The following is a 55377-nucleotide window of genomic DNA, read 5'->3' as shown; positions in this document are numbered from 1 at the left end:
CCCCGTCCTCGGGCGTGCCTCCGGTGACGACCAGGGCCGCCACGACCGCGGCCACCGCGGCGGCCGCGAGGACCCCGCCGCCCCACATCAGCCGCTTCCTGCGGCGCCGGCCCGCGGCGTGCGCGTCGGCCAGTGCGTCCCAGTCCGGGCCGGCGGAGACCCGCCCCGGAACCTGCCCCTCCCCAATGCTCATGGCGCGCATCCTAGGGGGTGTCCCGGGGGCCTCCGGATAACGGGTTGGGCACCTGCCCCGGGGCCGGTCAGAATGCGGGCATGGGACATCTGGAAGCCGGGCACCTGGAGTACTACCTGCCGGACGGGCGGGTGCTGCTGTCGGACGCCTCGTTCCGTGTCGGTGAGGGCTCCGTGGTGGCCCTGGTCGGCGCGAACGGCGCGGGCAAGACGACACTGCTGAAGCTGATCTCCGGGGACCTGCAGCCGCACGGCGGTGCCGTGACGGTCAGCGGCGGGCTCGGCGTGATGTCGCAGTTCGTGGGGTCGGTACGGGACGAGACGACGGTGCGGGACCTGCTGGTGTCGGTCGCGCAGCCGCGGATCCGCACGGCCGCGAAGGCCGTGGACGAGGCCGAGCACCTGATCATGACGGTCGACGACGAGGCCGCGCAGATGAAGTACGCGCAGGCGCTCAGCGACTGGGCGGACGTCCAGGGCTACGAGGCGGAGACCCTCTGGGACGTGTGCACCATGGCCGCGCTCGGGGTGCCGTACGAGAAGGCGCAGTTCCGCGAGGTGCGGACCCTCTCGGGCGGTGAGCAGAAGCGGCTTGTGCTGGAGGCGCTGCTGCGCGGTCCCGACGAGGTGCTGCTGCTCGACGAGCCGGACAACTACCTCGACGTGCCGGGCAAGCGGTGGCTGGAGGACCAGCTCAAGGCGACCCGCAAGACGGTGCTGTTCGTCTCCCACGACCGGGAGCTGCTGTCCCGGGCCGCGGAGAAGATCATCAGCGTGGAGCCGGGCCTGGACGGCTCGGACGTGTGGGTGCACGGTGCCGGCTTCGACACCTTCCACGAAGCGCGCAAGGAGCGCTTCGCCCGCTTCGAGGAGCTGAAGCGGCGCTGGGAGGAGAAGCACGCGCAGCTGAAGAAGCTGGTCGTCACGCTGCGGCAGGCGGCCGCGGTCTCCCACGAGATGGCCTCGCGGTACGCGGCCGCCCAGACACGGCTGCGGAAGTTCGAGGAGGCTGGACCGCCGCCCGAGCCGCCGCGCGAGCAGGAGATCACCATGCGGCTCAAGGGCGGGCGTACCGGCGTACGGGCGCTGACCTGCGAGAAGCTTGAGCTGACCGGCCTGATGAAGCCCTTCGACCTGGAGGTCTTCTACGGCGAGCGGGTCGCGGTGCTGGGCTCGAACGGTTCGGGCAAGTCGCACTTCCTGCGCCTGCTGGCCGGGGACACCGAGCGGCCCGTGCCGCACGAGGGCGTCTGGAAGCTGGGCGCGCGGGTGGTGCCCGGGCACTTCGCGCAGACGCACGCGCACCCGGAGCTGTTCGGGCGCACGCTCGTCGACATCCTGTGGACGGAGCACGCCAAGGACCGGGGCGGCGCGATGTCGGTGCTGCGGCGGTACGAGCTGGAGCGCCAGGGCGACCAGGTCTTCGACCGGCTGTCGGGCGGCCAGCAGGCGCGCTTCCAGATCCTGCTGCTGGAGCTGTCGGGCACGACGGCGCTCCTGCTGGACGAGCCGACGGACAACCTGGACCTGGAGTCCGCCGAGGCGCTCCAGGACGGCCTGGAGGCGTACGAGGGCACGGTGCTGTGCGTGACGCACGACCGCTGGTTCGCGAAGTCCTTCGACCGCTACCTGGTCTTCGGTTCGGACGGGGTGGTCCGGGAGACCACCGAGCCCGTCTGGGACGAGCGCCGCGTCGAGCGCAAGAGGTGATCCCCGGGCGCCCTAGTCTCTGACCCATGCGCTGGGTCGGGAGAGGCGAGGGCGCCTTCGGGGCGTGGCTGCTCGGGCGCGCCCCGGGGATCCTGCAGATCGCGGCGGCGGGCGTGGTGCTGGCCGTGGCGGTGTCCGCCTCGGTGCGCGCCGCCGACGGGGGCATGGACAACGCCTTCGTGGTCCGGGCGGCCGACGCGCTGCTGGACGGCAGGTCCCCGTACGCCGACAAGCGCTTCCTGTACTTCCCGAGCGCGGTGCTGATGGCCGTGCCGGAGGCGCTGCTGCCGGTGGGCGTCCAGCGGGTCCTGGTCCCGCTGGGGACGTCGGCGCTGTTGGCCGTCGGCTGGTGGGCGGCGCTGCGGATCTTCTCGGTGCCGCTGCGCAGCCGGTTCGGGGTGCTGGGCCTCGCGGTGCCGGCGGCCGCCTACAAGCCGTACGCCAACCTGGTGCAGCTGGGGAACTGGACCTGCCTCTCCGCCGCGGCGCTGCCGCTGGCCCTGCTGGCCGCGCACCGGGGCCGCTGGGTGCGGGCCGGGCTGATCGTCGGCGTGGCGATCGCGGCGAAGCCGATGCTGGTGCCGGTGGGGCTGCTCTTCGTCTTCGCCCGGCGGTGGCGCGGGCTGGCCGCCGTGGTGCTGGTGCCGCTGGGGGCCTCGCTGCTGGGCGCGGTCCTGATGCCGCGGCCCTCGCTGTTCTTCACCAGGACGCTGCCCTTCCTGCTCCGGGGCCAGGACTCCTTCGCGCTGCCCTGGGACGCCTCGCCGGTCGCGGTCCTGCCGCGGCTGGGTGTGCCCCAGCCGGCGGCGGTGGCGGTCGCCGGGCTGATGGCGGCCGCGGGGCTCTGGTGCGCGTGGCGGCGCTGGCGGCGCGCGGACGAGGGGCCCGAGCGGCTGGTGGAGACGGCCTGCATGGTGATGCTCGCCGCATTCCTGGTCTCGCGGCCGTCCTTCGACCACTACCTCCTGGTGGTGCTCCCGCTGCTGCTGGCCTCGGGGGTCCGGGACGGCTCGATGCCGCGTTCCCCTTGGTTCTGGCTGGCCCTGGTGCCCCAGACGGCGGGCCTTCCGTGGCCCTCGGAGTTCGAGAACAAGAACCGGGCGTTCCGGGACATGGCGGCCCTCTGCTCGCTCGCCGGTCTGCTGGCCGGTCGTGCGCTGCGCCCGCGTCGGGTTACTCTGGAGCCCGTAACAACTGCGGGGTCCCCACCCAGGACCGAACCGGAGTGCGCCGCGACGCCAGTTCCACCGGCATCGCGGACCGCGTTTTGACCCGAATGGGTCCTCATGGGTATCCTGCTGGTTTGTTATGCGTATGGGCTGTCTCATTCTCACGTGATAGGTCCTTACGCCGGTCCACCGGACCGATGACCAGCAGTTCAAACCGTTCGTACGGGTTGCGTCCCCGATGCGAACGAGGGCTGTCGTGATCGTCCGTGGTGACCCTGTCAGGACCCGTCTCGCGGGGCTAGCGCCCCAGGGGACGACCCACCACTGAAGAAGCGAAGGCATACGCGTGCGTACGTTCAGCCCCAAGCCCGGCGACATCTCGCGCCAGTGGCTCGTCATCGACGCCCAGGACGTCGTCCTCGGCCGTCTGGCGACCCAGGCCGCTGCCCTCCTGCGCGGCAAGCACAAGCCGACCTATGCGCCTCACATGGACATGGGCGACTTCGTGATCATCGTCAACGCCGACAAGGTCCACCTGTCCGGCAACAAGGCCGCGCAGAAGATGGCCTACCGCCACTCCGGCTACCCGGGCGGTCTCCGCAGCGTCCGCTACGACGACCTGCTGGCGAACAACCCGGAGAAGGCCGTCGAGAAGGCCGTCAAGGGCATGCTCCCGAAGAACTCCCTGGGCCGTCAGATGCTCTCGAAGCTGAAGGTCTACTCGGGCGACCAGCACCCCCACGCTGCCCAGCAGCCGGTGCCGTTCGAGATCACCCAGGTCGCGCAGTAGTTCCGGCCACCCCCTAAGACGTAGAGAATTCTGAGGAGAATCGTGGCCGAGACCACCGTCGAGACCCCGCTTGAGGGCGACGAGACCTACGACGCTGTTACCACCTTCGAGTCCGAGGTTCCGGAGGGTGACTACACCTCCGAGTCCCTGGCCTCGCGCTTCGGCGACCCGCAGCCGGCTGCCGGCCTGGGCCGTCGCAAGAACGCCATCGCCCGCGTCCGGATCGTCCCGGGCACCGGCAAGTGGAAGATCAACGGTCGCACCCTTGAGGACTACTTCCCCAACAAGGTGCACCAGCAGGAAGTCAACGAGCCCTTCAAGGTGCTCGAGCTCGACGGCCGCTACGACGTCATCGCCCGCATCGCGGGTGGCGGCGTCTCCGGCCAGGCCGGCGCCCTGCGCCTCGGCGTTGCCCGTGCCCTGAACGAGGCCGACGTCGAGAACAACCGCGGCCCGCTGAAGAAGGCCGGCTTCCTCTCCCGCGACGACCGTGCGGTCGAGCGCAAGAAGGCCGGTCTCAAGAAGGCCCGTAAGGCCCCGCAGTACAGCAAGCGCTAATCTCCGCCTGCTGCTCTGCACGATTCCGCCCCGGCGGCACACAACCTGTGCTGCCGGGGCGGTTCGTTTACCGCCACAAGCGACGTATATCTGATAACAAACGGACCTTTCAGCGCGATCTCGGAGGACACAGTGGGACGACTCTTCGGTACGGACGGCGTACGTGGTGTCGCCAACGCGGATCTGACGGCTGAGCTCGCGCTCGGCCTCTCCGTGGCGGCCGCCCACGTGCTCGGCGAAGCGGGCACGTTCGAGGGCCACCGGCCGACGGCCGTGGTCGGCCGCGACCCGCGGGCGTCCGGAGAGTTCCTTGAGGCGGCCGTCGTGGCCGGTCTCGCGAGCGCAGGCGTGGACGTCCTGCGCGTCGGTGTGCTGCCCACCCCGGCCGTGGCGTATCTCACCGGTGCGCTGGGTGCCGACCTCGGCGTGATGCTCTCCGCCAGCCACAACGCCATGCCCGACAACGGGATCAAGTTCTTCGCCCGCGGCGGCCACAAGCTCGCCGACGAGCTGGAGGACCGGATCGAGTCCGTGTACGAGGAGCACCGCACCGGGGCCCCGTGGGAGCGCCCCACCGGTGCCGGCGTCGGCCGCGTCACCGACTACGACGAGGGCTTCGACAAGTACGTCGCCCACCTGATCGGCGTGCTCCCCAACCGCCTCGACGGCCTGAAGGTGGTCCTGGACGAGGCGCACGGTGCTGCCGCCCGCGTCTCGCCCGAGGCCTTCACCCGGGCCGGGGCCGAGATCGTCACGATCGGTGCGGAGCCGGACGGCCTGAACATCAACGACGGCTGCGGCTCCACCCACCTGGACCTGCTCAAGCGCGCCGTCGTCGAGCACGGCGCCGACCTCGGCATCGCGCACGACGGCGACGCAGACCGCTGCCTGGCCGTGGACGGCGAGGGCAACGAGGTCGACGGCGACCAGATCCTCGCCGTGCTGGCCCTCGCCATGCGCGAGGCCGGCGGGCTGCGCCAGAACACCGTGGTCGCCACCGTGATGTCCAACCTCGGCTTCAAGCTGGCGATGGAGCGCGAGGGCATCCGCTTCGTGGAGACCGGTGTCGGCGACCGCTACGTGCTGGAGTCGATGAAGGAGCACGGCTACGCGCTCGGCGGCGAGCAGTCCGGCCACGTGATCGTCCTCGACCACGCCACCACCGGCGACGGCACCCTGACGGGCCTCATGCTGGCCGCCCGGGTCGCCGCGACCGGCAAGTCCCTCGCCGAGCTGGCCGGGGTCATGAACCGGCTGCCGCAGGTGCTGATCAACGTCAAGGACGTCGACAAGTCCAAGGTGTCGACCTCCGCCGAGCTGGCCACCGCCGTGGGCGAGGCCGAGCGCGAGCTGGGTTCCACCGGCCGGGTGCTGCTGCGCCCCTCCGGCACCGAGCCGCTCGTACGGGTGATGGTCGAGGCCGCCGACCTGGAGCAGGCCCGCTCCGTGGCCGGCCGCCTCGCGGACGCCGTGAAGTCGGCGCTCGGCTAGGGGAATCCGGCTGGTCCGTGCCGGTCAACCGGCCCGGCTCACCTGCTCTGGCGCACCCAGCGGCCCCGCTGGGTGCGCCAGAGCAGTTTCTGGGCGTACAGGGTCAGCAGGCCGGCCAGCACGATCCCGCCCAGGTTCAGCGCCAGCTGCACGCCCGAGCCCCACATCTGGCCGAAGTCGCCGTAGCTGAGCGCGACGGCCGCGTTGGCGGCCGCCGGGACGGTGGTCACGGAGATGGCCACGCCGACCAGGGCCCCGGACTTGGCGGAGGTCAGGGAGAGCACTCCTGCGGTGCCGGCGAGCAGGGCCACCACGAACGAGAACGGGTCCGGCTGCCAGATGAAGCTGGTGTTCGGCCGCGGGTTCTCCAGCATGCCCTCGTCGAACAGGCCGAGCGCGTCCATGACCAGGCTGAAGACGGTGGTCGCGATGATCGCCGACGTGAAGCCGACCACCAGGGCCAACAGCGAGCGGCCGACCGCCCGGGGCACGCGCTGCACGATGCCGGTGCAGATGCCGGCCAGCGGGCCGAACTCCGGGCCGACCGCCATCGCGCCCACGATGAGGACGGCGTTGTCGAGCACCACACCACAGGCCGCGATCATGGTCGCGAGGATCATGAAGGCCGCGTAGGTGATGGTGAGGGTGGACTCCTCGTGGGTCGCCTCGGTCAGCTCCTCCCACAGCACCGCGTCCGCGGCCTCGCCCGGAGCCTCCTCCTCCGCGGCGTCGGCCCGGGTCGACAGCGAGATGTCGATGTTCTCCACCGCGATCGAGCCGTCCTCGTGGATGCCGAGTTCGCGCAGCCCGTGCAGCAGCTCGTCACCCGCCTCGCGGGCCACGTCGCAGAGCACCAGGTCGCCCTGCGGGTCGCGGGCGGCTCCGGGCAGGACCACCACGTGGGTGGTGCCGACGGTCCGCTCGACGACGGCGACCACGGCCTCGGTCCGGTCCGGCGGGGTGATCATCCTCAGGTGCAGCATGGCCGCACCCTATGGGCTGACTACAGCTTGCGCAGGCTCAGCCGCTGCACCTTGTGGTCCGGGCCCTTGCGGATGATCAGGTTGGCCCGGCCGCGGGTGGGGGCCACGTTCTCCAGCAGGTTGGGCCGGTTGATGGTGCGCCACATCGTGCGCGCGTAGTCCATCGCCTCTTCCTCCGAGACCTGCGTGTACTTCCGGAAGTAGGAGAAGGGGTTCTGGAAGGCGGTCTCGCGGAGCTTGCGGAAGCGGTTGAGGTACCAGCGCTCGATGTCCTCGGGGCGCGCGTCCACGTACACGCTGAAGTCGAAGAAGTCGGCGAGGCCCACCCGGGTCCGTCCGTCCTTGCCGGGCAGGGCCGGCTGGAGCACGTTGAGGCCCTCGACGATCAGGATGTCCGGGCGGCGGACCACCAGGCGCTCGCCCGGCACGATGTCGTAGATCAGGTGCGAGTAGACGGGCGCGGTGACCTCTTCCCTGCCCGCCTTGATGTCGGCGACGAAGCGCGTCAGGGCACGCCGGTCGTACGACTCCGGGAAGCCCTTGCGCGAGGTCAGGCCGCGCTCCTGGAGCTCCTTCATCGGGTACAGGAAGCCGTCGGTGGTGACCAGCTCGACGCGCGGGTGCTCCGGCCAGCGGGCGAGCAGGGCCTGGAGCAGACGGGCCACGGTGGACTTGCCGACCGCGACGGAACCGGCCACGCCTATGACGAACGGGGTGCCCTGCTGGGCGCCGTGGCCGTTGCCCGCGTCGCCCAGGAAGGTGTTCAGCGCGCCGCGCAGGTTGCTGGTCGCGCCCACGTACAGGTTGAGCAGGCGCGAGAGCGGCAGGTAGACGTCCCGTACCTCGTCGAGGTCGATGACGTCCCCGAGGCCCCGCAGCCGCTCGACCTCGTCCGCGGTCAGGGGAAGGGGGGTGCGCTCGCGCAGGGCGCTCCACTCGTCGCGGGTGAGGTCGACGTAGGGCGAGCCCTCGGCCCGGCGGGGCGTGCTTCGTGGCGGCGAAGTGATCACACCCTCATTGTCTGCGCTGCGGGGCCCTCGTGGGTGGTGGGCTCGGTCACTGGACCTGGAGGGTTGTACGACTGGATGTACCGATCCTGCGGACGTGCTGTGACGCGATGGTCACGATTGTGGGGAGCCGCCGTAATTCGGGAGCGGGGCGCGGGTGGATCGAAGATCATCGTTCGGTCCGCGTGGGACGCGATGAACGCCGCGCGGGGGGGATTTCCAGACTTCATGAGAGATGGGTTCATGCGCACCGTCATCCGCCGTACCGCCGTAGCCGTCACCGCCGCCTCCCTGGCCCTGCTCGTGACCGCCTGCGGTTCCGACAAGCCGGACGCGAAGAAGGAGGCGCCGGCGGGGGACAAGGGCGCCCAGAGCAGCGCCCCGGCCGCCAAGGCCCTGTCCACCGCCGAGCTGGAGAAGCTGCTCGTCGAGCAGGCCGACGTGCCGGACTACACGGTGAAGGCCGACGCCAAGGCCAAGCCGGTCGCCGCCGCCGGCTCCGCCAAGGCCGACAAGGCCGCCTGCCAGCCGTTCGCCGACGCGATCGGCGGCACCATCGCCACGCCCGCGGGCCAGGCCGTGCGGATGGCCGTGCTCACGCCGAAGGACTCGGGCAAGAAGCAGAGCCCGGAGGAGAAGGCGCTGGCCGGGCTGAACGCCCTGAAGTCGCCCGCCACCCGCGTGCTGCTCGGTTCGTACGAGGGTGACGGGGCGTCCGAGGCCCTGAACACCGTCAAGAACTCCGGGGCCGAGTGCATGAGCGGCTTCACCGTCACCCAGGACGGCGAGACCACGAAGATCACGGCTGCCACGCCGATGACGCTGGCCGCCGGCGAGGAGGCCACCTCCTGGTCCTTCACCATGGACATGGGCGGCGGCGATGAGGCCAAGTTCAACCTCGGCCTCATGCGCCAGGGCAACACGCTCGCCAGCTTCTACACCTTCAGCCTGGGCGGCTCCGTCGAGGAGCTCCCCATCAAGGTGATCGACGCCCAGGAGAAGAAGCTCGCCTGAGCCGGACTCCGCGCGACGCGGTGACGGCTCGCCGAGTGCGGTGCCGAGCGGCTTCCAGCCGCTTCCCGAGCCGCTTCCCGAGCGGCTTCCCGAGCCCCATCCCGAGCCCCATCCCGAGCCGCTTCCCGAGCCGCTCCGCGTCAACCCGCCCCGCCCGGGCCGTCGCCCGGGCGGGGTTTCGCTTCTTCGGCAGCCCGCCGCGAGCGCATAGGCTGCGGCGCATGTGCGGAATCGTCGGTTACGTAGGAGCGCAGTCCGCGCTCGAAGTCGTCATCGCAGGACTCAAGCGGCTCGAATACCGGGGTTACGACTCGGCCGGGGTCGCCGTGCTCGCCGACGGCGGCCTGGCCGCCGCCAAGAAGGCGGGCAAGCTCGTCAACCTGGAGAAGGAACTGGTCAGCAGGCCGCTGCCGACCGGGTCCACCGGCATCGGACACACCCGCTGGGCCACCCACGGCGGCCCCACGGACACCAACGCCCACCCCCACCTCGACAATTCGGGGCGCGTGGCCGTCGTACACAACGGCATCATCGAGAACTTCGCCGCGCTGCGCGACGAGCTGGCCGAACGCGGCCACAAGCTCACCTCCGAGACCGACACCGAGGTGGTCTCCCACCTGCTCGCCGAGCAGTTCTCCTCCACCGGGGACCTCGCCGAGGCCATGCGGCACGTCTGCCGGCGCCTGGAGGGAGCCTTCACCCTCGTCGCCGTGCACGCCGACGAGCCGGACGTCGTGGTCGGCGCGCGGCGCAACTCCCCGCTGGTGGTGGGCATCGGCGAGGGCGAGTCCTTCCTCGCCTCGGACGTCGCCGCCTTCATCGCCCACACCCGTTCGGCCATCGAACTCGGCCAGGACCAGGTCGTCGAGCTGCGCCGCGAGGGCGTAACGGTCACCGGCTTCGACGGCGCGCCCGCCGAGGTCCGCGCGTACCACGTGGACTGGGACGCCTCGGCCGCCGAGAAGGGCGGCTACGACTACTTCATGCTCAAGGAGATCGCCGAGCAGCCCAAGGCCGTCGCCGACACCCTGCTCGGGCGGATCGACGCCAGCGGCACCCTCTCCCTCGACGAGGTGCGGATCCCCGACTCCGAGCTGCGGGAGGTCGACAAGGTCGTCATCATCGCGTGCGGCACGGCCTACCACGCGGGCATGATCGCCAAGCTGGCCATCGAGCACTGGACGCGGATCCCCTGCGAGACGGAGCTGGCCAGCGAGTTCCGCTACCGCGACCCGATCCTCGACCAGCGCACGCTGGTCATCGCCATCTCGCAGTCCGGCGAGACCATGGACACCCTGATGGCCCTGCGCCACGCCCGCGAGCAGGGCGCCAAGGTGCTGGCCATCTGCAACACCAACGGCTCGACCATCCCGCGGGAGTCGGACGCCGTCCTCTACACCCACGCCGGACCCGAGGTGGCCGTCGCCTCGACCAAGGCCTTCCTGACCCAGGTGGTGGCCTGTTACCTGGTGGCGCTGTACCTGGGACAGGTGCGCGGCACCAAGTGGGGCGACGAGATCCAGGCAGTCATCCGCGAACTGTCCGCCATCTCCGGGGCCGTGGAGCAGGTGCTGGAGACCATGGAGCCGGTACGGGAGCTCGCGCGCTCCCTCGCCGACAAGAACACCGTCCTCTTCCTGGGCCGGCACGTCGGCTACCCGGTGGCCCTGGAGGGCGCGCTCAAGCTCAAGGAACTCGCGTACATGCACGCCGAGGGCTTCGCGGCGGGCGAGCTCAAGCACGGGCCCATCGCGCTGATCGAGGAGGACCTGCCGGTCGTCGTGGTGGTGCCCTCGCCGCGCGGCCGCTCGGTGCTGCACGACAAGATCGTCTCCAACATCCAGGAGATCCGGGCCCGCGGGGCGCGCACCATCGTGATCGCCGAAGTGGGCGACGAGGCGGTGGTCCCGTACGCCGACCACCTCGTGCGCATCCCGGCCACGCCCACGCTGCTCCAGCCGCTGGTGGCGACGGTCCCGCTGCAGGTCTTCGCCTGCGAGCTGGCCACGGCCCGCGGCAACGAGGTGGACCAGCCGCGGAACCTGGCCAAGTCGGTGACGGTGGAGTGAGGTCGGGGTCGTGATCATCGGGGTGGGGATCGACGTCGCCGAGATCTCCCGGTTCGAGGAGGCGCTGGCGCGTACGCCCGGCATGGCCAAGCGCCTCTTCATCGACCGGGAGCTGCTGCTGCCCAGCGGCGAGCGGCGCGGCATCGCCTCGCTCGCCGCCCGCTTCGCGGCGAAGGAGGCACTGGCCAAGGCCCTCGGCGCGCCGCCGGGACTGCTGTGGACGGATGCCGAGGTGTACGTCGAGGACACCGGCCAGCCGCGGCTGCGGGTGTCCGGCACCGTCGCGGCGCGGGCGGCCGCGCTCGGGGTGCGGTCCTGGCACATCTCGCTCAGCCACGACGCGGGCGTGGCCTCCGCGGTGGTGATCGCGGAGGGGTAGGGGTGGGGGCGTCCGTTCGCGGTGGGGTGGTCGTGCGGGTGGCCGTTCGCGCTGGTGACCGCTTGAGGTAGGCCGCGCGGGCGGCCCGGCGTGCCAAGCTGGCGGTCATGCGTACCGCTTACAGCGTGGAGACCGTACGGGCCGCCGAGCGCGAGCTGATGGACCGGCTGCCGGAGGGCGCCCTGATGCAGCGTGCGGCGGCCGGGCTGGCCGCGGCGTGTGCCGGGCTGCTGGGTCGGGTGTACGGGGCGCGGGTCGCCCTGCTGGTCGGGCCCGGCGACAACGGGGGCGACGCCCTCTACGCCGGTGCGCGGCTGGCCCACCGGGGGGCCGGGGTCGTGGCGGTGCCGATGGATCCCGAGCGCGTTCACGAGGGCGGGCTCGCGGCGCTGCGGGCCGCGGGCGGCCGGGTTGCCGGGCGCCTTGAGGGACGGGTCGACCTGGTCGTCGACGGGCTGCTCGGGATCGGCGGCCGGGGCGGTCTGCGGCCCGCCGCCGCGGAACTGGCCCGGCAGGCGGCCGCGGCGCGGGAGGCGGGGGCGCTGGTCGTCGCCGTGGACCTGCCGAGCGGCGTGGACGCGGACACCGGGGAGGTGGCCGGAGACGCGGTCACCGCGGATGCCACGGTCACCTTCGGGGCCTGGAAGCCCGGGCTGCTGGTGGACCCGGGGGCCGGCCGCGCGGGTGCGGTCCGGCTGGTCCCGATCGGGCTGGAGCTCGGGGAGCCGCCGGTGCTGGAGGCGCTGCAGTACGCGGACGTGGCCGGGCGGCTGCCCGTGCCGGGTGCCGCGAGCGACAAGTACCGGCGGGGCGTCGTGGGCGTCGTCGCCGGGTCCGCGCGCTACCCGGGGGCGGCCGTGCTGGCGGTCGCCGGGGCGCTCCGCGGAGGTGCGGGCGCGGTCCGATACGTGGGTCCCGCGGGCGACGAGGTGCTGGCCCGGTATCCCGAGACGCTGGTCCACGACGGGGCTCCGGGGAAGGCCGGGCGGGTCCAGTCCTGGGTCGTGGGTCCCGGCCTGGGGGACGACCGTTCGGCCGTGGGCGAGGTGCTGGCCTCGGACGTGCCGGTGCTCGTGGACGCGGACGGGCTGCGGGGCCTCGACCCGGATGCGGTGCGCGCGCGGCCCGCGCCGACGCTGCTGACCCCGCACGCGGGGGAGGCCGCGGCGCTGCTGGGCGTCTCCCGGGACGAGGTCGAGTCCGGCCGGCTGGCCGCGGTGCGCGAGCTGGCGGGGCGGTACGGCGCGGTCGTGCTGCTGAAGGGTTCCACGACCCTGGTGGCGGGGCCGGCCGGGGGCCCGGTGCGGGTCAACCCGACGGGTACGCCCTGGCTGGCCACCGCCGGGAGTGGTGACGTGCTGTCCGGGCTGGCGGGCTCGCTGCTGGCCGCGGGGCTGACGGCACCGGACGCCGCATCCGTCGCCGCCCACCTCCACGGCCTGGCGGCCCGCCTCGCGTCCTCGGGCGGGCCGGTGCTGGCGCACGAGGTGGCGGAGGGGCTGCCGCGGGCTTGGCGGGAGGTCGGGCGGCGGCTGTAGGGGGTGGATGGTGCGGGCCGTTCCTGGCCTGGCGGCCAGGGGCGGTGGTCAACGGTGGGCCCGTGGACATGTCTTCTGGGGTGCGCTTCCCGGTATGCCCACTGCTTTAACCGGCAGTGCGCCTACAGGCCTTCATGCGCCTCCCCGTCCGACCTTCCGTAGCCGGCTCATGCGTTCAGAGGAGCGTGGCTGGGCTGGCTGGTGGGCTGATGGAGGCTCCCGTGCACCGGATACCGCGTCACGGTTTCGTTTGGGCGCACCTTCTATGGCTGGTGTTCACGACTACCGGTTTTCGATGGTTGCTGCTGTCTCGGACCTCAGCCACAGAAGGTGCGCCCACGCGATAGGTGCGGGCGATCACCGGCGCACGGGAGCCTCCATCAGCCACCCACCATCAGCAACCACGCTTCTCTGAACGCATGAGCCGGCTACTGGACGGAATACGGGGAGGCGCATGAAGGCCTGTAGGCGCACTGCCGGGCAGGCTTGGCTCGCTTCGGGGAGGCGCAATCCAGAGGACATGTCCACGGGCTCACCGTTGGCCACGGCCCCCGGCCGCAGGGCCGGGCACGACCCCCACCATCCCCCCACCACACACGGGACACGCCCCCCGCCCGCGGCGCCCGGGCGGAGGGTGGCGGGGGGTTCTGAGAGACTGGGCGGGATGAACGAGACACCGCCGCGCGTCCGCGCCGAGATCGACCTGGCTGCCGTACGGGGAAACGTGCGCGCGCTGCGCGACCGGGCGCCCCGGGCCGAGCTGATGGCCGTCGTGAAGGCGGACGCCTACGGACACGGGGCCGTGCCCTGCGCCCGCGCGGCGCTGGAGGCCGGGGCCGGGTGGCTCGGGACGGCGACCCCGCAGGAGGCGCTGGCCCTGCGTGAGGCCGGGATCACCGCACGGACGCTCTGCTGGCTGTGGACCCCCGGGGGGCCCTGGCGCGAGGCGATCGAGGCGGACATCGACGTGGCCGTCAGCGGCATGTGGGCGCTGCGGGAGGCCGTGGCCGCCGCCCGTTCGGCCGGGCGTACCGCGCGCGTGCAGCTCAAGGCCGACACCGGGCTCGGGCGCAACGGCTGCCAGCCCGCCGACTGGGCCGAGCTGGTCGGCGAGGCCCTCGCCGCCCAGAGCGAGGGGACGATCCGGGTCACCGGCCTGTGGTCCCACTTCGCCTGTGCCGACGAGCCCGGCCACCCGTCCATCGCCGCTCAGCTCGCGCTCTTCCGCGACATGGTCGAGTACGCGGAGAAGGAGGGCCTGGAGCCGGAGGTGAGGCACATCGCCAATTCCCCCGCGACCCTGACCCTCCCCGAGACCCACTTCGACCTGGTGCGCACCGGCCTCGCCGTGTACGGCGTGTCGCCCGCTCCCGAGCTGGGCACCCCCCGTCAGCTGGGCCTGCGCCCGGCCATGTCGCTGAAGGCATCGGTCGCCCTGGTCAAGGCCGTCCCCGCGGGCCACGGCGTGAGCTACGGGCACCACTACGTCACCGGGCACGACACCAACCTGGGGCTCATCCCCGCCGGGTACGCCGACGGCATCCCGCGGCACGCCTCGGGCCGGGGCCCGGTCCTCGTCGGAGGAAAGGTGCGGACGGCCGCCGGCCGGGTGGCCATGGACCAGTTCGTGGTCGACCTCGGCACCGACACGGTCGGCCCCGGCGACGAGGCGGTCCTCTTCGGCCCCGGCGACGGGGGCGAGCCCACGGCCGAGGACTGGGCGCAGGCCGCCGGCACCATCGCGTACGAGATCGTGACGAGGATCGGGGCGCGCGTCCCGAGGGTCTACCTGAACCCCTGAGCAGAGGTGAGGTGCCGTGAGCGAGAACTGGCGCAAGGCCGGCGTGGCCGGCGCCGCGATCGGCGTCATAGCCGCCGGGGCGGCAGCCGGGGTGGCCGTGGAGCGGCTCACCGTCGGGCGCGGCATGCGCAAGAAGGCCCGCCTCGCCCTGGACGCCTCGGGCCCGTACGGATCCCTGCGCGGCACTCCGGGCAAGGTGCGCGCCGATGACGGCACCGAGCTGTACTACGAGGTGGACGAGGCCCCGGAGGCCAAGCGCTCCCGCTTCCGCCGCAAGGCGGCCCCGACGGTGGTCTTCTGCCACGGCTACTGCCTGAACCAGGACTCCTGGCACTTCCAGCGCGCCGACCTGCGGGGGCTGGTGCGCACGGTCCACTGGGACCAGCGCAGCCACGGCCGCTCCGAGCGGGGGCTGGCGCAGGCCGACGGCAGCCCGCTGACCATCGAGCAGCTGGGCCGGGACCTGAAGACGGTGATCGACGCGGCGGCCCCCGAGGGTCCCCTGGTGCTGGTCGGCCACTCCATGGGCGGAATGACGATCATGGCGCTGGGGGAGCTGTTCCCCGAGCTGGTGCGGGACCGCGTGGTCGGCGTGGCCTTCGTGGGCACCTCCAGCGGCCGGCTGGCCGAGGTGACGTACGGGCTTCCCGCGGCCGGGGTCGGCGTGGTGCGCCGCGTGCTGCCTGGGGTGCTGCGTGCCCTGGGCGCCGAGGTGGAGCTGGTCGAGCGCGGACGCCGGGCGACGGCCGACCTCTTCGCCGGGATGATCAAGCGGTACTCGTTCGGCTCGAAGGACGTCGACCCGGCGGTGTCCCGCTTCGCGGAGCGGATGATCGAGAACACCCCGATCGACGTGGTCGCGGAGTTCTATCCGGCCTTCCAGGAGCACGACAAGACGGCCGCCCTGGCGAACTTCGACCACGTGCCGGTGCTCGTCCTGGCCGGTGACAAGGACCTGATCACCCCGTCCGGGCACAGCGAGATCATCGCCGAGCACCTGGCGGACCCGGAGCTGGTGGTCGTGCCGGACGCGGGGCACCTGGTGATGCTGGAGCACCCGGAGACCGTCACCGGGCGGTTCAGGGAACTGCTGGACCGGGCCGGCGCCCTCCCGGCAGCGGCTAACGTGGGCGCTTATGGAAGCACCGCACATCCGGCCCGCTGAGGCCGAGCCCCGGCCGGTCACCCGGGTCACCGTCGACTCCCCCGAGCGGATGCAGGAACTGGGCCGGCGGATCGCCGGGCTGCTCCGCCCGGGCGACCTCGTGCTGCTCACCGGTGAGCTGGGCGCCGGCAAGACCACCCTGACGCGCGGCCTGGGCGAGGGCCTGGGCGTGCGCGGGGCGGTGACCTCCCCGACCTTCGTGATCGCGCGGGTGCACCCGTCGCTGGTCGACGGTCCGCCGCTGGTGCACGTGGACGCGTACCGGCTGGGCGGCGGTCTGGACGAGATGGAGGACCTGGACCTGGACGTCTCGCTGCCGGACTCCGTGGTGGTCGTGGAGTGGGGCGACGGCAAGGTCGAGGAGCTGTCCGACGACCGGCTGCACGTGGTGATCGCGCGGGCGGTCGGCCACGAAGAGGTCCTGGACGACGTCCGCGAGGTGTCGGTGACCGGCGTCGGCGCGCGCTGGGCCGACGGCCGGCTGGCCGAGCTGGCGAAGGTCTGAGCCAGCCCTGCGGCACGGGCTCCGGTACGGGGGTCAGGCGGCTTCCGGTGGTGCCGGGGCGGCCTCCTCGGCGAGGTCCGGCGCGGGTGCGGGGCGGCGCGGCGGGGTGGAGACGGCGGCCGCCGCGGCGCAGGACGCCAGCAGGTCCCGTACCGACGGGCCGGCCAGGGGCGCGGCGCGGCGCGGCATGCGGTCGCCGTGGGGTTCTTCGCGCTCTGCTGCGGGCATGGCTGCCTCCTGGCCGATGCCGAAGTTAGGGTGCCCTAACCAGGTCTCGCTACCATGTCACCACGCGCGCCTGTACCCGCGCAATATCTTGCCGACGACTTGTCGGAAACGATCCGGGGACGACGGACGGGCCCGGGCGCGAGCGCCCGGGCCTGTCGTCCGTTCGAGTGAAGTCGGTTGATCTTCGTCGGGGCCCCTACGGGACCACGACCACCTTCGAGCCGATCGTGGCGAAGGTCCACATCGCGTCGCCGTCGGCGCGGGCCATCCGGATGCCGCCGGTCTTCCTGGAGGGGTCGGGCTCCGGCAGCCTGCCGTCCACGCGCGCGCTGAAGCCGATCGCGACGCCGGCGGAGTTGGCGAACCGTACGACGTGCTCGATCGGCACCCCGTCGGAGCCGGTCACCTGACCCGAGCGGGAGCTGACGGTGTACGAGCCCGGCGCCGGGTGGACCGTAGAGGGAACCACGGTGAACGTCTTCGGCTTGCGGCCGGCCTCGCCGACCAGCCAGACCCGCTTCGTGCCGACCGCGTACACGACCCGCACACCCGTGCCGGAGTTCGCGGGCAGCGCGAACTCCTGCTGCTTGCCCTGGGAGTTGCCGGTGCCCTTGTCGGGCGTCACCGTGCCCGGCTGCTGGGGGGCCACGGCATGCATGGCGGGGGCGCTCGCCGACGCCTGGTAGGCGAGGAAACCGACGGCGGCCACCGCCGCGGCCGTGAGCCCGGCCACGATTCCCGAGCTGCTGCGTGCCACCCTGTCCCACCTTCGCGCCGCACACCGTCAATGCCTGTGGTGACGGTAGCAGCCGGGGTCCCCGGGAACGGGCCCGCCATCGCCCGGTCCCCGGAGTCGTAGGCTGTTCGCGTGCTCTTGCTCGCTGTGGATACCGCTACTCCCGCCGTCACCGTCGCCCTGCACGACGGCCGGTCCGTCGTCGCCGAGGCCCACCAGGTCGACGCCCGCCGCCACGGGGAGCTGCTGCTCCCCTCCGTCGACCGGGTGCTCGCCGAGGCGGGCCTGAAGCTCGACGCCGTCACCGGCGTCGTGGTCGGCGTCGGCCCCGGCCCGTACACCGGCCTGCGCGTCGGCCTCGTCACGGCCGCGACCTTCGCCTCCGTGCTCGGCGTGCCGCTGCACGGCCTGTGCACGCTCGACGGCCTCGCGTACGCCGCGGGGCAGGCCGGCGTCGAAGGCCCCTTCGTCGTCGCGACCGACGCGCGGCGCAAGGAGGTCTACTGGGCCCGTTACGAGGACCCGCGCACCCGGACCGGCGGCCCCGCCGTGGACCGCCCGGCCGAGATCGCCGAGCAGGTCGCCGGCCTGCCCGCGGTCGGTGCCGGCGCGCTGCTCTACCCCGAGGTCTTCCCGGACGCCCGCGGGCCCGAGCACCAGTCGGCCGCGGCCCTGGCCTCGCTGGCGGCGGAGAAGCTCGCCGCGGGGGAGGAGTTCCTGCCGGCGCAGCCGCTCTACCTGCGCCGTCCCGACGCCCAGGTCCCGAAGAACTACAAGGTGGTCACCCCCAAGTGACCGCGGGCACTGCCGTACTGCGCGAGATGCGCTGGTGGGACATCGAGCCGGTGCTGGAGCTGGAGCACGAGCTGTTCCCCGAGGACGCCTGGTCCGCCGGGATGTTCTGGTCCGAACTCGCCCACGCCCGCGGCCCGCAGGCCACCCGCCGCTACGTCGTGGCGGAGGAGCCCGCGGCGGACGGGGGCGCCCGGATCGTCGGGTACGCGGGCCTGGCCGCCGCCGGCGACCTGGCCGACGTACAGACCATCGCCGCCGCCCGCGATCAGTGGGGCACCGGGCTCGGCGCCCGGCTGCTCACCGACCTGCTGCGCGCCGCCACCGCCTTCGAGTGCGCCGAGGTGCTGCTGGAGGTGCGGGTGGACAACACCCGCGCCCAGCGGCTCTACGAGCGCTTCGGCTTCGAGCCCATCGGCTTCCGGCGCGGCTACTACCAGCCCGGCAACGTCGACGCGCTGGTGATGCGACTCTCCGACCCTGCTACTTCCGTACGAGATGAGAACCATGGCTGACGAACCGCTCGTCCTCGGCATCGAGACCTCCTGCGACGAGACCGGCGTCGGCATCGTCCGCGGCCACACCCTGCTCGCCGACGCCGTCGCCTCCAGCGTCGACGAGCACGCCCGCTTCGGCGGTGTCGTCCCCGAGGTCGCCTCCCGCGCGCACCTGGAGGCGATGGTCCCCACGATCGAGCGCGCGCTGAAGGAGGCCGGAGTCTCCGCCCGCGACCTCGACGGCATCGCGGTGACCGCGGGGCCCGGCCTCGCGGGCGCGCTGCTGGTCGGCGTCTCGGCGGCGAAGGCGTACGCGTACGCCCTCGGCAAGCCGCTGTACGGCGTCAACCACCTGGCCTCGCACATCTGCGTGGACCAGTTGGAGCACGGCGCGCTGCCCGAGCCGACGATGGCGCTGCTGGTCTCCGGCGGACACTCCTCGCTGCTGCTGGCCCCCGACATCACCTCGGACGTCCGGCCGCTCGGCGCCACGATCGACGACGCCGCGGGCGAGGCCTTCGACAAGATCGCCCGCGTGCTCGACCTCGGCTTCCCGGGCGGCCCGGTGATCGACCGGCTCGCCAGGGAGGGCGACCCGAACGCGATCGCCTTCCCGCGGGGCCTGACCGGGCCGCGCGACGCGGCGTACGACTTCTCCTTCTCCGGCCTCAAGACGGCCGTGGCGCGCTGGATCGAGGCCAAGCGGAACGCCGGCGAGGAGGTGCCGGTGCGCGACGTGGCCGCGTCCTTCCAGGAGGCGGTGGTCGACGTGCTGACCCGCAAGGCGATCCGCGCGTGCAAGGACGAGGGCGTGGACCACCTGATGATCGGCGGCGGCGTGGCGGCCAACTCCCGGCTGCGCTCGCTGGCGCAGGAGCGGTGCGACGACGCGGGGATCATCCTGCGCGTGCCGCGCCCGAAGCTGTGCACGGACAACGGTGCGATGGTCGCGGCGCTGGGCGCCGAGATGGTCGCGCGCGGACGTGCGGCCTCGGACTGGGACCTGTCGGCGGACTCCTCGCTGCCGGTGACGGACCCGCACGTGCCGGGGGCGTCGCACGGGCACGCTCACGGCCACGGCCACGGCCACGGGCATGACCACGACCACGTGCACGAGCTCAGCAAGGACAACCTGTACTCATGAGCACCGTCGCGCTGATGTGGGAGGCCCGCGCCGTCGACGGGCGCGGGGCCGAACTCCTGGAGTGGGCCAGGGCGCAGGCCCAGGTGCTGGCCGGGGAGCCGCTGCGGCGCGAGGTGTTCCGCGCGCCGCAGGACCGGGTGCTGGTGATCACCTGGTGGGCGGCGGAGTTCGGGGACGGGCTGCCGGAACTGCCGGAGCCGGCGGCGGACCTGATCACGCGTCCGGTGCACCGCTGGCGGTTCGAGTCGGTCGACGGGGGCTGACGGCTCAGGCTCGGGCTCCGGCGGAGCCCGCGGCGCGGGGCCATGGCGGCGCGGGGCCGGTGCGGCGTCCGCGACGCCGGCCGGCGGGGGCCGAGAGTCGACGGTGGGCGGCGGAGGGCCGTTAAGGTCGGCGCATGCGCCGTCGTGATCTTCCCCCGCCGCCGCCCGCGCTCATATCGCCCTGGCCGGACGCGACCGCGGCCCGGGCCGAACGCGGCCGGATCCTCGGGGAACTCGTGCGGCACAGCCTGGGGCTCTGGACCCTGCTGGCGCTGTGGACGGTGGCCGGGGTCTGCGCCCTCGGCTGGTCGTTCGTCGGGATGGCGCTGATGTCCTTCGAGCGCGGCGGCGGGGAGAACCTGCTCGGGCTGCTGTTCCTGGTGCTCGGTACGGGCGTGCTCGTGCCGGGCGGCTTCCTGCTGGCCGCCGGGGCGCGCCGGGACCGCCGCGTGCGGCTGCTGCTGGGCGCGTGGGCCGCGTCGGGGCACGATCCCGTGACCGACCCGGCGCACCGGGCGGCCGGCCGGAGCCTGGGCTGGCTGCTGGCCTCCTTCGGGGTGTGCGCCCTCGGGCTGTGGGTGACCTTCGGCGTGGCCGTGGGCGCGGAGCCGGACGGTGCCGGCTCGGGAAGGGTCGCGTACTGCATGGGCCTGGGCCTGATCCTGTGGATCACCGGGCTGCTGGGCGTGGCCAAGGCGGCCGTGCACTACCGGTGGGCGGTACGGGCCTTCGCGCGGCCGGGAGGCCGGGCGGCGGGCACGGCTGCCGGCCTCGGGGGTGCCGCCCCGGCGGGATCCGGAGCTGCCGGGCCGGCCGGTCCCGGGGGCATCGCCCCGGCGGGGCCCGGGCGGGCGGGGCCCGGACAGGCGGCGGCCGGAGCCGCGGACGCCGCGCCGGCCGGGCCGGATCCGGTCACGGGCGGGCCGGGGCGGGAGCGCCGATCAGCACCGACGGAGCACCCGCCACGCGGGTGAGGAACACGGTGGCGGAGTTCGGGCCCTGCGGCTTGACCTTCTTGCGCAGCTCCTCGGGCTCGACGGCGGAGCCGCGCTTCTTGACGGTGAGGATGCCGACCTCGCGCTCGCGCAGCAGCGCCTTGAGCTTCTTCAGGTTGAAGGGCATCACGTCGGTGATCTCGTACGCCGTGGCGTAGGGCGTGGGCCGCAGCTCGTCGGCGGTGACGTACGCGATGGTCGGGTCGATCAGCCGGCCGTCCAGCTCGGCGGCGACCTCGGCGACGAGGTGGGCGCGGATGACTGCGCCGTCCGGCTCGTACAGGTAGCGGCCCACGGGGCCCGGCTGCGGGTCCGGCAGCGGGTCGGCGGTCCGCAGGGAGGTGCCGCCGGGGAGCAGGGTGGCGCGCACGGAGCCGGGCCCGGTGCCGAACCAGAGCACGGCCTCCTTCACGTCCCCGCCGTCGGAGATCCACTCGGCCTCGGCCTCGGCGGGCACGGCCTCGTGGGGGATGCCGGGGGCGATCTTGATGGCCGCGTGCCCGGCCGTACGGGCGGCGGCCACGGCCCAGGAGAGCGGCGGGGAGTAGGCCTCGGGGTCGAAGGTGCGGCCGCGGCCGCCGCGCCGGGCGGGGTCCAGGAAGACCGCGTCGTACCCGGCCGTGTCCACCTCGGTGACGTCGGCCTCGCGCACCTCGATCAGCTCCGACAGGCCCAGCGCCGCGGCGTTGGCCCGCGCGACCGCGCAGGTCAGCGGGTCCCGGTCGACGGCCAGGACCCGGATCCCGGCGCGGGCCAGGGCCAGGGCGTCGCCGCCGATCCCGCAGCACAGGTCGGCGAGGCTGCGTACGCCGAGGGCGGCGAAGCGCTCTGCGCGGTACGCGGCGACGGTGGCGCGGGTGGCCATCTCGACGCCGCCGGGGGTGAAGTACATCCGGTACGCGTCCTCGGCGCCGAACTTGGCGACGGCGCGCTGGCGCAGCCGGGCCTGGCCGAGGGCGGCGGAGACCAGTTCGGCGGGGTGGTCGCGGCGCAGCCGGGTGGCGGTGGCCAGCTCCTTCGCGGGGTCGTAGTCCCGCAGCGAGTCGAGCAGGGCGCGGCCCTCGTCGGTGAGCAGGGCGGCGAAGGAGTCGAGGTCGTTCACCGGCCCATTGTCGGCCAGTCGGTGGAAGGTGCGCGCCCGCCCGAGGTGTCGTGGAGGTGGGGCGGCTTCCGGATGACAGGATCCGGCGCCATGCAGCTAGTAGGAAAAAAGGAACAAAAGCCCTGCGCGGGCATGGGTGTGGCGACCGGTGACGCGGCCCCGGGCCGGGTACGCGCGGGTGCGCGCGGACGGTACCGCGTCGCGCTGGCCGCCCTCCTGGTCGCGGCCCTCGGCACCGCCTGCGGCACGTCGTCCGGCACGGACGCCGCCCAGGAGGAGAAGACGAAGGCCACGTCCCTCGCCGGCCCCGCGGGCGCCGAGAACCGCGCCCGCCAGCTCCGGCAGGCCGAACTGGCGCGGATCGCGGCGGCGAAGAAGTGGGGCCTGGCCAGGACCCCGCTGCTGCCGCCCGCCCCGCCGACCGAGAAGCCGAAGATCACCACGCGGAAGGGCTTCGAGGTCGACGGCGGGGAGGACCTGCCGCCCGTCTTCACCACCGTCCCCACCGAGCAGAAGGTCGTCTTCCTGACGATCGACGACGGCGCCGAGAAGGACCCCGAGTTCCTCCGGATGATGGACGAGCTGAAGATCCCGTACACGGCCTTCCTCAGCGACTACCTCGTCCGCGAGGACTACGGGTACTTCAGGAAGATGCAGGACCTCGGCGTCAGCCTGAACAACCACACCCTCAACCACCGCTACATGCCCGCCCTCTCGTACGAGAAGCAGCGGCAGGAGATCTGCGGCCAGCAGGACACCATCCAGAAGCAGTTCGGCAAGCGGCCCCGGCTCTTCCGCCCGCCGTACGGCAACTACAACGAGGACACCCTGCGCGCCGCCAAGTCCTGCGGCGTCACCGCGGTCCCGCTGTGGAACGCCGAGGCCTTCACCGACCGGATGGACTGGCGCGAGTGGGACCGGGACCTGCACCCCGGCGACATCATCCTCACGCACTTCCGGGGGCGGGAGGACTGGAAGGGCACGATGCCTGACATGATCCGTCAGGTCATGAAGACCGTCACGGCGAAGGGGTACGCCGTGGCAAAACTGGAGGACTACCTGTGACCAAGGCGCGCCGGCTGGTGGCCGGGACGGTGGCTGCCGGTGCGCTGGCGCTCTCCCTCGCGGGGTGCGCGCAGAGTGTGGACCCGATCGAGCGGCTGGGGCGCAAGGCGACCGAGGGGGTGCAGGGCGGCCAGAGCACGCGGCAGCCCAAGGCATCGGCCTCCGCCTCCGCCCCGCCCGCCGGGGGTGCGGACCACGTCGCCGCGGACGCCCACCGCAAGTGGGGGCTCGCCAAGCCGCTGGAGTTCGCGCCCCGGCCCGCCCACCGGCCCGCGCTGCCGCGGGCCGGGGCCGGGCGGGTGCCGGTGGTGGACCGAATACCCGTACCGGCGGGGGAGAAGACCGTCTTCCTGACGTACGACGACGGGGCCGAGCGGGACCCCGAGTTCCTGCGCATGGTCGCCGACCTCCGACTGCCGGTCAGCATGTTCCTGACGGACAGTGTGGCGTCCCCCGGCTACGGGCACTTCGAGCAGCTGCGGAAGGCCGGCCCGGGCAGCGCGATAAACAACCACACGCTCACCCACCCGAACCTGCGCACCCTCTCGTACGAGCGCCAGCGCGCCGAGATATGCGGCCAGCAGGAGCGCCTGCAGAAGCGCTTCGGCACCAAGCCCCGTCTCTTCAGGCCCCCGTTCGGCAACTACAACGACGACACGCTCCGCGCCGCCAAGGACTGCGGCGCCGAGGTGCTCGTGCTGTGGCGGGCCTCGATGCAGATACACGACATCCGGTACGCGGAGGGCAGCGGCCTCCGGCCGGGCGAGATCGTGCTCGCGCACTTCCGGGGCCCGGACGAGCTGAAGGGCACCACGCTCACGCAGATGACGACCCGGATGCTCAGGAAGATCCAGGAGCAGGGCTACCGCATCGGCCGCCTGGAGGACTACCTCTGACGGAGCCTCATTAGTGCGCTTGCGCACCCGCGGTCCCGTCCGTGTCGGCGGCAACTCCTAGGATGTACGTCCGAACACGCGCACGGGGGCGGACGGACGGGGGCCCGGGATGGACAGAGCTCACCTCGACGTGTCGGAGGACGAGCTGACCAAGCTCGCCGACGACATGGACGCGATGCAGGCGTACCTGGAACAGCAGACGCGGCGCATGGACGCCGTCGTCGACGGCATCGAGAGCGGCTGGGCGGGCCCGACGGCGACGGCGTACCGCAGCCTTCACCAGGGCGTCGCCGAGGACGCCGTACGCATCCGGCAGGTGCTCGTCCTGCTCGAACAGGCCACCAGGCTCTCGCGCGACGGCTTCACCGAGCAGGAGCTCGACACGCTGGGCCGGCTCAAGAAGATGCAGGACAGCGAGAACGTGCCGGAGGCCGCCCGCGAGATGGCGGACGGGAACCGCGCGCCGGTACCCGAGCGTCCGCAGAGCCGGATCCTGGACATATGAATCACGGGGGGACGCGTACCACCATGGCCGGCGACGACCGCATCACCGTCGACTTCGCGACGCTCCGCCGCCTCTCCGGGGAGCTGGAGGACATCCTCCGCAACCTGACGACGCGGCTGGACACGCTGTACGACCGCGCCGAGAAGACCGTGCTGAGCTGGGAGGGCGAGGCGCGGGACGCCTTCATCGACGAGCTCGACAAGTGGGACCGGTCGGCCCAGGACCTCAAGGCCGCCCAGGCCTGGCTCCACGAGGTCGTGGTCAAGGGCCACCTGAACTACGACGCGGCCAACCGCTCGGTGCTCCAGGGCTGGGGAGGCGGCGCCTGATGGCGGGGCCCACGACCACCCCGGCCCCGGCCCAGCCGCCGGGCGGCAACGGCACGATCGACGTCAAGCCGGGCGACCTGTGGCGGGTCTCGGGGAACATCGCGGCGCAGCAGACCGTCTTCGACAGGGGCGCGAAGGACCTCCTCACGAGCCTTCACGAGTATCCGGACGCGGGCGGCAACGGCGACGCGGCCCGGAAGTTCGCCGAGGCGTACATGAAGGTCGGCAACCGCTGGCTGGAAGTGTGGGCCAAGGGCGTCACGGGCGTCGGCGGTGTCGCGGTCGGCTTCACCGAGACGGCCAACGCCTACACCAAGGCCGACGCAGCCGCGCACCCGAAGCCGGGGCAGTCGGCGGAGCAGCGTACGCCGCCCGCGGTCATAGCCAAGGACCCGTCCTACGGCAAGGTCCCGGACCTCAAGTGGGGCGACGACGACGGGGGCGACGACTTCATACGTTCGGTCCTGGAAGCCATCCCCGAGATGGTGCGGGGCGTCCTGGCCGAGGTCATCCGCACTGCCTTCCGTGCGGGCCGACTGGTCGAGGTCTACCCGTACCCACAGCAGCACTACCTCAACTCGCTCTCGCACGCCTGGACCGACACCACGAAGTGCCTGAGCATGGTGTCCGGCTCGCTGATGGGCGAGGTCGGCACCATCACGAACCCGCAGGAAGCGGACTGGCACAAGGCCATGACGGTCTTCTGCAGTGCCCTGTGGGGCGGGACGGACTGGGGCCGGAACCGCATCGGTTACAGCTGGGGTCACACGAGTCCGCACGGCCAGGGTCCGCGCGTGCCCACCGGCAGTCAGCCGGTCATGTCGGTCCTGATGGACACGGCGAAGGCGATCAGCGACATCCTCCGGGAGTACGCCGAGGCGGCCGTCGAGCTGAACGGTGACATCTGGGACGAGTACGTGGAGGCCGCGAAGGAAGCGGCCAAGGAGGTCATCAAGGACGTCAACCTCAAGGACGGGGTGGACGTCAAGGACGCCTGGGGGCTCATCAAGGGCGTCGGCAGGGCGGCCAAGGGCCTGCTGGTGGAGTGGGAGGTCAACGTCGTCCTGAAGCTGGACACGGCGGACATCAACCGCATCGTCCAGCGGTACATCGACAAGCTCAACGCCCTGACGGCGCGGTTCGACGCCCTGATGGAGCCGCTGGACGAGGCCCACAGGAGCGCCCCGAAGTACGAGGCCGGCGTCGCCCGTGCGCATGGTTACGGCGCTCGCGCGCTGGAGGAGTTCAGGCCCCATCAGCGGTGGACGGAAGCGGGCACGAACGGCAACCACACCTTCGACCTGGCGGGCAACGAATACCTCGGGGCCGGCGGCCACACCCTGGACAAGCACGTCGGCAAGACGGACGAGCAGCTCGCGCAGCGCCTTCGCGACCAGGCACAGGACCACAACAACTGGCCGGAGGGGCGCAGGCCCACGATCGGCGGCTCGTCATCCTTCACGGACATGGCGAGCGCGCAGCGGCTGACCGAGAAGAACCTTCGGCTCAAGCAGGCCGAGATCGACGCCTGGCTGGCCAGCAACCCTCCCGAGGGACAGAACAAGGCGTTCACCAGCGACCTGGGCGAGGTCACCGGCCGGTACGTCGGCAAGCAGCCGTCGCCCGATCCGAAAGACCCGACCAAGACCATCCCGGACACGGGGTACAAGGACCACGGCCTCGACGCCAAGGCGATCGACGTCAAGAAGGTCAACACGGTCCTGAAGTACGACTCCAGGTTCGACCCGCCCTACATCATCTACACGTCCATGCCCGCCCCGTGACCGACAGCCGAGGAAGCCGATGACTCCCACCGACAACAGCACCTGGGAAACGGCGCTCGTCCGGCTGCTCGACGACGTCTACACCTTCGCCATGACCGGGCCCCGACGGCACGAGGACTGGGCCGAAGACGTGCTGGCCGTCATGGACCGGGCGGTCGCCGACCCCCGGGGCTGGCGGGTGCTGGAGTGGCAGACCGACGCGGAGGGGCGCGAGAACGTCCGGCCCTCCTACCCGTTCCTGCCGCTCTCGGCCGAGGAGGTACGCGCCTGGACGCACCCGGTCACGCCCGGGGCGGCCGTCGAACTGCTTGCCTCGCTTTCCCAGGAGTGGTTCTTCGAGACCAGCCCGGTCCGGTCGCGCGCCGACCGTGACGACGTGCTGGCCGACGCCCGTACGGTGCTCGGCCGGTTCGGTGCCGACGCCGTCTTCCTGACGAACTCCGACCTGGCCGGGGCCTCCGAGGCGCCGGACTTCCTGGCCGACGGACTCGCCGGCGGGCGCGCCTTCACCGACCACATGATGGACCTCGGCCTGATCGCCGTGAACGCGGAGGAAGTCGGCGTCTTCTGGTCGTTCAACGCGAATTGAGCACACCTGGAAGTTGCGCGGATGTCCGTGGAAAAGGCCGAGTGGGAAGCCGCCGTCCGCAAGCTGTACGGCGGGACCTTCGCGTACGTCGCCACCGGCCCCCGGCGTCACGAGGACTGGCGGATCGACGTGCTGGACGTGATGCGGCGCGCGGTGGGCGATCCGCGTGGCTGGGCGGGGCTGGCCGACTGCCCCGAGGGGTACTCCGAGGACGGGGAGGAGGGGCCGTCGTACCCCTTCAAGGAGCTCACGCCCGACGTGCTCGGCGAGCGGCTCTACGCGATCGAGCCCGAGGCGGCCGCCGAGCAGCTGGTCGCCATGGCCGCCCCCGGATGCAGGCTGTCGAACGCCCTGCCCCTCTTCGCCGAGGGGCTGGACGAGCTCCTCGGCCTCGCGCGCAGCCTCGTCTCCCGGCACGGCGAGGCCCCGGAGTTCTTCACCAACGTCCCCCAGGCCTACGACGACCGGCACCCGGACTACGACGCCACGTTCCGCACCTGGCACGACCTGACGGTGTACGTGCAGGACATCGGGCTCGTGGCGGTGTCCGACGCCGAGGCCGGCGTCTACTGGACCTTCGCCCCCGAACACTGACCCCGCCCCCCGCTCACCCGTACGAGAGAATTCGAGCATGCTGACCCGATCCGCCACTTACCCCGACCGGGAGACCGCGCAGTGGGCCACCCAGATGGTGGTGACCGCCAACGAGCAGGCGGTGCACCGCTGGCTCGCCCAGGGCACGCGGCCGCGGCTGACCATCGAGGCCGCGTGGCCCTCCCGTGAGGAGCCGGTCGGCCGGGTGCTGCTGGAGGCGATGCTGCTCGCCGGCCGCGAGCCCGTCGACGTACGGGCCGCCCGCGTCGTACTGCGCCGCGAGCCCCGCAGCGCGCACGGCTTCGTCGTCCAGACCACCCTCCCGATCTACCTGTAGAGGCGCCGCGACCGTGCCCATGAAGCCCCTCGACCACGACCGCCGCTACGGCGAGCTCGACCAGGTCATGCGCGCCTACCTCGGCCAGGCGGCCGACGACACGCCGGAGCGGCGCAGCACCGCGCTCGTCGCCTACCTGCGCCACACCTGGCACACGCGTCCCTGGGCCATCGCCGAGGCGGAGCGCCAGCTGCGCGAGTACAGCCGCAACCCCCCGGGCCGGCTGCGGATCAACCTCGGCGAGTTCTACTCCGTCCCCGACACCGGCCTGCCCGAGTCCGCGATCGGCGACTGGCTGCTCGTCGTCGCCGACCACCTCAAGCAGAGCATCGAGGGCGGCGACGTGCCCGCGCCCGCCAGCCCGCAGACCCACTGGGAGTGGCACGCCCGCTTCCCGGAGACGGCGCAGCTGCTGGGCGGGTGGTTCTCGCAGGACATCGTGGACGAGTTCCCCGACCACGAGGCGGCCGTACGGGACTACGCCGAGGGGACCGACCCCCAGCTGGTGGCGCGGCTCGTCGGGGAGCTCCACGAGCTGATCGCCCTGCCGCTGGACGAGCCCGACTACGCCCTCGCGGCGGCGGAGCTCGGCATGGAGGTCGGGCCGCCGGAGCCGTTCTCGTACGTGGTCTGGTTCCGGATGGTCGCCGAGCAGCTGGCCGCGCCCCGAGGGGAGTGAGGCACGGGAGGGGGCGGGGGCGGGGGCGGTGGCCCCCGCCCCCTTCCGTCAGCCTCCCGTCGGGGCCGCGACCACCGGGGTGATCGTGGTTTCCACCGGGCCCCGGGCGTCCGCCTCGCGCTGGCGCTCCGCGCTGTCGGAGATCCGCAGCAGCAGCGCCACCATGATCCAGTTGGCCACCAGGGAAGAGCCGCCCTTGGCCAGGAACGGCAGGGCCTTTCCGGTCAGCGGGATCAGGCCCGTCACGCCGCCCGCGACCACGAAGACCTGGAGGGCCAGTGCCGCCGCCAGGCCCACGGCCAGCAGCTTGCCGAACGGGTCGCGCGCGCCCAGCGCCATCCGCAGCCCCCGCTGTGCCAGCAGGGCGTACAGCAGCAGGACGACCATGACCCCGGCCAGGCCCAGCTCCTCGCCGATCGTCGTGAGGATGAAGTCGCTGCGGCCGGCGAAGCCGACCAGCTCCGGGTGGCCCTGGCCGAGGCCGGTGCCGGTGATGCCGCCGCTGCCGAAGCCGAACAGCGCCTGGGCCGACTGCTCGGAGACGATGCCGGGCGGCCGCTGGTCCTCCGGCAGGTAGATCGCCAGCGGGTCCAGCCAGGCCGCCACGCGCCCCTTCACGTGCGGTTCGGTCGAGCCGACCACGAAGGCGCCCAGCGCGGCCATCAGCAGGCCGCAGACGATCCAGCTGGTGCGTTCGGTGGCGACGTACAGCATCACCACGAAGACGCCGAAGAAGATCAGCGAGGTGCCGAGGTCGCGCTCGAAGACCAGCACCAGCAGCGAGACGATCCAGACGGTGATGATCGGGCCGAGCTGGCGCATCGGCGGCAGGCGCACGCCCAGGACCTTCCGCCCGGCCAGCGAGAGCGAGTCGCGGTGGGTGACCAGGTAGCCGGCGAAGAAGACCGCGATCATGATCTTCACGAACTCGCCCGGCTGGAGCGACTGCCCGCCGATGACGATCCACCGCTTGGCGCCGTACATGTCCGCGCCGAAGAACATCGGGGCCATCAGCAGCACCAGCGCCACCAGCATGGTGATGTAGATGAACCGCCGGAGGTGGCGGTGGTCGCGCAGCACCATCAGCACGACGATGCAGATGGCGGTGCCCACCACGGTCCACATCAGCTGGTTCGGCGCGGTGGCCCCGGACTTCGGCCACTTGGCCAGGTACGTCGTGTCCAGGCGGGCCAGCAGCACCAGGCCGAGGCCCGACAGCAGCAGCGTGAGCGGGAGGATCAGCGGGTCGGCGTACGCGGCGAAGCGGCGCACCGCCAGGTGCCCGACCAGGGCCAGCAGGGTCATGCTGATCGCGAAGTCCGCGAGGTTGTCCGGCAGCTCGCCGGTCATCGACAGGCCCACGCTCGCGTGCCCGCCGACCGTGATCAGTACGACGAAGGCCAGCAGCAGCGCCTCGGTGCGCCGTTTGGCGCCCGCCACCGTCAGGGGGGTCAGTCCACGCACGGAATGCCGCCGCCGTCGATCGCGGAGCTCGCGCTGCCACCGCCGTCCCGCGTGCTCGGGGCGGGGGAGGAGGCCGGGGCGGGGGAGTGGGCCGTGGCGCCGGGGGCGCCGGAGGCGTCAGGGTCGGCAGCGGCCTTGGGCCCGATCTGCTCGGCTATGAGGCGCTTTATCTTCATATCATCAACGACGTTGACGTCCTCGCCGTGGTTCCTCGCGAACCCTTTGATGGGAAGTGTCACAAACTCGACGTCCCCGCCGGAGAGGTTCTTCGCCTGCTGGACGAACGACAGCAGGTCTGAGCCCTCGTCCGTGACCAGGTCCTGCCTGGCCGTGTCCAGCAGCCTCACCAGCTTCGCCGGATCCGTGAAGGTCCCGGCCTGGCTCAGCTTGTACCGGGCCCCCGCGAGGAAGGCCTGCTGGCGCCTGGTGCGGTCCAGGTCCCCCATGGCCAGCCCGTGCCGCTGGCGGACGAACGCCAGGGACTGCCGTCCGTCGAGGGTGTGGTGGCCCGCGGTGAAGTCGGCGCCCGAGTACCCGTCCTTCACGTCGTGCTTCAGGCAGACGGGTACGCCGCCCAGCGCGTCGGCGAGGTGGTGAAAACCGGCCAGGTTCAGCTCGGCGAAGTGGTCGACCGGCACGCCGAGGAAGTTCCGGACCGTCTCGATCTCGGCCTTCCTGCCCGCCTCGCGGCCCTCACGCTCCAGGGTCCGGCGGTCCTCCTCGCCCTGCGCCGAGAGCTCCTCCTCGCGCTTGGCCTTGGCCAGCCCGTAGGCCTTCTTGATCTTGTCCTGCCCGCGTCCCGGTATGTCGACCAGGTCGTCCCGCGGGATCGAGAAGGCCTTGGCCCGGCCGCCGTCCGCCGGCACGTTCAGGAGGATCAGCGTGTTCGCGTTGTAGCCGCCGATGTCGGAGCTGCCGGCGTGCAGCTTCTCCAGGACGTCTTCGGGGAGGTCCCGGCCGTCCCGGTCCTTCCGGCTGTCCAGGCCCATCAGCAGGATGTTCGTCGCGTCCCCGGCCGACTTCTCGGCGCCGTCCAGGGCCTTCGAGCTCGCGATGCTGCCGGTCAAGTCCCGGTACGCGTACCAGGCCGCGCCGCCGGCCGTGACGGCCAGCACCGCCGCCGTCACGAGCAGCCGTCGGCCGGTCCTGCGGGGTACGGGCCTGCGGCGGGCGGGCCGTCGGCGGGTGCCGGTCCGAGGGGTCTTCCGGTGGGTGCTCATGCGTCCCGATGCTGGGCGGGGGCTGCTGAGGAAGACCTGAAGATCCTGAAGGTGCCTTCAGGAACGGCAGGTGCCGGGGCGGCCCGCCCTCAGGAGGCGGGCCGCCGCCCGGGGAGCCGGAGCGTGAGCCGGGCACCGCCGCCCGGTGCCGTTCCCGCGGCCAGCCCGCCGCCGTGCGCCAGGGCGATCTCACGGGCGATGGCCAGGCCGAGGCCGGTGCCGCCGCGGTCCCGGGAGCGGGCCCCGTCCAGCCGTACGAAGCGCTCGAAGACCCGCTCCCGGTCGGCGGCCGGGATGCCGGGACCGTCGTCCGTCACCACCAGCACCGGGTCGCCGCCGGGGCCGGCGGCCGCGTGGACGCGCACCTCGGTGCCGGCGTGCCGCACGGCGTTGTCGACCAGGTTCGCGAGCAGCCGGGCCAGCTGTCCGGGGTTCCCGTACGCGGGTACGGGCGCCCCCGCCACCACCCTCACCGGCACTCGCGGGGCGCGACGCCGGGCCAGGTCCTCGGCGGCGAGCAGCGCCAGGTCCACCGGCTCGGCGGCGAGCGGGGGCCGGCCGTCGAGGCGGGCCAGCAGGAGCAGGTCGGCGGCGACGTGCTGGAGCCGCTCGGTGTCGGCGAGGGCGGCCCGTACCGCCTCCTGGTCGGGGCGGGACAGCGCCACCTCCAGGCGGGCGCGGACGGCGGAGAGGGGGTTGCGCAGCTCGTGGGAGGCGTCGGCGGTGAACCGGCGCTGCCGCTCGTCGGCCAGCTCCAGCCGGTCGAGGGTGGCGTTGACGGTACGGGCCAGCCGGGCGATCTCGTCGGCGCCGCCGGGGTCGGGGACACGGCGGTCGAGGGCGGTGGCCGTGACGGCGTCGAGCCCGCGGCGGATGGCGGTGACCGGGCGCAGGGCGCGGCCGGTGACCACCCAGGCCAGTCCGGCCGCGAAGGCGATCAGGGGCGGTGCGCCCGCGAGGAGGCCCAGGGCGATGGTGCGGGAGGCGTCGTCCACGTCGCCGAGCACCGTCACGGCGTAGACGTACCGGGGACCGCCGCCGGCCCCCGGGGCCCGGGCCCCGACCACGACGACGGCACGGCGCTCGCCGCCGGGGCGCTCGGGCGGCAGCACCGCGGAGGCGGAGTCTTCGCCGGGGGCGGGGCGCAGGCCGGCGAAGCGGGCCGGGTCGCGCGGGGTGGCGCCGGCGGCCACCACCCGGCCGCCGGGCCCGGTCACGAAGACCAGGTCGACGCCGTCCTCCGGGGCGGGGAGTACGGCGGGGAGCGTGCCGGTGTCCACCTGCGCGGCGGTGCGGCGGGCGGCCAGTTCGGTGCGGCCGGTGGTGCTGTCGAGCAGGTTCGCGCGCAACAGCCCGTACAGCCAGAGCCCGCCCGCACCGAGCACGGCCGCCATGGCCAGCCCCCCGGCCAGGGCGGCCCGCGCCCGCAGCCCGTACCGGGCGCGGCGGGGGCCGGGGGCGGGGGCGGGGAGCCCGGGACCGGCGTGGGGCGGCCCGGCTGTGGGCGCCGTGCCTCAGCCGTCATCGGGGACCAGGCGGTAGCCGTGGCCGTGCACGGTACGGATGGAACGGCGGCCGAAGGGCGCGTCGACCTTCTTCCGGAGGGAGGAGACGTAGACCTCGACGATGTTCGGGTCGATGCCGGCGGGGCCGCCCCAGACCTCGCCCAGGATGTCCCGCTTGGCCACCGCCTCGCCGGGGGTGCGCAGCAGGCAGGCCAGGACGCCCAGCTCACGGGCCGTCAGCTCGATCTCGTGCGGGCCTCGGCGGCAGCGCCGGGCCACGGGGTCCAGCACCAGGTCACCGGCCTGGAGGGTGGTGGCGGGGGCGGTGCCGGCGCGGCGCTGGAGGGCGCGGAGCCGGGCCGACAGGACCACGAACGAGAAGGGCTTGGTCAGGTAGTCGTCCGCCCCGGCGTCCAGCCCGTCGGCCTCGTCGTACTCGCCGTCCCTGGCGGTCAGCATCAGCACGGGCGTGGCGTCGCCGTGGCGCCGCATGCGGGCGCAGATCTCGTACCCGCCGGGGCCGGGCAGCATCAGGTCGAGCACGACCGCGTCGTACGGGCCGCCGGCGAGCGCGAGTTCCAGGCCGCGGTGGCCGTCGTGGGCGAGCTCGACCCAGTGCCCTTCGGCGCCGAGGCCGCGCCGAAGGGACTCGGCCAGCCCGACTTCGTCCTCCACCACCAGAATCCGCACGCCGTCCAGCGTCACATACCACCCAAATCCCCCCGAACCCGGGGCCCGGCCGCCTCGGGGTTACGCCGCCCCGGGGGTTGCGCCGGCCACCCGAGCCCGGTCACCCGGGGTCACGCCAGCCGCCCGACCCGGCCCGCACCCGAGCCCCGATACCCGGCCCGTGCTCGCCCGGGCGCCCTGCCCGCACCCGGCCCCGGCCGGACACCCAGGCCGAGCCTGAGCCCGGGTATCCGGGGCGCCGGCCTGCCGGGCCTGCCGCACCGGCGCGCCGCACCTGGCAGTTCCCTGGGTGGGGGCCTGGGGCAGCGGGCCGGGCCAGACCCCGGGACGGGGCCGGGGGTGCGGCCCCGGGGCGGTGGTTCCGGGGGGCGGTGCGGGTGGATTCCGGGGGGCGCCGCGCAGCGGATTGGCACTCCGCTTGACCGAGTGCTAATCGCCGGAATAGTCTCGGCCCTGGCACTCGCCCATGGTGAGTGCCAACACAGCGACGGGCAGATCCGGCACCCGCGACGACGGATCGACCTGGTCGCCACCTCAGACAGTTAACCCCGTGAGATCTCCGAAGGGGGAGGTCGGATCGTGACGACCGCCAGCTCCAAGGTTGCCATCAAGCCGCTCGAGGACCGCATCGTGGTCCAGCCGCTGGACGCCGAGCAGACCACGGCCTCTGGCCTGGTCATCCCGGACACCGCGAAGGAGAAGCCCCAGGAGGGCGTCGTCCTCGCCGTGGGCCCGGGCCGCTTCGAGGACGGTCAGCGCCTGCCGCTCGACGTCTCCGTCGGCGACATCGTGCTGTACAGCAAGTACGGCGGCACCGAGGTGAAGTACAGCGGCGAGGAGTACCTCGTCCTCTCGGCTCGCGACGTGCTCGCGATCGTCGAGAAGTAGTTCACCCAAGCACCGCACTGAAGCAGATGCTTTGACCTGCGCCCCGGGCCCCAGACCTCCATATCAGGGTGCCCGGGGCGCAGTTCGTCTCACCGAAGAGGACTGAAACGCTCCCATGGCGAAGATTCTGAAGTTCGACGAGGACGCCCGTCGCGCCCTCGAGCGCGGCGTCAACAAGCTTGCCGACACCGTCAAGGTGACCATCGGCCCCAAGGGCCGCAACGTCGTCATCGACAAGAAGTTCGGTGCCCCGACCATCACCAACGACGGCGTCACCATCGCCCGTGAGGTCGAGATCGAGGACCCGTACGAGAACCTCGGCGCCCAGCTCGTGAAGGAGGTGGCGACCAAGACCAACGACATCGCGGGTGACGGCACCACCACCGCCACGGTCCTGGCCCAGGCCCTGGTCCGCGAGGGCCTGCGCAACGTCGCCGCCGGCGCCTCCCCGGCCGCCCTGAAGAAGGGCATCGACGCCGCGGTCAAGGCGGTCTCCGAGGACCTCCTCGCGACCGCCCGTCCGATCGAGGACAAGTCCGACATCGCCGCCGTGGCCGCGCTCTCCGCGCAGGACCAGCAGGTCGGCGAGCTCATCGCCGAGGCGATGGACAAGGTCGGCAAGGACGGTGTCATCACCGTCGAGGAGTCCAACACCTTCGGTCTCGAGCTCGAGTTCACCGAGGGCATGGCCTTCGACAAGGGTTACCTGTCCCCGTACTTCGTGACGGACCAGGAGCGCATGGAGGCGGTCCTGGAGGACCCCTACATCCTGATCAACCAGGGCAAGATCTCCTCCATCCAGGACCTCCTGCCGCTGCTCGAGAAGGTCATCCAGGCCGGTGGCTCCAAGCCGCTGCTGATCATCGCCGAGGACGTCGAGGGCGAGGCCCTGTCGACCCTGGTCGTGAACAAGATCCGCGGCACCTTCAACGCCGTCGCCGTCAAGGCGCCCGGCTTCGGCGACCGCCGCAAGGCGATGCTGCAGGACATGGCCACCCTCACCGGTGCCACCGTGATCGCCGAGGAGGTCGGCCTCAAGCTCGACCAGGCCGGTCTGGACGTGCTGGGCTCCGCCCGCCGCGTGACCGTCACCAAGGACGACACCACGATCGTGGACGGCGCCGGCTCCTCCGAGGACGTCCTCGGCCGCGTCAACCAGATCAAGGCCGAGATCGAGTCCACGGACTCCGACTGGGACCGCGAGAAGCTCCAGGAGCGCCTCGCGAAGCTGGCCGGCGGCGTGTGCGTGATCAAGGTCGGCGCCGCCACCGAGGTGGAGCTGAAGGAGAAGAAGCACCGTCTGGAGGACGCCATCTCCGCGACCCGCGCCGCGGTCGAGGAGGGCATCGTCTCCGGTGGTGGCTCCGCTCTGGTCCACGCCGCCAAGGTCCTCGCCGACAACCTGGGCAAGGACGGCGACGAGGCGACCGGTGTCGCCGTCGTCCGCCGCGCCGTGGTCGAGCCGCTGCGCTGGATCGCCGAGAACGCCGGCCTCGAGGGCTACGTCATCACCTCGAAGGTCTCCGAGCTCGAGAAGGGCCAGGGCTTCAACGCCGCCACCGGCGAGTACGGCGACCTGGTCAAGGCCGGCGTCATCGACCCGGTCAAGGTCACCCGCTCCGCCCTGGAGAACGCCGCTTCCATCGCCTCGCTGCTGCTCACGACCGAGACCCTGGTCGTCGAGAAGCCGGCCGAGGAGGAGGACAACGGCCACGGTCACGGCCACGGCCACGGTCACAGCCACTGACCCACGCGCTGACGCGCAGGCCCCCGTCGCATCCGTGCGGCGGGGGCCTTCCCGTATTCCGGACCCGCCCCCGCCCCCGCCCCCGGCCCCGGCTCTCGCCCTCCGGCCGGCGGGCCGGCCCGTGGTGATGCGGCGTCAGCCGGCGGCGCCCATCCCCGTGTCCGCACTCATGTTCATGTCCATGCCCATCTCGCGCATGAGGCGCATGATGTCGTAGTGCCACCAGCCCTCGGAGATCATGCCGTCCGTGCACCGGAAGGTGGTGGTGCCGGTGGTCTCGTAGGTCTTCCCGGTGGGGGCCATGCCCATGAACTCGCCCGTGTGCTTGCCGCGCCACGTCCACACGGTGGTGACGAGGTCGTCCTGGGCGAGCTGCGCGTCGACGGCGAAGGACATCTCGAAGCCGCCGCGCCACATCTGGACGTCCTTCATCACCTCGTCGCGCCCGACGACCGTCTGCTCCGCCTTGCTGACGTCGTGGTCGATGTAGTTCGTGGCGAAACACTCCTCGAACACGGCCATGTTCCCGTTCAGCATCACCTCCTCGAACACCCGGTTGACCAGCATGGTGTTGAGGTGTTCGTCGCGGACCACGTCGAGGTTGGTGAACTTCGGCATGCCGTCGCACAGCGCGACCATCTCGTGGAACATGCGGTCCGTCTCGGGGAGGTTCGAGTTCTTCATGGCCTCCTCGTACGAAGGGAACTCCACGACGTCGACGTAGTGGTCGTTCATGTCGCGGTCCTTGCCCACGATGCTGTGGGTCAGCGTGCGCCTGCCGTGGCTCTGGGCGACGTACTTGTCGAGCAGGTCGTTCATGGCCTCGGGCTGGTGCGTCGTGTAATCGACCAGTTGTACGAATGTCATGGCGGTCTCCCGGGCTGGAAAGGACAGTCCCAATTTTAGTGAAGAACCACCGATTCGGCCGGTTTAGCGCCTTTTCAACCGCTGCACGGTCGGCGCCGTCACTGGGGTCCGTACTTGCGCCCGGTACGCGAGGACACCCCGCCCAGCAGCCCGCGCGGCGTCAGCTTCACGACGCCCATCAGGGCCTTGTACCGCGGGTCGGGGATCGAGACGGTACGGCCCCTGGCCAGGTCGGCCAGGGCCGCCGTGACCAGCTTGTCCGCGTCCAGCCACATCCAGTTCGGGATGTTGTCCGTGCCCATGCCGGCCCGCTCGTGGAACTCCGTGCGCACGAAGCCGGGGCACAGCGCCATCAGCCGCACCCCGGACCCCGCCATGTCCCGCGCCGCGCCCTGCGTGAACTGCACGACCCACGCCTTGCTCGCGCCGTAGGTACCGCGCGGTACGAAGGCGGCCACCGACGCCACGTTGACGATCCCGCCCCGGCCGCGCTCGCGCATGCTCGCGGACGCCGCCGAGGTCAGCCGCAGCACCGCCTCGACGTGCACCTTCAGCATCGTCAGCTCGTCGGCCATGGAGACCTCGAGGTAGCGCCCCTTGTTGCCGAACCCGGCGTTGTTGACCAGCAGGTCGACCGGGTCGCGACGGTCGCCGAGGCGCTGCTCGACCGCCGCGATGCCCTCCTCCGTCGACAGGTCGGCGGTCAGCACCTCGGCCTCGATCCCGTGCCGGTCGTGCAGTTCGGTGGCCTGCTCGCGCAGCCGCTTGGTGTCCCGGGCCACCAGCACCAGGTTGTTCCCCTGGGCGGCCAGCTTGCGCGCGAAGGCGGCGCCGATGCCCGCCGTGGAACCCGTAATCAGAGCAGTCGTCATGTGCGCAACCTAGCCGCCGCAGGTTTCAGCCCGTCGTCCCGCCGTGCTTCTCCAGGTACGCGTGGACCTTTTCCCGCGCCTCCGGCTCCAGGGCGTCACCGGCGGCGAGCGTACGCGGCAGCAGCTCCCGCTCGGTGGTGAAGGCGCGGAACCAGAAGGCGACCGTGACCTCGTGGTCCGGGCGGTGCACCACCTCGACCGCGTCGCCGGGCGACACCTCGCCCTCCTGGACCACCCGGAGGTACGCCCCGGGCATCGCGGCCTGCGTGAAGCGCTTCACCCAGCCGCCCTCGTCCAGGTGCCCCGCGAAGGTGCGGCACGGGATACGGGCCGAGGCCACCTCCAGGACCAGGTCGCGGCCGACCCGCCAGCGCTCGCCGATCAGCGCGCCGTTCACGTCGACGCCCGAGGTGGTGAGGTTCTCGCCGAAGATCCCTCCGGGCAGCTCGCGGCCCAGCTCGCGCTCCCAGTGGTCGAGGTCCTCGCGGGCGTAGGCGTAGACGGCCTGGTGGTCGCCGCCGTGGTGGCGCAGGTCGCAGACCGCGTCGCCTTCGAGGCCGCTGCCGCCGACGCCCTTGGGTCCGGGGGCGGAGACGCGTACGGGCCCGGGCACGGGCGCCTTGCCGATGCCCGTCACGCCCACGGACGGATCGGTGTGGTCCACGGCGACGGCGCGGCCCAGGTTCACGGAGAGCAGATGCATGTTCGAACGCTAGCCGAGGGTTTCCCAAAGCGGCACACCGATATTCGCCGCGGCGTCAAAGGGGGGCTTATGCTCGAAGGGTGATCGAGGCACGTCATCTCCGAGTCCTGCGCGCCGTCGCGGCCACGGGCTCCTTCTCCGCCGCCGCCCGCGAGCTGGGCTGCACGCAGCCCGCCGTCTCCCAGCAGATGAAGGCGCTGGAGCAGTCCGCCGGCACCCCGCTGCTCATCAGGACCGGCCGCGAGATGCGGCTGACCCAGGCCGGCGAGGCGCTGGTGCGCCACGCCGCCGGCATCCTCGCCGGCCTGACCGCGGCCGAGGAGGAGGTCGCGGCCATCGCGGGCCTGCGCGCCGGGCGGGTCCGCCTGGTGTCCTTCCCCAGCGGCAGCTCGACGTTGGTGCCCAAGGCGCTGGCCGCGATGCGCGCCGACAACCCCGGCACCCGCGTCTCGCTCGTGGAGGCCGAACCGCCGCGGTCGGTGGAGATGCTGCGCGAGGGCGACTGCGACGTCGCCCTGGCGTTCCGGTACACCGGGGCGGCGGGGAGCGGCCCCGCCGAGTGGGAGGACCTCGTGGTCCGGCCGTTGCTCACGGACCGGCTGGTGGGCCTGGTCCCCGAGCAGCACCCGCTGGCCGGCGCCGAGCGGGTGGGCATGGCCGAGCTGGCCGGCGAGCCGTGGATCGCCGGCTGTCCGCGCTGCCGCCGCCATCTGGTGGAGGTGTGCGAGGGCGTGGGCTTCACGCCGCGCATCGACTTCGCCACCGACGACTACCCGGCGGTGGTGGGTCTGGTGGGCGCGGGGCTCGGCGTGGCCGTGCTGCCGGAGCTGGCCGTGGAGTCCGTGCGGACCGGGGCGGCCAGGACCGTGACGGTGGAGCCCGCCGTCGAGCGCGAGGTCGTCGCCCTCACGCTGCCCGACCTCGCGCGCGTGCCCGCCGTCGCGGCCATGCTGGACCGGCTGGAGCACGCCGCGGCGCGGTGAGGCGTCCCGGGCGCGGGCCCGTGACGGCCCGCGCCCGCACGACACGCCCGGGGGCGTTCACGGATTCCCGTCCCCGGCAGGATTAGCGGAATCGTTCCTTCAGCGCCTTTCGAACACTGGTTCAGTGGGCGGCTGTGCCACCCGCTCCCGAAGCGGAGATGAGCCGGTGCCGGGCGCGGCCCATCAGCTCCTCGCGCTCGTCCTCGGTCAGCCCTCCCCATACGCCATAGGGCTCACGTACGGCGAGAGCGTGCGCGGCGCATTCGGCACGCACCGGGCATCGCATGCAGACCTCTTTAGCCGAGGCCTCGCGCGCGCTCCGGGCCGCGCCCCGCTCGCCCTCCGGGTGGAAGAAGAGGGAGCTGTCGACCCCCCGGCAGGCGGCCAGCAGCTGCCAGTCCCAGAGGTCGGCGTTCGGTCCGGGGAGGCGGGAGAAATCTGCCATGGGTAGTCCTCTTGAAGCCGGTACTGAGGCGGATACGGTCCATGTCTCCACATCTACTATCCGAGTAGATGTAAATATGACTCATTGGGAATCTAGCCTCAGACACAGGCCGAACGGAAGAAAAGCCGCCAAATAGGGCATAGCTCCAGATGGAGGACAGATGGCCTGTCATGCCAGCGCTGTGTTCGCTTCCTCACGTAGAGTGCCGAAGGTGTCCGTCCGACCCGTAACTCTTTCGAGTGACCATCGTTGAGAGTGCGAAGGCGGTTGAAAGAACAAGTTCCCGGACAGGTGTCCGAGGGCATCGACCGCACAGGTGACGATACGTACCAGCCTGGAGGCTCAAGGTGACGTGCATCAGCAGCTGCGGAGGGCGGCCATGACTTCCGTCCTCGTCTGCGACGACTCCCCGCTCGCCCGAGAGGCGCTCCGCCGCGCGGTTGCCACCGTGCCCGGCGTCGAGCGCGTGACGACGGCCGCCAACGGCGAGGAAGTCCTCCGCCGCTGGGGCGCCGACCGGTCCGACCTGATCCTGATGGACGTACGGATGCCCGGCCTCGGCGGCGTCGAGACCGTGCGCCGCCTGCTCTCGGCCGACCCGGGGGCCCGCATCATCATGCTGACGGTCGCCGAGGACCTCGACGGCGTGGCCCTCGCGGTCGCCGCCGGCGCCCGCGGGTACCTCCACAAGGACGCCTCCCGCGCCGAGCTGCGCGCGACGGTGACCCAGGCGCTGGCCGACCCGACCTGGCGGCTCGCCCCGCGGCGGCTGCGCTCGGCCGAGATGGGTGCCGCGCCCACGCTCACCGCGCGCGAGATCCAGGTGCTCGAGGGCATGAGCCACGGCCGGTCCAACGCGGAGATCGGGCGCGAGCTGTTCCTCTCCGAGGACACCGTGAAGACGCACGCGCGCAGGCTCTTCAAGAAGCTGGGCGCCTCGGACCGGGCGCACGCCGTGGCACTCGGATTCCGCTGGGGCCTCGTCCGCTGAGGCGTCCGCCGCATCCGATCTGACCACAGCCCCCTCGACGACTCGGCCGGAACCGGTGTGCGCGAGGGGGTTGGCGGGGCAGAATCGGGTGGGGCAACCTCCCAGCGGTAGCCGGGGGAGTGTCGCTTCGGACGCGATGCCGCATGCTTGAGGAGTACCGCATTCTTGAGATGTGGCGGTCCTCGGGGACCATTCGGCCGAGCGGGAGGGGAGGGCGCAGACGATGACTTCAGGCGCGCCCGCTCATAACGCTTCGATGCACAACACGGGCCAGGGTGCCGCAGAAGGCCCGGCGTCGGGGCACCATGGATCGATGCGCGACGACGAGGCCCTGGGGTCCCCCACGGCCACCGGCCCTGCGGGGCCCCCCAAGGAGGGCGGCCAGGGGGCCGTCGGCGCACTGGTACGCCGGGCCGTCGAGGGGGACGAGCAGGCCACCCACGACCTGCTCGCCCACGTGCACCCGCTCGCGCTGCGCTACTGCCGCACGCGGCTGTCCCGGCTGCCCGGGGACGCGCGGCACTTCGTGGAGGACCTGGCGCAGGAGGTCTGCGTCGCCGTCCTGATGGCCCTGCCGCGGTACCGCGACACGGGCCGGCCCTTCGAGGCCTTCGTCTTCGCCATCGCCGCGCACAAGGTCGCCGACCTCCAGAGGGCCGCCATGCGGCACCCCGGGAGCACGGCCGTGCCGTCGGACGAGATGCCCGAGCGGCCGGACGACTCGCTCGGTCCTGAGGAGCGCGCGCTGCTCAGCAGCGATGCCGCCTGGGCCAAGAAGCTGCTGGCCAACCTGCCCGAGAACCAGCGCGAGCTGCTCGTACTGCGGGTGGCCGTCGGTCTGACGGCGGAGGAGACCGGCCAGATGCTCGGCATGTCGCCGGGGGCCGTCCGGGTGGCGCAGCACCGCGCGCTCAGCCGGCTGCGGGCGCTCGCCGAGCAGTGAGCGCCTGCCGGGCGACGAGTGCGCCGGAAGGACGGGCGCGCCGCACGCGGCGGATACCACAAGACGGCAATTTCTGCGCCCAAACTTGTAGCAAGGTACGAAAATTGCGGTCGATCTTCATCGTGGAATGAGACGCGCTGCGATCCCGTTAGCATGGACATCTGCGCTGAGCAAGACCATCTGGGAAGGTGTCATGACTGTCAACGTCGACGGAGTGCCCGACAAATTCGCCTCGCTCGGGCTGACTTACGACGACGTCCTGCTGCTGCCGGGCGCGTCGGACATGGCCCCGGACGAGATCGACACCTCCTCCCTCATCTCCCGGAACGTCCGTGTGAACGTCCCGCTGCTCTCCGCGGCGATGGACAAGGTCACCGAGGCGCGCATGGCCATCGCGATGGCCCGCCAGGGCGGCGTCGGCGTCCTGCACCGGAACCTCTCGATCGCCGACCAGGCGAACCAGGTGGACCTGGTCAAGCGCTCCGAGTCCGGCATGGTCACCGACCCGATCACCGTCCACCCCGACGCGACCCTGCGCGAGGCGGACGAGCTCTGCGCGAAGTTCCGCATCTCCGGCGTGCCGGTCACCGACCCCGCGGGCAAGCTGCTCGGCATCGTCACGAACCGCGACATGGCGTTCGAGTCGGACCGCAGCCGCCAGGTGCGCGAGGTCATGACCCCGATGCCGCTGGTCACGGGCAAGGTCGGCATCTCCGGCGTCGACGCCATGGAGCTGCTGCGCCGCCACAAGATCGAGAAGCTGCCGCTGGTCGACGAGGCGGGCACCCTCAAGGGCCTCATCACCGTCAAGGACTTCGTCAAGGCGGAGAAGTACCCGAACGCCGCCAAGGACAAGGACGGCCGCCTGCTGGTCGGCGCCGCCGTCGGCGTCGCCGGTGACGCGTACGAGCGCGCCCAGGCCCTGATCGAGGCGGGTGCCGACTTCATCGTCGTCGACACCGCCCACGGCCACTCCCGCCTGGTCGGCGACATGGTCTCCAAGATCAAGTCGAACTCCTCCGTCGACGTCATCGGCGGCAACGTCGCCACCCGCGACGGCGCCCAGGCGCTCGTCGACGCCGGCTGCGACGGCATCAAGGTCGGCGTCGGCCCCGGCTCCATCTGCACCACCCGCGTGGTCGCCGGCATCGGCGTCCCGCAGGTCACCGCGATCTACGAGGCCTCGCTGGCCGCCAAGGCCGCGGGCGTCCCGGTCATCGGCGACGGCGGCCTGCAGTACTCCGGCGACATCGCCAAGGCGCTCGTCGCCGGCGCGGACACGGTCATGCTGGGCTCGCTGCTCGCGGGCTGCGAGGAGTCCCCGGGCGAGCTGCTCTTCATCAACGGCAAGCAGTTCAAGTCGTACCGCGGCATGGGCTCGCTGGGCGCCATGCAGTCCCGCGGCGACCGCAAGTCGTTCTCCAAGGACCGGTACTTCCAGGAGGGCGTCGGCGGCGACGACAAGCTGATCCCCGAGGGCATCGAGGGCCAGGTGCCCTACCGCGGCCCGCTCTCCGCGGTCGTCCACCAGCTGGTCGGCGGCCTGCGCCAGTCGATGTTCTACGTCGGCGGCCGCACGGTGCCGGAGCTCCAGGACCGCGGCCGGTTCGTCCGCATCACGTCGGCGGGCCTCAAGGAGAGCCACCCGCACGACATCCAGATGACGGTCGAGGCGCCGAACTACTCCCGCAAGGGCTGAGCAGGCACGGAGGGGGCGGACCCGGGTGACGGGTCCGCCCCCTCCGGCGTGCGCGGCACCACGCGCCGCCCGCGGGCCGGGCGCGCGTGCGTCCGTACAGCGGTCACGGGAACGCGACCGTCCGCCCTTCGGGGATACTGGACGGGCAGAGTCAAGAGGGAAAGGCCACCACACGTGACTGAGATCGAGATCGGGCGCGGCAAGCGCGGCCGCAGGGCGTACGCGTTCGACGACATCGCCATCGTCCCGAGCCGCCGTACGCGGGACCCGAAGGAGGTCTCGATCGCCTGGCAGATCGACGCCTACCGCTTCGAGCTCCCCTTCCTGGCCGCCCCGATGGACTCGGTCGTCTCCCCGCAGACCGCGATCCGCATCGGTGAGCTCGGTGGCCTGGGCGTCCTCAACCTCGAGGGCCTGTGGACCCGGTACGAGGACCCGCAGCCGCTGCTCGACGAGATCGCCACGCTGGACGAGGAGACCGCCACCCGCCGCCTCCAGGAGATCTACTCCGCCCCGATCCAGGCGGACCTGATCGGCCAGCGCATCAAGGAGGTGCGCGACTCCGGCGTCGTCACCGCCGCCGCGCTCTCCCCGCAGCGCACCGCGCAGTTCTCCAAGGCCGTGGTCGACGCGGGCGTGGACATCTTCGTGATCCGCGGCACCACCGTCTCCGCCGAGCACGTCTCCGGCGCGGCCGAGCCGCTGAACCTGAAGCAGTTCATCTACGAGCTCGACGTCCCGGTGATCGTGGGCGGCTGCGCCACCTACACCGCGGCCCTGCACCTGATGCGCACCGGCGCCGCGGGCGTCCTGGTCGGCTTCGGCGGCGGCGCCGCGCACACCACCCGCAACGTGCTGGGCATCCAGGTGCCGATGGCGACCGCGGTCGCCGACGTGGCCGCCGCCCGCCGCGACTACATGGACGAGTCCGGCGGCCGCTACGTCCACGTCATCGCCGACGGCGGCGTGGGCTGGTCCGGCGACCTGCCCAAGGCCATCGCCTGCGGTGCGGACGCCGTGATGATGGGCTCCCCGCTGGCCCGCGCCACCGACGCGCCCGGCCGCGGCCACCACTGGGGCATGGAGGCCGTCCACGAGGACGTGCCGCGCGGCAAGAAGGTGGACCTGGGCACGGTCGGCACCACCGAGGAGATCCTCACCGGCCCGTCCCACACCCCCGACGGCTCGATGAACCTCTTCGGTGCCCTGCGCCGCTCGATGGCGACCACGGGCTACAGCGAGCTCAAGGAGTTCCAGCGCGTCGAGGTGACGGTCGCGGACTCGCAGCACCGCCGCTGACCCGTCCCGCACGGGAGGAGGCCCGGCACCCCACACGGGGTGCGGGGCCTCCGGCGTGTGCGGGGCCTCCGGCGTGTTCCGGGTCAGCGGCGCCGGCGGACCAGCCAGACCGTGTAGGTGACCAGGACCGCCTCGGCGAACCAGCACCAGCCGGGGAGCGTCCAGCTCCGGGTCGGCGCGTGCACTTCGCCGAGCGTCGCCATGACGGCGAGCAGCCCGACGACCAGGGAGAGCAGGACGAAGGGCTGGTGGGGGACCAGAGGGATGAGTGCCGCCTTCCGGCGGCGACGCTCCTCGCGTTCCCGGGGCTTGTTCCGCGGGCCGGGCACGGGGATCTGGTCCTGCCGCCTGGCCGGGGCGTGGACGACCCGGTCGGCCGGGACGGCCGCGTCGACGGCGGCGAGCGCCGCCGGCGTGAGGCCGAACAGCGTGGGCTCGGCGGCGACGGAGAAGCCGTCGGCGCCGATGAGTCGTCGGGCGCCGTCCGGGTACGCGACCACCGCCTCGCAGTCGGCGTAGCGGACCGTGGCGTCGTTCCCCGGGGAGACCAGGCTGATCCCTTCGTCCGCGACCACCAGGAAGACCGAGTCGTCCCCCGGGTACGGGAACACCGTGCCGGTCAGCACCTCGGCGGACTCCCTGGGGGCCGCCGCGACCCCGGCCCAGGCCAGACCCCGTCCCGGCACCTTGAACAGTGCGTTCTCGTACGCTTCCCGGGCCACCTCGTGCACGTCGGCGGCCGTCACCGCGCGGAGCCCGGCGCGCAGCTCGCCGACGTCCGACGGGTCCTGGCCCTCGAGCAGCTCCAGTGCTCTGGCCGGCAGCATGCGTGCGTCCAGGTCCGGGGCGTCGAGCGCCTTCAGCCGGGCCGAACGGGCGGCCTCCAGCGCCTCGGGATCGATGCGGCCCGCCTTGAGGGCCGCAAGCACGTCGACGAAGCCGCCGACGACCGCGCCCTGCTTCGCCGGCAGCGCGTCCGCGAGTGCGGTGATCGTCGCGTACTCCGGATCCCGCGGGGTGTAGTCGCTCTGCGCGGTGTAGGAGAAGCCGCCCTTCTGGCGCAGGTCCCGGAAGAGCGCCTTGCCCAGCAGGTCCGAGAAGAGCGTGGCGGCGACGGAGCGCCGGACCACGGTGCTCATCGCCATCGCTCCGTCCTCGCCGGGGTAGTGCGCGGGGGTCACCGGCAGCGCGGACGACGGGGCGGGTACCGGGTGCCGCGGCCCGGCGGGGAGCTTGAGGTCGAGGCCTTCGGGCAGCGTGTCGGTGGTCATCCACAGCACCGCGTTCCCGCGGGTGAAGCGGGCGGCGGCCCAGTCCCGTACGGCCGCGGCGTCGATGCGGCCGAGGCCCAGTTCGGTGTAGGAGACCAGCCCGTGGCCGCGGGCGCCGTAACGCCACATCGGCAGGTCGGAGAGGGGCCCGTGGGCGCGCCCCGCGGCCTCCGTGCGGAGGATCTCCTTCTCGGTCTCCAGCCGCTCCAGGGGAAGGTCGCGCAGCGCTTCGCAGACCCCGTTGAGGTACTCGGCCACCTCCGCCGGGTCGCCCTCGACGAGGAAGGAGGTGTGCGTGGCGGAGGTCGCCCCGTTGTAGTGCAGGTCGCCCATGCCGTGCCGGTGGAGCGCGAGGTGCTCCGTCAGGTGGGTGATGCCGCTGGTGGCGAGGGTCTCGTCGGCGCGCCCCACCCGGAAGACCAGGCCCGCCACGACGGGACCGGGCCGGTGGGCCAGCAGGGTGGGGATGCCGTCGACCTCGGTCGTGACGAACCCCTCGGTCCGCTGCGTCATCTGCGGTCAGCCCTTCGCCAGTGCGGTCTTGCGGTGTTTGCGGAACGCGTTGCCGGGATCGGCGTCCAGGCAGTCCCAGGGGTGCGCGTCGGCGTCGTCCCCCATGGCCCGGAAGTGCGGGGCGGCGTCGGCGTGGTGGCCGCCCAGGGAGAGCGTGGCCGCGAACAATCCGTGCGCGCGCAGTCGGAGGAAGCCGTTCCGGTGGCCGGGGTGCAGGACGGAGGCGGCCGCGGCCTGGGTGACCGCCACCCGGATCCAGTCCTGGCGCAGGTAGCCCTTCGCCTCCTTCCCGGACAGCGTCAGCCGGTGCTCCAGGACCGCCGTGGCGACCAGGAGCCCGCTGTGGCTCCCGGGCGGCGCCCCGGCCACGCAGTCCTGGGCGAAGTTCCAGGTCTCGGCGAACGATCCGCCCCACTTGGCGCACAGCTGCTGCAAGAGCTGGGCCTGGGCCGGGAAGTGGTGCGGGTGGTGCTCGGCCAGCCGGTCGTAGCGGCGGCGGGCCTCGGCGGCGCCGAGCTCCAGACCGCGTGCGGTGCGAATGCGCAGGTGCCAGGCGAGGGCGTATGCGGGGTGCTCCGCGCACACCTGGACGAGCTGGGTCTCGGCCAGCTCCAGCCAGTGGTGGAAGCGGGTGAACTGTGCACGGGACACGTGCTCGGAGCCGGCCCCGGTGCGGATGGCCCAGGCGACGGCCACGCGCCGGTAGGCCAGCAGGGTGCGCGGCAGCGGATCGTGCGGGTGGGCGGCGACGGCCGGGCCCAGCACCTGCTCGGCGCCCGGCATGTCGGCCACCCGCTCGGCGGCGTACACACGGTCCTCGTCGCTGCCGAGTCCGCCGAAGTACGCGGAGACGGCGGCCCAGTCGCGGGCGATCACTGCCAGCCGCAGCGGTACGAGTTCCGGGAAGGTGGAAAAGGGGTCCAGGCGCGGCCCACCGGGGGTCCGCAGGGCGGGTGCGGGCATGTCGTTCCCTGTTCGAGCGCCCTGAGGGCCGGCCCGCTCCCGGGGAGTGGGCCGGCCCTCAGGGCGGTGGTGCGGTGGGGCCGGGTGTCAGGCCGAGGTCTTGCGGGTGGTCTGGTAGGCGACGACCGCGCCGATGGCGAAGAAGAGGAAGTCCATCGGGCCGATGGCCTCCTTCCATGCCGCGTGCAGCGTGGAGACGCCCACCGAGGAGACGAGGTCCAGCGTGGTGGTGTGGAGCTCCTCGGCGCCGAGCATGGCGACGCCGTACAGCTGGCCCGCGTACACGGCGCCGAGCGCCAGGATCGCGCTGAGGACCGGGGTGACCGGGTTCGGGCCGCCGAGCTTGCCCGCGGCCAGACCGATCAGCAGGCCGACGCCCACCGCCGCGTAGCCGACCTGGTACTCGGTGGTGCCGATGATCAGGCCGTAGAGCGCGGCGGTGACCAGGGCCGCCAGCACCGCGGCGGCGATGCCGAGGCCGGCGTTGCCCTTGCGGGCGGGCGCGGCCGGGGCGTAGGCCCAGCCCTCCATGCCGGGGGCCGGTGCCTGGCCGGGCACCGGCGCCGCGGGCGTGGTGGCGGTGACGTCGGCGGCCGGGGCCGCAGGGGCCTCGGCGGTGGTGACGGCCTCGGCGGTGGCGGCCGGGGCAGGGGCCGCGTCGGGCGCTGCGGGCTGCGGAGCGGTGTCGCTCATGGGTGAAATCCCCCCCAGGGATTTACGGCACGGCTGTCCCTGGGAACAGGCGTGCGGAGAAAAATGTCGCCGAAGGCTAGCAGCACCGGGCCGGTGCGGAAGAGGGGATTTCGCGGGGCGTTCCGCGGGGTCAGAGGCGGTGGGCCGCGCCCACCGGGGTGGCTCCGCGGGTGTCGAGGAGCAACTGCGCCTTCACCGCGAGGCCTTGGAGGTCGTAGGTGCGGTGGTGCTGGAGCAGGATCGTCAGGTCCGCGTTGGCCGCGGCCTCGTAGAGGGAGTCGGCGCGCGGCACCGGCTGGTCCCGGACGCGCCAGCCGGCCACGTACGGGTCGTGGTAGCTGACCAGTGCCCCGAGGTCGAGCAGCCGGGAGGCGATCTCGCGGGCCGGGGAGCCCTCCTGGTCGGCCAGGTCCGGCTTGTAGGTGACGCCCAGGAGGAGGACGCGGGCGCCGCGGGCCGACTTGCCGTGCTCGTTGAGGAGGGTGGCGCAGCGCTGGATCACGTACTGCGGCATGCGGTTGTTGACCTCCTGGGCGAGGCCGACCATGCGCAGGGGGTGGCCCGGGGTGCGCGTGGGCACGGCCAGGTAGCCGGGGTCGAGGGGGACGCCGTGGCCGCCGACGCCGGGGCCCGGGCGGAAGGCCTGGAAGCCGTACGGCTTGGTCTCCGCGCACCGGATGACGTCCCAGAGATCGACGCCGAGGTCGTGGCAGAGCACCGCCATCTCGTTCACCAGCGCGATGTTGACGTGCCGGTAGTTGGTCTCCAGCAGCTGTACGGTCTCGGCCTCGCGCAGGCCCCGGGCGCGCACCACCTTGTCGGTGAGCCGGGCGTAGAAGGCGGCGGCCGACTCGGTGCACGCGGGGGTGAGGCCGCCGATCACCTTGGGGGTGTTGGCGATCCCGTGGGTGCGGTTGCCGGGGTCGAGGCGGCTGGGGGAGTAGGCCAGGTGGAAGTCGCGGCCGGCCCGCAGGCGGGAGCCGGATTCGAGCAGGGGTCTGAGGTAGTCCTCGGTCACGCCGGGGTACGCGGGGGACTCCAGGATCACGGTGGTGTGCGGCCGCAGCCGCGCGGCCAGGGCGCGGGCTGCGTCGCCCACGGCGGACAGGTCGAGGGCCCTGTCGGCGCCCAGGGGGGTGGGTGCGCAGATGACGGCGGTACGGACCCTCCCGAGCTCCGCCGGGTCGGTGGCGACCCGGAATCCGGCCGCCGACATGCGGCGGATCTCGGCGGCGGTGAGGCTGCTGTCGGTCGCTGGGCCGGTGTCGTAGCCGACGGTCTCGATCCCGGCGGCGACGGCGGCCTGGGCGAGGGGCAGGCCGAGGTGGCCGAGGCCGATGACGGCGAGATCTGCGGGCATGGGGGTGGCCGTCCTTCCCTAACCGGAGGTGGCTGGGTGCGCAAGTCCTGTGGATAAGGAGAGCTGGCGCTATGTCAGACTAGGCGTATATATGACCGATCTGCGGCATTGCGGGACGGCGGCCACCTTGTGTTGTCCACAGGCGGTGGCCGGCCGGGGAGCGCGCGGTCAGAATCGAGGTGGGTCATGTGGGCGACCACCCCGACCAACGGGAGGCAGCGGTGAGGACGGCGACACTCGGACCCGCGCAGCGCACCGAGGCGCTCGCTCGGATGGCCGAGCGGGAACTGGACGTGCTGGTCGTGGGCGCGGGCGTGGTGGGCGCGGGTACCGCGCTCGACGCGGCCACCAGAGGCCTCGCGACCGGCCTGGTGGAGGCGCGGGACTGGGCTTCCGGCACCTCCAGCCGGTCCAGCAAACTGATCCACGGCGGGCTGCGCTATCTGGAGATGCTCGACTTCGCGCTCGTACGGGAGGCGCTGAAGGAGCGCGGGCTGCTGCTGGAGCGGCTCGCGCCGCACCTGGTGAAGCCGGTGCCGTTCCTGTACCCCCTCCAGCACAAGGGCTGGGAGCGGTTCTACGCCGGGTCCGGCGTCGCGCTGTACGACGCGATGTCGGTGTCCAGCGGCCACGGGCGGGGACTGCCCGTACACCGCCACCTCACGCGCAAGCGGGCGCTGCGGGTCGCGCCCTGCCTGCGCAAGGACGCCCTGGTGGGCGCCCTGCAGTACTACGACGCCCAGATGGACGACGCGCGGTTCGTCGCCACGCTGGTGCGCACCGCCGCCGCGTACGGCACCCTCGCGGCGAACCGCGCCCGCGTGACCGGCTTCCTCCGGGAGGGCGAGCGGGTGGTCGGCGCCCGGGTGAAGGACGTCGAGGCCGGCGGGGAGTACGAGATCCGCGCCAAGCAGATCGTGAACGCCACGGGGGTGTGGACGGACGACACCCAGGCGCTCATCGGCGAGCGCGGCCAGTTCCACGTACGGGCGTCCAAGGGCATCCATCTGGTGGTGCCGAAGGACCGCATCCACTCGTCCACCGGGCTGATCCTGCGGACCGAGAAGTCGGTGCTCTTCGTCATCCCGTGGGGCCGGCACTGGATCGTCGGGACCACGGACACGGACTGGGACCTGGACAAGGCACACCCGGCGGCGTCGAGCGCGGACATCGACTACCTCCTGGAGCACGTGAACTCGGTGCTGGCCGTGCCGCTCACGCGGGAGGACGTGCAGGGTGTGTACGCGGGCCTGCGGCCCCTCCTGGCCGGCGAGTCGGACGCGACCAGCAAGCTCTCCCGGGAGCACACCGTGGCGCACCCGGCGCCGGGGCTCGTGGTGGTCGCGGGCGGCAAGTACACGACGTACCGGGTGATGGCCAAGGACGCGGTGGACGAGGCGGTGCACGGGCTGGACCAGCGGGTCGCGGAGTGCGTCACGGAGGACATCCCGCTGGTGGGCGCGGAGGGCTACCGCGCGCTGTGGAACGCGCGGGCGAGGATCGCCGCCAGGACCGGGCTGCACGTGGCGCGGGTCGAGCACCTGCTGAACCGCTACGGCGCGCTGGCGGAGGAAGTGCTGGAGATGATCGAGCGGGACCCGGGGCTCGCCGCGCCGCTGGGCGGCGCGGACGACTACCTCCGGGCGGAGGTGGTGTACGCGGCCTCGCACGAGGGGGCGCGGCACCTGGACGACGTACTGACCCGGCGGACCCGGATCTCGATCGAGACCTTCGACCGCGGGACCCGGTCGGCGCGCGAGTGCGCGGAGTTGATGGCACCGGTGCTGGGGTGGGACGAGGGTCAGGTGGAGCGGGAGGTCGAGCACTACGACAAGCGGGTGGAGGCGGAGCGGGAGTCGCAGCGGCAGCCGGACGACCAGACCGCCGACGCGGCCAGGCTGGGGGCGCCGGAGATCGTTCCGCTCTAGTGGGAGTGCCGTATCACGGGTGTTCCGGGGAACCACGGACCCGGGACACCCGTCCGTGCCGGAGTGAGGAACAATAAGGGTCCTGCCGGGGCGGGTTGCCGTGGTCTCCGGCGGACGCCGGTCAACCCGGAGCAGGCGGCACGATCGTTGAGGGGACGCATGTCGAAGCCGGAGCACACCACTTCCGCTGGCGCGGATGCCGCCGGTTCCGAGGGTTCCGCCCGTACGGACGGCGGTGCCGCACGTACGGAGGCCGCTTCCCCCGGGACGGATGCCGCGAAGACCGCCACCGCGAAGTCCGCTTCCACCGCGGGGCGTTCCGCGGACGGGGCACCCGCGGGCGAGCGGAACGGCTCCCGAGCCGCGGACGCGGACGCCGGTTCCGTGCCCGAGCAGAAGGACGCGCGTTCCTCCGCGACGGGTGGCGAGGCGGAGTCCGGTTCCTCCGACGCCGGGGCGGCTGACGCCTCCGCAGGTTCCGCGGACACGGCTTCCGGATCTGCGGCGACGGCCGCCGATCTGGTGGACGCGGCCTTCGGGCCGGCTGACGCCGCCGCAGGTGTGAAGGACAGCGACACCCGGTCTGCTGACGCCGCCGCAGGTGTGAAGGACAGCGGCCCCCGGTCTGCCGATGCCGCCGCAGGTGCGGAGAAGCGGGACCCGAGGCCCGCCACGGCGGGTGCCGGGTCCGGTTCCGCTTCCGGCTCCGGTGCCGGCTCCGGCCGTGCGGCGAAGCCGGCCGCGCCCGAGTCCGGTTCGCCGGCGCCCGAGCCCGTGCGGTTCGGCAAGGCGGCCCGTGACACCTCCGCGCCCGCGAAGCCCGAGGCACGTCCCGCGGACCGGTCGGGCGCCGCCGGCGCTCCGGCCGCCCCCAAGGCAGTGGCCCTGGGCAAGGACGCCAAGGACGCCAAGGACGCCAAGGACGTCAAGGGCGCCGCCCGGCCCGCCCCCGCGAAGCCGGCTCCGGCCGCCGCGGCAGCGGGCTCCGCCGGCTCCCCGAAGGACGGCGTGCGCCCCGCCGACGGCACGGCCGCGCCGGCCGGCACCGCGGGCCGCGAGGGCAGGGCCGCCGAACCGGCGCCGCGCGGCGGTTCGGCCGCGGCCGGCAGCGTCGCGCGCGAGGCGCGGGACAAGGGGCCGGTCGGGACCGGCGGTGGGACCGAGGACCAGGAAGGCCGGCTGCTCGCCGGGCGGTACCGCCTCGGCCGCGTGCTCGGCAAGGGCGGCATGGGCACCGTCTGGCGGGCCGTCGACGAGACGCTCGGCCGTACCGTCGCCATCAAGGAACTCCGGTTCTCCTCCGGCGTCGACGAGGACGAGAAGCGCCGCCTGGTCACCCGTACCCTGCGCGAGGCCAAGGCCATCGCCCGGATCCGGAACGACGGCGCCGTCACCGTCTTCGACGTGGTCGACGAGGACGGCCGCCCCTGGATCGTCATGGAACTCATCGAGGGCCCGTCCCTGGCCGAGTTCGTCCGCGAGCGCGGCACCCTGACGCCCCGCCGGGCGGCCGAGGTCGGCCTCGCCGTGCTCGACGTGCTGCGCGCCGCCCACGGCCAGGGCATCCTGCACCGCGACGTGAAGCCCTCCAACGTGCTCATCGCCGAGACCGGCCGCGTCGTCCTCACCGACTTCGGCATCGCGCAGGTCGAGGGCGACCCCTCGGTCACCTCCACCGGCATGCTCGTCGGCGCGCCCTCCTACATCTCGCCCGAGCGTGCCCGCGGCCAGAAGCCGGGCCCGCCGGCCGACATGTGGTCGCTCGGCGGCCTGCTCTACGCCGCCGTGGAGGGCGTGCCCCCGTACGACAAGGGCTCCGCCCTGGCCACGCTGACCGCGGTGATGACCGAGCCCGTGGACCCGCCGAAGAACGCGGGCCCGCTCGCGGAGGTCATCTACGGCCTGCTGGTGAAGGACCCCGAGCACCGCCTCGACGACGCGGGCGCCCGCGCCCTGCTCAACGAGGTCATCGAGATGCCCGAGCCCGAGCCGGAGCCCCCGGCCGACGAGACCCGCGTCATCGCGCTGCCCGTCGTACCCGAGGACAAGCCCAAGGCGGCCGTCCAGGAGCAGGGGACCGCGCCCAAGCCGAAGGCGAAGCCCAAGGCCAAGAAGCCCAAGGCCAAGCCGAAGCCCAAGCCCGTACCGCAGCAGTCCGGGCCGAAGTCCCCGGTGGCCGCCCCGCTCACGGACGTCGTGCCGCGCCAGACCATCGCGCTGGCCGTCGTCGCCGTCGTGGCCGTCCTCGCGCTGATCGGCGGGGCGATCGGCTGGGCGCTGAGCGGCGACGACAAGCCGGACGACAACAAGAACGGCAAGAACGGGCGGGCCGCCTCCCCGGGCGCGTCCCAGCAGGCCGGTTCCGCGGGCGCCTCCGCCTCCGGCGGCAACGGCAACAGCAGCGGCGCCAACGGCCAGGGCAGCCAGACGAGCCAGGGCCAGGGCGCCAAGCCCTCGGCCGGCCCCGGCGGCAAGGGCACCGACGCGACCGGCGGCAACGGCAGCGACACCGGCGGCAACGGTGCGACCGGCTCCACGACGGCAGGCCAGGGCACCGGCACCGGCCTGCCCGCGGGCTACGTCAAGGTCAGCGACGCACGCTTCCACTTCTCGATGGCGATGCCGGCCGACTTCAAGCGCAACGCCATAGCGGGCAGCAACTCGGGCGGCATCTACAACCGCGACGGCGGCTACCCCCGGGTCCAGGTCGACTACAACGACAGCCCCACCGACGACGCCCGCCTGGCCTGGCTGCAGCTCGCCGGCGCCGTCGCGGGCAGCAGCGACGGCTACCGCCTGCTGGGCATCGCCGAGAAGGAGTACCGCGGCTACCCGACCGTCGCCGACTGGCAGTTCGAGCGCGAGGAGAACGGCAGGACCGTCCGCGTCCTCAACCGCGGCTTCAAGGTCGACGCCACCCACGGCTACGCCATCATGATCACCTGCGCGAAGGACGAGTGGGACGGCGCCGCGTGCAAGACCCTGCGCGACACGGCCTTCGCCACCTTCCAGCCCCTGGACTGACGCCGGCGGCGCCGCGTGCGGACCGCGGCGCCAAATCCCCTGACCCGAAAGGCACCCCCTCGCCGGACCCGGCGACGCGAGTGGGTGCTGCGACGTATCGTGAGGGTGCGGTGACGGGGGAACGGCACGCTTAGGGGGTAGGCGTCGTGGAGGAGTACGCGGGCAGGGTGCTGGCCGACCGCTATCGCCTGCCCCTGCCCCCCTCCGACGAGTACGAGCTCGTCGAGACGCGTGCCTTCGACACCCACAGCGGGCAGGAAGTGCTGGTCCGCCAGGTCCCGTTGCCGGAGATCGTGGACGCGGAACTGCTGGAGGCGGACGGCCGTACGGCGCCTCCCGCGCCCCGCCGGGCCGCCGGCGGCGCCACCCGGCGGCCCACCGACCCGGCCGTGCGCCGGGCGAT

Annotated in this window: 54 protein-coding genes (2 of these 54 cut by a window edge); 36 read left to right on the top strand and 18 right to left on the bottom strand. The window is 72.7% G+C overall.

What is annotated here, in order from left to right:
- Positions 1-193 carry the start of a hypothetical protein gene (locus tag ACIQUQ_RS12570; RefSeq protein ID WP_403974472.1) on the bottom strand. 638 nt of this gene lie to the left of the window's left edge, so only the first 193 of its 831 coding nucleotides appear in the window; its start codon is at positions 191-193; its stop codon lies off the left edge, out of view.
- Between the two features lie 80 nt (positions 194-273).
- Here ACIQUQ_RS12570 and ACIQUQ_RS12565 point away from each other — a divergent pair, with 80 nt between their 5' ends.
- From ACIQUQ_RS12565 to glmM, 5 genes are all read left to right on the top strand, one after another.
- Positions 274-1902, top strand: coding sequence for an ABC-F family ATP-binding cassette domain-containing protein (locus ACIQUQ_RS12565; RefSeq protein WP_399946064.1), 1629 nt, complete (start codon positions 274-276; stop codon positions 1900-1902).
- Between the two features lie 26 nt (positions 1903-1928).
- A complete protein-coding gene (locus ACIQUQ_RS12560) occupies positions 1929-3173 on the top strand; it encodes a glycosyltransferase family 87 protein (RefSeq protein ID WP_403974470.1) in 1245 nt (414 codons plus the stop codon).
- Positions 3174-3417: 244 nt separating this feature from the next.
- Complete coding sequence (gene rplM, locus ACIQUQ_RS12555) at positions 3418-3861, top strand: 50S ribosomal protein L13 (protein WP_399946068.1); 444 nt, start codon at positions 3418-3420, stop codon at positions 3859-3861.
- 42 nt (positions 3862-3903) lie between these two features.
- Positions 3904-4419, top strand: a complete 516-nt coding sequence (gene rpsI / locus ACIQUQ_RS12550; protein WP_403663451.1) for a 30S ribosomal protein S9 — start codon at positions 3904-3906, stop codon at positions 4417-4419.
- Between the two features lie 132 nt (positions 4420-4551).
- A complete protein-coding gene (glmM, locus tag ACIQUQ_RS12545; protein WP_403974468.1) occupies positions 4552-5910 on the top strand; it encodes a phosphoglucosamine mutase in 1359 nt (452 codons plus the stop codon).
- Positions 5911-5948: 38 nt separating this feature from the next.
- On the opposite strand, the gene ACIQUQ_RS12540 is transcribed toward glmM, so the two are convergent.
- Positions 5949-6893, bottom strand: a complete 945-nt coding sequence (locus tag ACIQUQ_RS12540; protein WP_403974465.1) for a DUF389 domain-containing protein — start codon at positions 6891-6893, stop codon at positions 5949-5951.
- Positions 6894-6913: 20 nt separating this feature from the next.
- Positions 6914-7903: a type I pantothenate kinase gene (coaA, locus tag ACIQUQ_RS12535; protein ID WP_403974463.1), complete on the bottom strand. Its 990-nt coding sequence runs from the start codon at positions 7901-7903 to the stop codon at positions 6914-6916.
- A gap of 240 nt (positions 7904-8143) precedes the next feature.
- Between coaA and ACIQUQ_RS12530 the strand changes: the two genes are divergently transcribed.
- From ACIQUQ_RS12530 to tsaE, 7 genes are all read left to right on the top strand, one after another.
- On the top strand, positions 8144-8914 hold the full coding sequence (locus ACIQUQ_RS12530) for a hypothetical protein (RefSeq protein ID WP_403974461.1): 771 nt from the start codon (positions 8144-8146) through the stop codon (positions 8912-8914).
- Between the two features lie 221 nt (positions 8915-9135).
- Positions 9136-10983, top strand: coding sequence for a glutamine--fructose-6-phosphate transaminase (isomerizing) (gene glmS, locus ACIQUQ_RS12525; RefSeq protein ID WP_403974458.1), 1848 nt, complete (start codon positions 9136-9138; stop codon positions 10981-10983).
- A gap of 10 nt (positions 10984-10993) precedes the next feature.
- Positions 10994-11362 carry a holo-ACP synthase gene (locus ACIQUQ_RS12520; RefSeq protein WP_403974456.1) on the top strand — a complete coding sequence of 123 codons (369 nt, stop codon included), beginning with the start codon at positions 10994-10996 and terminating at the stop codon, positions 11360-11362.
- Positions 11363-11469: 107 nt separating this feature from the next.
- Positions 11470-12900 (top strand): NAD(P)H-hydrate dehydratase, encoded by a 1431-nt coding sequence (locus ACIQUQ_RS12515; protein WP_403974454.1) that lies wholly within the window; start codon positions 11470-11472, stop codon positions 12898-12900.
- A 664-nt stretch (positions 12901-13564) separates the two neighbouring features.
- A complete protein-coding gene (gene alr, locus ACIQUQ_RS12510; RefSeq protein WP_403974451.1) occupies positions 13565-14701 on the top strand; it encodes an alanine racemase in 1137 nt (378 codons plus the stop codon).
- Positions 14702-14717: 16 nt separating this feature from the next.
- Complete coding sequence (locus ACIQUQ_RS12505; RefSeq protein WP_403974448.1) at positions 14718-15866, top strand: alpha/beta fold hydrolase; 1149 nt, start codon at positions 14718-14720, stop codon at positions 15864-15866.
- On the top strand, positions 15838-16371 hold the full coding sequence (gene tsaE / locus ACIQUQ_RS12500; protein WP_399946096.1) for a tRNA (adenosine(37)-N6)-threonylcarbamoyltransferase complex ATPase subunit type 1 TsaE: 534 nt from the start codon (positions 15838-15840) through the stop codon (positions 16369-16371). Before ACIQUQ_RS12505 ends, tsaE begins: the two co-directional genes overlap by 29 nt.
- Before the next feature lie 33 nt (positions 16372-16404).
- Here the strand turns inward: tsaE and ACIQUQ_RS12495 are convergent, their stop codons facing one another.
- The gene (locus ACIQUQ_RS12495) at positions 16405-16599 is read right to left on the bottom strand and encodes a hypothetical protein (protein ID WP_403974445.1); all 195 of its coding nucleotides are present in this window, start codon (positions 16597-16599) and stop codon (positions 16405-16407) included.
- 196 nt (positions 16600-16795) lie between these two features.
- A complete protein-coding gene (locus ACIQUQ_RS12490) occupies positions 16796-17356 on the bottom strand; it encodes a hypothetical protein (protein WP_403974443.1) in 561 nt (186 codons plus the stop codon).
- Between the two features lie 111 nt (positions 17357-17467).
- On the opposite strand from ACIQUQ_RS12490, the gene tsaB reads away from it, so the two are divergent.
- The 5 genes from tsaB to ACIQUQ_RS12465 all read left to right on the top strand — a co-directional run bounded on the left by tsaB (position 17468) and on the right by ACIQUQ_RS12465 (position 21005).
- Positions 17468-18130: a tRNA (adenosine(37)-N6)-threonylcarbamoyltransferase complex dimerization subunit type 1 TsaB gene (tsaB, locus tag ACIQUQ_RS12485; RefSeq protein ID WP_403974441.1), complete on the top strand. Its 663-nt coding sequence runs from the start codon at positions 17468-17470 to the stop codon at positions 18128-18130.
- A complete protein-coding gene (gene rimI / locus ACIQUQ_RS12480) occupies positions 18127-18642 on the top strand; it encodes a ribosomal protein S18-alanine N-acetyltransferase (RefSeq protein ID WP_403974439.1) in 516 nt (171 codons plus the stop codon). Before tsaB ends, rimI begins: the two co-directional genes overlap by 4 nt.
- Positions 18626-19768 (top strand): tRNA (adenosine(37)-N6)-threonylcarbamoyltransferase complex transferase subunit TsaD, encoded by a 1143-nt coding sequence (gene tsaD / locus ACIQUQ_RS12475; RefSeq protein ID WP_403974436.1) that lies wholly within the window; start codon positions 18626-18628, stop codon positions 19766-19768. The genes rimI and tsaD overlap by 17 nt, the downstream gene beginning before the upstream one ends.
- Positions 19765-20031 carry a hypothetical protein gene (locus tag ACIQUQ_RS12470; RefSeq protein WP_403974434.1) on the top strand — a complete coding sequence of 89 codons (267 nt, stop codon included), beginning with the start codon at positions 19765-19767 and terminating at the stop codon, positions 20029-20031. The genes tsaD and ACIQUQ_RS12470 overlap by 4 nt, the downstream gene beginning before the upstream one ends.
- 134 nt (positions 20032-20165) lie before the next feature.
- Positions 20166-21005: a hypothetical protein gene (locus tag ACIQUQ_RS12465; protein ID WP_403974431.1), complete on the top strand. Its 840-nt coding sequence runs from the start codon at positions 20166-20168 to the stop codon at positions 21003-21005.
- Here the strand turns inward: ACIQUQ_RS12465 and ACIQUQ_RS12460 are convergent.
- On the bottom strand, positions 20944-22224 hold the full coding sequence (locus ACIQUQ_RS12460; protein WP_403974550.1) for a methyltransferase domain-containing protein: 1281 nt from the start codon (positions 22222-22224) through the stop codon (positions 20944-20946). The two genes, ACIQUQ_RS12465 and ACIQUQ_RS12460, sit on opposite strands and share 62 nt — an antisense overlap.
- Before the next feature lie 36 nt (positions 22225-22260).
- On the opposite strand from ACIQUQ_RS12460, the gene ACIQUQ_RS12455 reads away from it, so the two are divergent.
- The 9 genes from ACIQUQ_RS12455 (at position 22261) to ACIQUQ_RS12415 (ending at position 28906) form a co-directional block, all read left to right on the top strand.
- The gene (locus ACIQUQ_RS12455) at positions 22261-23193 is read left to right on the top strand and encodes a polysaccharide deacetylase family protein (RefSeq protein ID WP_403974429.1); all 933 of its coding nucleotides are present in this window, start codon (positions 22261-22263) and stop codon (positions 23191-23193) included.
- A complete protein-coding gene (locus ACIQUQ_RS12450) occupies positions 23190-24089 on the top strand; it encodes a polysaccharide deacetylase family protein (RefSeq protein ID WP_403974427.1) in 900 nt (299 codons plus the stop codon). Before ACIQUQ_RS12455 ends, ACIQUQ_RS12450 begins: the two co-directional genes overlap by 4 nt.
- A gap of 109 nt (positions 24090-24198) precedes the next feature.
- Complete coding sequence (locus tag ACIQUQ_RS12445) at positions 24199-24594, top strand: WXG100 family type VII secretion target (RefSeq protein ID WP_403974425.1); 396 nt, start codon at positions 24199-24201, stop codon at positions 24592-24594.
- Positions 24595-24617: 23 nt separating this feature from the next.
- Entirely contained in the window at positions 24618-24923 is a 306-nt protein-coding gene (locus ACIQUQ_RS12440) for a WXG100 family type VII secretion target (RefSeq protein WP_403974548.1), read from the top strand.
- Positions 24923-26707 carry an RNase A-like domain-containing protein gene (locus ACIQUQ_RS12435; RefSeq protein ID WP_403974423.1) on the top strand — a complete coding sequence of 595 codons (1785 nt, stop codon included), beginning with the start codon at positions 24923-24925 and terminating at the stop codon, positions 26705-26707. Before ACIQUQ_RS12440 ends, ACIQUQ_RS12435 begins: the two co-directional genes overlap by 1 nt.
- 19 nt (positions 26708-26726) lie before the next feature.
- The gene (locus ACIQUQ_RS12430) at positions 26727-27296 is read left to right on the top strand and encodes a hypothetical protein (protein ID WP_403974420.1); all 570 of its coding nucleotides are present in this window, start codon (positions 26727-26729) and stop codon (positions 27294-27296) included.
- A 21-nt stretch (positions 27297-27317) separates the two neighbouring features.
- Positions 27318-27890, top strand: a complete 573-nt coding sequence (locus tag ACIQUQ_RS12425) for a hypothetical protein (RefSeq protein WP_403974418.1) — start codon at positions 27318-27320, stop codon at positions 27888-27890.
- A gap of 37 nt (positions 27891-27927) precedes the next feature.
- Positions 27928-28227, top strand: coding sequence for an RNase A-like domain-containing protein (locus tag ACIQUQ_RS12420; RefSeq protein ID WP_403974416.1), 300 nt, complete (start codon positions 27928-27930; stop codon positions 28225-28227).
- Positions 28228-28240: 13 nt separating this feature from the next.
- The gene (locus tag ACIQUQ_RS12415) at positions 28241-28906 is read left to right on the top strand and encodes a contact-dependent growth inhibition system immunity protein (protein ID WP_403974413.1); all 666 of its coding nucleotides are present in this window, start codon (positions 28241-28243) and stop codon (positions 28904-28906) included.
- Between the two features lie 48 nt (positions 28907-28954).
- Here ACIQUQ_RS12415 and ACIQUQ_RS12410 read toward each other — a convergent pair whose 3' ends face one another.
- The 4 genes from ACIQUQ_RS12410 to ACIQUQ_RS12395 form a co-directional block, all read right to left on the bottom strand.
- Entirely contained in the window at positions 28955-30370 is a 1416-nt protein-coding gene (locus ACIQUQ_RS12410) for an FtsW/RodA/SpoVE family cell cycle protein (protein ID WP_403974411.1), read from the bottom strand.
- Positions 30358-31590, bottom strand: a complete 1233-nt coding sequence (locus ACIQUQ_RS12405; protein WP_403974408.1) for an LCP family protein — start codon at positions 31588-31590, stop codon at positions 30358-30360. The genes ACIQUQ_RS12410 and ACIQUQ_RS12405 overlap by 13 nt, the downstream gene beginning before the upstream one ends.
- Positions 31591-31679: 89 nt before the next feature.
- A complete protein-coding gene (locus tag ACIQUQ_RS12400; RefSeq protein WP_403974406.1) occupies positions 31680-32984 on the bottom strand; it encodes a sensor histidine kinase in 1305 nt (434 codons plus the stop codon).
- Between the two features lie 120 nt (positions 32985-33104).
- Positions 33105-33785 (bottom strand): response regulator transcription factor, encoded by a 681-nt coding sequence (locus ACIQUQ_RS12395; protein ID WP_403974404.1) that lies wholly within the window; start codon positions 33783-33785, stop codon positions 33105-33107.
- A 579-nt stretch (positions 33786-34364) separates the two neighbouring features.
- On the opposite strand from ACIQUQ_RS12395, the gene groES reads away from it, so the two are divergent.
- Positions 34365-34673 carry a co-chaperone GroES gene (gene groES / locus ACIQUQ_RS12390; RefSeq protein WP_030230757.1) on the top strand — a complete coding sequence of 103 codons (309 nt, stop codon included), beginning with the start codon at positions 34365-34367 and terminating at the stop codon, positions 34671-34673.
- 115 nt (positions 34674-34788) lie between these two features.
- Positions 34789-36420: a chaperonin GroEL gene (gene groL / locus ACIQUQ_RS12385; protein WP_403974402.1), complete on the top strand. Its 1632-nt coding sequence runs from the start codon at positions 34789-34791 to the stop codon at positions 36418-36420.
- 135 nt (positions 36421-36555) lie between these two features.
- On the opposite strand, the gene ACIQUQ_RS12380 is transcribed toward groL, so the two are convergent.
- The 3 genes from ACIQUQ_RS12380 to ACIQUQ_RS12370 form a co-directional block, all read right to left on the bottom strand.
- Positions 36556-37287, bottom strand: a complete 732-nt coding sequence (locus tag ACIQUQ_RS12380) for an ester cyclase (protein ID WP_403974400.1) — start codon at positions 37285-37287, stop codon at positions 36556-36558.
- Positions 37288-37385: 98 nt separating this feature from the next.
- The gene (locus ACIQUQ_RS12375) at positions 37386-38159 is read right to left on the bottom strand and encodes an SDR family NAD(P)-dependent oxidoreductase (protein WP_403974397.1); all 774 of its coding nucleotides are present in this window, start codon (positions 38157-38159) and stop codon (positions 37386-37388) included.
- A gap of 25 nt (positions 38160-38184) precedes the next feature.
- Positions 38185-38862, bottom strand: a complete 678-nt coding sequence (locus ACIQUQ_RS12370; RefSeq protein ID WP_403974394.1) for an MOSC domain-containing protein — start codon at positions 38860-38862, stop codon at positions 38185-38187.
- Positions 38863-38942: 80 nt separating this feature from the next.
- Here ACIQUQ_RS12370 and ACIQUQ_RS12365 point away from each other — a divergent pair, with 80 nt between their 5' ends.
- A complete protein-coding gene (locus ACIQUQ_RS12365; RefSeq protein WP_403974392.1) occupies positions 38943-39845 on the top strand; it encodes a LysR family transcriptional regulator in 903 nt (300 codons plus the stop codon).
- Between the two features lie 121 nt (positions 39846-39966).
- Here ACIQUQ_RS12365 and ACIQUQ_RS12360 read toward each other — a convergent pair whose 3' ends face one another.
- Positions 39967-40290 carry a WhiB family transcriptional regulator gene (locus ACIQUQ_RS12360; RefSeq protein WP_399946158.1) on the bottom strand — a complete coding sequence of 108 codons (324 nt, stop codon included), beginning with the start codon at positions 40288-40290 and terminating at the stop codon, positions 39967-39969.
- A gap of 379 nt (positions 40291-40669) precedes the next feature.
- On the opposite strand from ACIQUQ_RS12360, the gene ACIQUQ_RS12355 reads away from it, so the two are divergent.
- From ACIQUQ_RS12355 to ACIQUQ_RS12340, 4 genes are all read left to right on the top strand, one after another.
- Positions 40670-41281 carry a response regulator transcription factor gene (locus ACIQUQ_RS12355; RefSeq protein WP_003948568.1) on the top strand — a complete coding sequence of 204 codons (612 nt, stop codon included), beginning with the start codon at positions 40670-40672 and terminating at the stop codon, positions 41279-41281.
- Between the two features lie 313 nt (positions 41282-41594).
- Entirely contained in the window at positions 41595-42224 is a 630-nt protein-coding gene (locus tag ACIQUQ_RS12350) for a sigma-70 family RNA polymerase sigma factor (protein WP_399946161.1), read from the top strand.
- A gap of 193 nt (positions 42225-42417) precedes the next feature.
- Positions 42418-43923 (top strand): IMP dehydrogenase, encoded by a 1506-nt coding sequence (gene guaB, locus ACIQUQ_RS12345; protein ID WP_399946164.1) that lies wholly within the window; start codon positions 42418-42420, stop codon positions 43921-43923.
- Positions 43924-44097: 174 nt separating this feature from the next.
- On the top strand, positions 44098-45222 hold the full coding sequence (locus ACIQUQ_RS12340; RefSeq protein WP_403974388.1) for a GuaB3 family IMP dehydrogenase-related protein: 1125 nt from the start codon (positions 44098-44100) through the stop codon (positions 45220-45222).
- Positions 45223-45305: 83 nt separating this feature from the next.
- Here the strand turns inward: ACIQUQ_RS12340 and ACIQUQ_RS12335 are convergent, their stop codons facing one another.
- The 4 genes from ACIQUQ_RS12335 to ACIQUQ_RS12320 all read right to left on the bottom strand — a co-directional run bounded on the left by ACIQUQ_RS12335 (position 45306) and on the right by ACIQUQ_RS12320 (position 50022).
- On the bottom strand, positions 45306-47006 hold the full coding sequence (locus tag ACIQUQ_RS12335) for a M16 family metallopeptidase (protein ID WP_403974386.1): 1701 nt from the start codon (positions 47004-47006) through the stop codon (positions 45306-45308).
- Positions 47007-47012: 6 nt separating this feature from the next.
- Entirely contained in the window at positions 47013-47969 is a 957-nt protein-coding gene (locus ACIQUQ_RS12330) for a hypothetical protein (protein WP_403974383.1), read from the bottom strand.
- A gap of 87 nt (positions 47970-48056) precedes the next feature.
- Entirely contained in the window at positions 48057-48662 is a 606-nt protein-coding gene (locus ACIQUQ_RS12325; RefSeq protein WP_403974380.1) for a hypothetical protein, read from the bottom strand.
- A 130-nt stretch (positions 48663-48792) separates the two neighbouring features.
- Positions 48793-50022, bottom strand: coding sequence for a nucleotide sugar dehydrogenase (locus ACIQUQ_RS12320; RefSeq protein ID WP_403974378.1), 1230 nt, complete (start codon positions 50020-50022; stop codon positions 48793-48795).
- Between the two features lie 221 nt (positions 50023-50243).
- Between ACIQUQ_RS12320 and ACIQUQ_RS12315 the strand changes: the two genes are divergently transcribed.
- The 3 genes from ACIQUQ_RS12315 to ACIQUQ_RS12305 form a co-directional block, all read left to right on the top strand.
- Positions 50244-51950 (top strand): glycerol-3-phosphate dehydrogenase/oxidase, encoded by a 1707-nt coding sequence (locus ACIQUQ_RS12315; protein WP_403974375.1) that lies wholly within the window; start codon positions 50244-50246, stop codon positions 51948-51950.
- 159 nt (positions 51951-52109) lie between these two features.
- Positions 52110-54974 carry a protein kinase gene (locus ACIQUQ_RS12310; RefSeq protein ID WP_403974372.1) on the top strand — a complete coding sequence of 955 codons (2865 nt, stop codon included), beginning with the start codon at positions 52110-52112 and terminating at the stop codon, positions 54972-54974.
- Positions 54975-55120: 146 nt separating this feature from the next.
- Positions 55121-55377, top strand: the beginning of a protein-coding gene (locus tag ACIQUQ_RS12305) for a protein kinase (protein WP_403974369.1). It continues 2323 nt past the right edge of the window; 257 of the gene's 2580 nt are visible here — the first part of the coding sequence; the start codon lies at positions 55121-55123; the stop codon falls past the right edge of the window.

Source organism: Streptomyces sp. NPDC101118 (assembly GCF_044759445.1).
GTDB lineage: Bacteria > Actinomycetota > Actinomycetes > Streptomycetales > Streptomycetaceae > Streptomyces.
Note: the sequence above shows the minus strand (reverse complement) of the source record. Positions and strands in the feature narration are given on the sequence as shown.

What these genes read in the sequence shown, in the direction of transcription:
- ACIQUQ_RS12565 (WP_399946064.1), top strand. Translation starts at nt 274, where the DNA reads ATGGGACATCTGGAAGCCGGGCACCTGGAGTACTACCTGCCGGACGGG.
- ACIQUQ_RS12560 (WP_403974470.1), top strand. Translation starts at nt 1,929, where the DNA reads ATGCGCTGGGTCGGGAGAGGCGAGGGCGCCTTCGGGGCGTGGCTGCTC.
- ACIQUQ_RS12540 (WP_403974465.1), bottom strand. Translation starts at nt 6,893, where the DNA reads ATGCTGCACCTGAGGATGATCACCCCGCCGGACCGGACCGAGGCCGTG.
- ACIQUQ_RS12530 (WP_403974461.1), top strand. Translation starts at nt 8,144, where the DNA reads ATGCGCACCGTCATCCGCCGTACCGCCGTAGCCGTCACCGCCGCCTCC.
- glmS (WP_403974458.1), top strand. Translation starts at nt 9,136, where the DNA reads ATGTGCGGAATCGTCGGTTACGTAGGAGCGCAGTCCGCGCTCGAAGTC.
- ACIQUQ_RS12515 (WP_403974454.1), top strand. Translation starts at nt 11,470, where the DNA reads ATGCGTACCGCTTACAGCGTGGAGACCGTACGGGCCGCCGAGCGCGAG.
- alr (WP_403974451.1), top strand. Translation starts at nt 13,565, where the DNA reads ATGAACGAGACACCGCCGCGCGTCCGCGCCGAGATCGACCTGGCTGCC.
- tsaE (WP_399946096.1), top strand. Translation starts at nt 15,838, where the DNA reads ATGGAAGCACCGCACATCCGGCCCGCTGAGGCCGAGCCCCGGCCGGTC.
- ACIQUQ_RS12495 (WP_403974445.1), bottom strand. Translation starts at nt 16,599, where the DNA reads ATGCCCGCAGCAGAGCGCGAAGAACCCCACGGCGACCGCATGCCGCGC.
- tsaD (WP_403974436.1), top strand. Translation starts at nt 18,626, where the DNA reads ATGAGAACCATGGCTGACGAACCGCTCGTCCTCGGCATCGAGACCTCC.
- ACIQUQ_RS12470 (WP_403974434.1), top strand. Translation starts at nt 19,765, where the DNA reads ATGAGCACCGTCGCGCTGATGTGGGAGGCCCGCGCCGTCGACGGGCGC.
- ACIQUQ_RS12465 (WP_403974431.1), top strand. Translation starts at nt 20,166, where the DNA reads ATGCGCCGTCGTGATCTTCCCCCGCCGCCGCCCGCGCTCATATCGCCC.
- ACIQUQ_RS12455 (WP_403974429.1), top strand. Translation starts at nt 22,261, where the DNA reads ATGGGTGTGGCGACCGGTGACGCGGCCCCGGGCCGGGTACGCGCGGGT.
- ACIQUQ_RS12445 (WP_403974425.1), top strand. Translation starts at nt 24,199, where the DNA reads ATGGACAGAGCTCACCTCGACGTGTCGGAGGACGAGCTGACCAAGCTC.
- ACIQUQ_RS12440 (WP_403974548.1), top strand. Translation starts at nt 24,618, where the DNA reads ATGGCCGGCGACGACCGCATCACCGTCGACTTCGCGACGCTCCGCCGC.
- ACIQUQ_RS12435 (WP_403974423.1), top strand. Translation starts at nt 24,923, where the DNA reads ATGGCGGGGCCCACGACCACCCCGGCCCCGGCCCAGCCGCCGGGCGGC.
- ACIQUQ_RS12430 (WP_403974420.1), top strand. Translation starts at nt 26,727, where the DNA reads ATGACTCCCACCGACAACAGCACCTGGGAAACGGCGCTCGTCCGGCTG.
- ACIQUQ_RS12425 (WP_403974418.1), top strand. Translation starts at nt 27,318, where the DNA reads ATGTCCGTGGAAAAGGCCGAGTGGGAAGCCGCCGTCCGCAAGCTGTAC.
- ACIQUQ_RS12420 (WP_403974416.1), top strand. Translation starts at nt 27,928, where the DNA reads ATGCTGACCCGATCCGCCACTTACCCCGACCGGGAGACCGCGCAGTGG.
- ACIQUQ_RS12405 (WP_403974408.1), bottom strand. Translation starts at nt 31,590, where the DNA reads ATGAGCACCCACCGGAAGACCCCTCGGACCGGCACCCGCCGACGGCCC.
- ACIQUQ_RS12400 (WP_403974406.1), bottom strand. Translation starts at nt 32,984, where the DNA reads ATGGCGGCCGTGCTCGGTGCGGGCGGGCTCTGGCTGTACGGGCTGTTG.
- groL (WP_403974402.1), top strand. Translation starts at nt 34,789, where the DNA reads ATGGCGAAGATTCTGAAGTTCGACGAGGACGCCCGTCGCGCCCTCGAG.
- ACIQUQ_RS12380 (WP_403974400.1), bottom strand. Translation starts at nt 37,287, where the DNA reads ATGACATTCGTACAACTGGTCGATTACACGACGCACCAGCCCGAGGCC.
- ACIQUQ_RS12375 (WP_403974397.1), bottom strand. Translation starts at nt 38,159, where the DNA reads ATGACGACTGCTCTGATTACGGGTTCCACGGCGGGCATCGGCGCCGCC.
- ACIQUQ_RS12370 (WP_403974394.1), bottom strand. Translation starts at nt 38,862, where the DNA reads ATGCATCTGCTCTCCGTGAACCTGGGCCGCGCCGTCGCCGTGGACCAC.
- ACIQUQ_RS12360 (WP_399946158.1), bottom strand. Translation starts at nt 40,290, where the DNA reads ATGGCAGATTTCTCCCGCCTCCCCGGACCGAACGCCGACCTCTGGGAC.
- ACIQUQ_RS12355 (WP_003948568.1), top strand. Translation starts at nt 40,670, where the DNA reads ATGACTTCCGTCCTCGTCTGCGACGACTCCCCGCTCGCCCGAGAGGCG.
- ACIQUQ_RS12350 (WP_399946161.1), top strand. Translation starts at nt 41,595, where the DNA reads ATGCGCGACGACGAGGCCCTGGGGTCCCCCACGGCCACCGGCCCTGCG.
- guaB (WP_399946164.1), top strand. Translation starts at nt 42,418, where the DNA reads ATGACTGTCAACGTCGACGGAGTGCCCGACAAATTCGCCTCGCTCGGG.
- ACIQUQ_RS12335 (WP_403974386.1), bottom strand. Translation starts at nt 47,006, where the DNA reads ATGACGCAGCGGACCGAGGGGTTCGTCACGACCGAGGTCGACGGCATC.
- ACIQUQ_RS12330 (WP_403974383.1), bottom strand. Translation starts at nt 47,969, where the DNA reads ATGCCCGCACCCGCCCTGCGGACCCCCGGTGGGCCGCGCCTGGACCCC.
- ACIQUQ_RS12325 (WP_403974380.1), bottom strand. Translation starts at nt 48,662, where the DNA reads ATGAGCGACACCGCTCCGCAGCCCGCAGCGCCCGACGCGGCCCCTGCC.
- ACIQUQ_RS12320 (WP_403974378.1), bottom strand. Translation starts at nt 50,022, where the DNA reads ATGCCCGCAGATCTCGCCGTCATCGGCCTCGGCCACCTCGGCCTGCCC.
- ACIQUQ_RS12310 (WP_403974372.1), top strand. Translation starts at nt 52,110, where the DNA reads ATGTCGAAGCCGGAGCACACCACTTCCGCTGGCGCGGATGCCGCCGGT.